54 protein-coding genes (1 of these 54 running past the window's edge) are annotated in these 57,671 nt (G+C 41.3%); 18 read left to right on the top strand and 36 right to left on the bottom strand.

The annotated features are described in order from the left end of the window. Window positions 1–9, bottom strand: partial view of an ABC transporter substrate-binding protein gene (locus H6G79_RS00270; protein ID WP_190587857.1) — the beginning only. Its footprint begins 1,644 nt before the window's first position; only the first 9 of its 1,653 coding nucleotides appear in the window; the start codon lies at window positions 7–9; its stop codon lies off the left edge, out of view. Between the two features lie 700 nt (window positions 10–709). On the opposite strand from H6G79_RS00270, the gene H6G79_RS00265 reads away from it, so the two are divergent. From H6G79_RS00265 to H6G79_RS00240, 6 genes are all read left to right on the top strand, one after another. Further along, a complete protein-coding gene (locus H6G79_RS00265; RefSeq protein ID WP_190587856.1) occupies window positions 710–1,036 on the top strand; it encodes a hypothetical protein in 327 nt (108 codons plus the stop codon). A gap of 198 nt (window positions 1,037–1,234) precedes the next feature. Further along, a complete protein-coding gene (locus H6G79_RS00260) occupies window positions 1,235–1,411 on the top strand; it encodes a hypothetical protein (protein WP_190587855.1) in 177 nt (58 codons plus the stop codon). A gap of 254 nt (window positions 1,412–1,665) precedes the next feature. After that, the gene (psbB, locus tag H6G79_RS00255; protein WP_190587854.1) at window positions 1,666–3,195 is read left to right on the top strand and encodes a photosystem II chlorophyll-binding protein CP47; all 1,530 of its coding nucleotides are present in this window, start codon (window positions 1,666–1,668) and stop codon (window positions 3,193–3,195) included. A gap of 94 nt (window positions 3,196–3,289) precedes the next feature. Continuing rightward, window positions 3,290–3,394: a photosystem II reaction center protein T gene (locus H6G79_RS00250; RefSeq protein ID WP_015115729.1), complete on the top strand. Its 105-nt coding sequence runs from the start codon at window positions 3,290–3,292 to the stop codon at window positions 3,392–3,394. 361 nt (window positions 3,395–3,755) lie between these two features. Next, complete coding sequence (locus H6G79_RS00245) at window positions 3,756–4,775, top strand: 30S ribosomal protein S1 (protein WP_190587853.1); 1,020 nt, start codon at window positions 3,756–3,758, stop codon at window positions 4,773–4,775. Window positions 4,776–4,860: 85 nt separating this feature from the next. Beyond that, complete coding sequence (locus tag H6G79_RS00240) at window positions 4,861–5,592, top strand: HAD family hydrolase (RefSeq protein WP_190587852.1); 732 nt, start codon at window positions 4,861–4,863, stop codon at window positions 5,590–5,592. Between the two features lie 399 nt (window positions 5,593–5,991). Here the strand turns inward: H6G79_RS00240 and H6G79_RS00235 are convergent, their stop codons facing one another. After that, the gene (locus tag H6G79_RS00235) at window positions 5,992–6,384 is read right to left on the bottom strand and encodes a pentapeptide repeat-containing protein (RefSeq protein ID WP_190587851.1); all 393 of its coding nucleotides are present in this window, start codon (window positions 6,382–6,384) and stop codon (window positions 5,992–5,994) included. Between the two features lie 308 nt (window positions 6,385–6,692). Here H6G79_RS00235 and H6G79_RS00230 point away from each other — a divergent pair, with 308 nt between their 5' ends. Next, entirely contained in the window at window positions 6,693–7,154 is a 462-nt protein-coding gene (locus H6G79_RS00230; RefSeq protein ID WP_190587850.1) for a hydrogenase maturation protease, read from the top strand. Window positions 7,155–7,328: 174 nt separating this feature from the next. Then, entirely contained in the window at window positions 7,329–10,169 is a 2,841-nt protein-coding gene (locus tag H6G79_RS00225) for a bifunctional acetate--CoA ligase family protein/GNAT family N-acetyltransferase (RefSeq protein ID WP_190588302.1), read from the top strand. A gap of 13 nt (window positions 10,170–10,182) precedes the next feature. Here H6G79_RS00225 and H6G79_RS00220 read toward each other — a convergent pair whose 3' ends face one another. The 3 genes from H6G79_RS00220 to H6G79_RS00210 form a co-directional block, all read right to left on the bottom strand. Beyond that, window positions 10,183–10,929: an isoprenyl transferase gene (locus H6G79_RS00220; RefSeq protein WP_190587849.1), complete on the bottom strand. Its 747-nt coding sequence runs from the start codon at window positions 10,927–10,929 to the stop codon at window positions 10,183–10,185. Between the two features lie 28 nt (window positions 10,930–10,957). Continuing rightward, window positions 10,958–11,890 (bottom strand): ferritin-like domain-containing protein, encoded by a 933-nt coding sequence (locus H6G79_RS00215; protein WP_190587848.1) that lies wholly within the window; start codon window positions 11,888–11,890, stop codon window positions 10,958–10,960. Between the two features lie 243 nt (window positions 11,891–12,133). Next, complete coding sequence (locus H6G79_RS00210; RefSeq protein WP_190587847.1) at window positions 12,134–12,790, bottom strand: NAD(P)H-binding protein; 657 nt, start codon at window positions 12,788–12,790, stop codon at window positions 12,134–12,136. Window positions 12,791–12,962: 172 nt separating this feature from the next. Here H6G79_RS00210 and H6G79_RS00205 point away from each other — a divergent pair, with 172 nt between their 5' ends. Further along, the gene (locus H6G79_RS00205; RefSeq protein ID WP_190587846.1) at window positions 12,963–13,643 is read left to right on the top strand and encodes a DUF1997 domain-containing protein; all 681 of its coding nucleotides are present in this window, start codon (window positions 12,963–12,965) and stop codon (window positions 13,641–13,643) included. 76 nt (window positions 13,644–13,719) lie between these two features. Here the strand turns inward: H6G79_RS00205 and H6G79_RS00200 are convergent, their stop codons facing one another. After that, window positions 13,720–14,190: a DUF4079 domain-containing protein gene (locus H6G79_RS00200; RefSeq protein ID WP_190587845.1), complete on the bottom strand. Its 471-nt coding sequence runs from the start codon at window positions 14,188–14,190 to the stop codon at window positions 13,720–13,722. A gap of 333 nt (window positions 14,191–14,523) precedes the next feature. Here H6G79_RS00200 and H6G79_RS00195 point away from each other — a divergent pair, with 333 nt between their 5' ends. Continuing rightward, the gene (locus H6G79_RS00195; protein ID WP_190587844.1) at window positions 14,524–15,801 is read left to right on the top strand and encodes an ankyrin repeat domain-containing protein; all 1,278 of its coding nucleotides are present in this window, start codon (window positions 14,524–14,526) and stop codon (window positions 15,799–15,801) included. Between the two features lie 80 nt (window positions 15,802–15,881). Here the strand turns inward: H6G79_RS00195 and H6G79_RS00190 are convergent, their stop codons facing one another. From H6G79_RS00190 to H6G79_RS00180, 3 genes are all read right to left on the bottom strand, one after another. Further along, window positions 15,882–17,984, bottom strand: coding sequence for a serine/threonine-protein kinase (locus H6G79_RS00190; protein WP_190587843.1), 2,103 nt, complete (start codon window positions 17,982–17,984; stop codon window positions 15,882–15,884). Between the two features lie 166 nt (window positions 17,985–18,150). Then, window positions 18,151–18,813, bottom strand: coding sequence for a CAP domain-containing protein (locus H6G79_RS00185; RefSeq protein ID WP_190587842.1), 663 nt, complete (start codon window positions 18,811–18,813; stop codon window positions 18,151–18,153). A gap of 220 nt (window positions 18,814–19,033) precedes the next feature. Beyond that, the gene (locus H6G79_RS00180; protein ID WP_242048155.1) at window positions 19,034–20,035 is read right to left on the bottom strand and encodes an ADP-ribosylglycohydrolase family protein; all 1,002 of its coding nucleotides are present in this window, start codon (window positions 20,033–20,035) and stop codon (window positions 19,034–19,036) included. Window positions 20,036–20,641: 606 nt separating this feature from the next. On the opposite strand from H6G79_RS00180, the gene dnaK reads away from it, so the two are divergent. The 4 genes from dnaK to H6G79_RS00160 all read left to right on the top strand — a co-directional run bounded on the left by dnaK (window position 20,642) and on the right by H6G79_RS00160 (window position 25,936). After that, window positions 20,642–22,543, top strand: a complete 1,902-nt coding sequence (dnaK, locus tag H6G79_RS00175; RefSeq protein ID WP_190587841.1) for a molecular chaperone DnaK — start codon at window positions 20,642–20,644, stop codon at window positions 22,541–22,543. Between the two features lie 183 nt (window positions 22,544–22,726). Continuing rightward, window positions 22,727–23,377 (top strand): acetoacetate decarboxylase family protein, encoded by a 651-nt coding sequence (locus tag H6G79_RS00170; RefSeq protein ID WP_190587840.1) that lies wholly within the window; start codon window positions 22,727–22,729, stop codon window positions 23,375–23,377. A 306-nt stretch (window positions 23,378–23,683) separates the two neighbouring features. After that, window positions 23,684–24,841, top strand: a complete 1,158-nt coding sequence (locus tag H6G79_RS00165; RefSeq protein ID WP_190587839.1) for an FIST signal transduction protein — start codon at window positions 23,684–23,686, stop codon at window positions 24,839–24,841. Window positions 24,842–24,847: 6 nt separating this feature from the next. Then, complete coding sequence (locus tag H6G79_RS00160; protein ID WP_190587838.1) at window positions 24,848–25,936, top strand: sensor histidine kinase; 1,089 nt, start codon at window positions 24,848–24,850, stop codon at window positions 25,934–25,936. A 158-nt stretch (window positions 25,937–26,094) separates the two neighbouring features. Here H6G79_RS00160 and H6G79_RS00155 read toward each other — a convergent pair whose 3' ends face one another. From H6G79_RS00155 to H6G79_RS00120, 8 genes are all read right to left on the bottom strand, one after another. After that, window positions 26,095–26,409: a type II toxin-antitoxin system RelE/ParE family toxin gene (locus tag H6G79_RS00155; protein WP_190587837.1), complete on the bottom strand. Its 315-nt coding sequence runs from the start codon at window positions 26,407–26,409 to the stop codon at window positions 26,095–26,097. Continuing rightward, window positions 26,406–26,765: a type II toxin-antitoxin system prevent-host-death family antitoxin gene (locus H6G79_RS00150; RefSeq protein WP_190587836.1), complete on the bottom strand. Its 360-nt coding sequence runs from the start codon at window positions 26,763–26,765 to the stop codon at window positions 26,406–26,408. Before H6G79_RS00150 ends, H6G79_RS00155 begins: the two co-directional genes overlap by 4 nt. A 123-nt stretch (window positions 26,766–26,888) precedes the next feature. Then, window positions 26,889–27,260, bottom strand: a complete 372-nt coding sequence (locus H6G79_RS00145; RefSeq protein WP_190587835.1) for a hypothetical protein — start codon at window positions 27,258–27,260, stop codon at window positions 26,889–26,891. Further along, window positions 27,253–28,254, bottom strand: coding sequence for an LLM class flavin-dependent oxidoreductase (locus tag H6G79_RS00140; RefSeq protein ID WP_190587834.1), 1,002 nt, complete (start codon window positions 28,252–28,254; stop codon window positions 27,253–27,255). The genes H6G79_RS00145 and H6G79_RS00140 overlap by 8 nt, the downstream gene beginning before the upstream one ends. 12 nt (window positions 28,255–28,266) lie before the next feature. After that, the gene (locus H6G79_RS00135) at window positions 28,267–28,629 is read right to left on the bottom strand and encodes a hypothetical protein (protein ID WP_190587833.1); all 363 of its coding nucleotides are present in this window, start codon (window positions 28,627–28,629) and stop codon (window positions 28,267–28,269) included. 351 nt (window positions 28,630–28,980) lie between these two features. Next, window positions 28,981–29,292 carry a hypothetical protein gene (locus tag H6G79_RS00130; protein ID WP_190587832.1) on the bottom strand — a complete coding sequence of 104 codons (312 nt, stop codon included), beginning with the start codon at window positions 29,290–29,292 and terminating at the stop codon, window positions 28,981–28,983. A 21-nt stretch (window positions 29,293–29,313) separates the two neighbouring features. Continuing rightward, window positions 29,314–29,580 (bottom strand): hypothetical protein, encoded by a 267-nt coding sequence (locus H6G79_RS00125; RefSeq protein ID WP_190587831.1) that lies wholly within the window; start codon window positions 29,578–29,580, stop codon window positions 29,314–29,316. A gap of 30 nt (window positions 29,581–29,610) precedes the next feature. Then, complete coding sequence (locus H6G79_RS00120; protein WP_190587830.1) at window positions 29,611–30,015, bottom strand: hypothetical protein; 405 nt, start codon at window positions 30,013–30,015, stop codon at window positions 29,611–29,613. Between the two features lie 1,140 nt (window positions 30,016–31,155). Here H6G79_RS00120 and cysK point away from each other — a divergent pair. Next, window positions 31,156–32,100 (top strand): cysteine synthase A, encoded by a 945-nt coding sequence (gene cysK / locus H6G79_RS00115; RefSeq protein WP_190587829.1) that lies wholly within the window; start codon window positions 31,156–31,158, stop codon window positions 32,098–32,100. 85 nt (window positions 32,101–32,185) lie between these two features. On the opposite strand, the gene H6G79_RS00110 is transcribed toward cysK, so the two are convergent. The 8 genes from H6G79_RS00110 to fdxB all read right to left on the bottom strand — a co-directional run bounded on the left by H6G79_RS00110 (window position 32,186) and on the right by fdxB (window position 39,134). Next, complete coding sequence (locus H6G79_RS00110) at window positions 32,186–32,659, bottom strand: ArsC/Spx/MgsR family protein (RefSeq protein WP_190587828.1); 474 nt, start codon at window positions 32,657–32,659, stop codon at window positions 32,186–32,188. A gap of 223 nt (window positions 32,660–32,882) precedes the next feature. After that, window positions 32,883–33,494, bottom strand: a complete 612-nt coding sequence (locus H6G79_RS00105; RefSeq protein WP_190587827.1) for a cupin — start codon at window positions 33,492–33,494, stop codon at window positions 32,883–32,885. 5 nt (window positions 33,495–33,499) lie between these two features. After that, window positions 33,500–33,667 carry a hypothetical protein gene (locus H6G79_RS00100; RefSeq protein WP_190587826.1) on the bottom strand — a complete coding sequence of 56 codons (168 nt, stop codon included), beginning with the start codon at window positions 33,665–33,667 and terminating at the stop codon, window positions 33,500–33,502. 243 nt (window positions 33,668–33,910) lie between these two features. Then, complete coding sequence (locus H6G79_RS00095; protein ID WP_190587825.1) at window positions 33,911–34,393, bottom strand: hypothetical protein; 483 nt, start codon at window positions 34,391–34,393, stop codon at window positions 33,911–33,913. A gap of 166 nt (window positions 34,394–34,559) precedes the next feature. Then, on the bottom strand, window positions 34,560–35,156 hold the full coding sequence (locus tag H6G79_RS00090) for a heme-copper oxidase subunit III (protein ID WP_190587824.1): 597 nt from the start codon (window positions 35,154–35,156) through the stop codon (window positions 34,560–34,562). 240 nt (window positions 35,157–35,396) lie between these two features. Beyond that, the gene (gene ctaD, locus H6G79_RS00085; RefSeq protein ID WP_190588300.1) at window positions 35,397–37,076 is read right to left on the bottom strand and encodes a cytochrome c oxidase subunit I; all 1,680 of its coding nucleotides are present in this window, start codon (window positions 37,074–37,076) and stop codon (window positions 35,397–35,399) included. A gap of 143 nt (window positions 37,077–37,219) precedes the next feature. Next, on the bottom strand, window positions 37,220–38,194 hold the full coding sequence (locus tag H6G79_RS00080) for a cytochrome c oxidase subunit II (protein WP_190587823.1): 975 nt from the start codon (window positions 38,192–38,194) through the stop codon (window positions 37,220–37,222). Window positions 38,195–38,840: 646 nt separating this feature from the next. Beyond that, window positions 38,841–39,134 carry a ferredoxin III, nif-specific gene (fdxB, locus tag H6G79_RS00075; RefSeq protein ID WP_190587822.1) on the bottom strand — a complete coding sequence of 98 codons (294 nt, stop codon included), beginning with the start codon at window positions 39,132–39,134 and terminating at the stop codon, window positions 38,841–38,843. Window positions 39,135–39,464: 330 nt separating this feature from the next. Between fdxB and H6G79_RS00070 the strand changes: the two genes are divergently transcribed. From H6G79_RS00070 to H6G79_RS00060, 3 genes are all read left to right on the top strand, one after another. Continuing rightward, complete coding sequence (locus H6G79_RS00070; RefSeq protein ID WP_190587821.1) at window positions 39,465–39,704, top strand: hypothetical protein; 240 nt, start codon at window positions 39,465–39,467, stop codon at window positions 39,702–39,704. A 551-nt stretch (window positions 39,705–40,255) separates the two neighbouring features. Continuing rightward, window positions 40,256–41,845, top strand: a complete 1,590-nt coding sequence (locus H6G79_RS00065; RefSeq protein ID WP_190587820.1) for a helix-turn-helix domain-containing protein — start codon at window positions 40,256–40,258, stop codon at window positions 41,843–41,845. Between the two features lie 663 nt (window positions 41,846–42,508). Then, window positions 42,509–43,501: an NAD-dependent epimerase/dehydratase family protein gene (locus H6G79_RS00060; protein WP_190587819.1), complete on the top strand. Its 993-nt coding sequence runs from the start codon at window positions 42,509–42,511 to the stop codon at window positions 43,499–43,501. A 181-nt stretch (window positions 43,502–43,682) separates the two neighbouring features. Here H6G79_RS00060 and hypB read toward each other — a convergent pair whose 3' ends face one another. From hypB to H6G79_RS00005, 11 genes are all read right to left on the bottom strand, one after another. Further along, window positions 43,683–44,525, bottom strand: coding sequence for a hydrogenase nickel incorporation protein HypB (gene hypB / locus H6G79_RS00055; protein WP_190587818.1), 843 nt, complete (start codon window positions 44,523–44,525; stop codon window positions 43,683–43,685). Continuing rightward, a complete protein-coding gene (locus H6G79_RS00050) occupies window positions 44,516–44,857 on the bottom strand; it encodes a hydrogenase maturation nickel metallochaperone HypA (RefSeq protein WP_190587817.1) in 342 nt (113 codons plus the stop codon). The genes hypB and H6G79_RS00050 overlap by 10 nt, the downstream gene beginning before the upstream one ends. A gap of 49 nt (window positions 44,858–44,906) precedes the next feature. Beyond that, window positions 44,907–46,010 (bottom strand): hydrogenase expression/formation protein HypE, encoded by a 1,104-nt coding sequence (gene hypE / locus H6G79_RS00045; protein WP_190587816.1) that lies wholly within the window; start codon window positions 46,008–46,010, stop codon window positions 44,907–44,909. A 139-nt stretch (window positions 46,011–46,149) separates the two neighbouring features. Further along, entirely contained in the window at window positions 46,150–46,365 is a 216-nt protein-coding gene (locus H6G79_RS00040; protein ID WP_015111665.1) for a 4-oxalocrotonate tautomerase family protein, read from the bottom strand. Between the two features lie 65 nt (window positions 46,366–46,430). Then, window positions 46,431–47,582 carry a hydrogenase formation protein HypD gene (gene hypD, locus H6G79_RS00035; protein ID WP_190587815.1) on the bottom strand — a complete coding sequence of 384 codons (1,152 nt, stop codon included), beginning with the start codon at window positions 47,580–47,582 and terminating at the stop codon, window positions 46,431–46,433. Between the two features lie 44 nt (window positions 47,583–47,626). Continuing rightward, window positions 47,627–47,872, bottom strand: coding sequence for a HypC/HybG/HupF family hydrogenase formation chaperone (locus H6G79_RS00030; RefSeq protein WP_190587814.1), 246 nt, complete (start codon window positions 47,870–47,872; stop codon window positions 47,627–47,629). Between the two features lie 56 nt (window positions 47,873–47,928). Continuing rightward, a complete protein-coding gene (gene hypF / locus H6G79_RS00025) occupies window positions 47,929–50,415 on the bottom strand; it encodes a carbamoyltransferase HypF (RefSeq protein WP_190587813.1) in 2,487 nt (828 codons plus the stop codon). Window positions 50,416–50,453: 38 nt separating this feature from the next. Beyond that, on the bottom strand, window positions 50,454–51,647 hold the full coding sequence (locus H6G79_RS00020; RefSeq protein WP_190587812.1) for a hypothetical protein: 1,194 nt from the start codon (window positions 51,645–51,647) through the stop codon (window positions 50,454–50,456). Window positions 51,648–51,725: 78 nt separating this feature from the next. Continuing rightward, on the bottom strand, window positions 51,726–53,051 hold the full coding sequence (locus H6G79_RS00015) for a sorbosone dehydrogenase family protein (RefSeq protein WP_190587811.1): 1,326 nt from the start codon (window positions 53,049–53,051) through the stop codon (window positions 51,726–51,728). A 406-nt stretch (window positions 53,052–53,457) separates the two neighbouring features. Then, the gene (locus tag H6G79_RS00010; RefSeq protein WP_190587810.1) at window positions 53,458–55,773 is read right to left on the bottom strand and encodes an NACHT domain-containing NTPase; all 2,316 of its coding nucleotides are present in this window, start codon (window positions 55,771–55,773) and stop codon (window positions 53,458–53,460) included. A 252-nt stretch (window positions 55,774–56,025) separates the two neighbouring features. Then, window positions 56,026–57,276: a competence/damage-inducible protein A gene (locus H6G79_RS00005; RefSeq protein ID WP_190587809.1), complete on the bottom strand. Its 1,251-nt coding sequence runs from the start codon at window positions 57,274–57,276 to the stop codon at window positions 56,026–56,028. Window positions 57,277–57,671: the final 395 nt, after the last annotated feature.

Here is a 57,671-nt window from a genome sequence, read left to right as displayed (position 1 = left end):
CAAAGTCATACCTTTGAAATTTTTTCAATTAGCGGTCAGTAATCATACTATATGTCTGGCAATAATACCCAATTTTTTATAATTCAGGCAGGCTCAAGTTAGCCAATAATACTGAATTTACCCATAAAAACTAAATCTCAAGGTTTTAGCACGATTGTAGGGGTATGAGGGTGTAAGGGTGTAAGGGTTTTGAATACTTACACCCCATACCCTTTCACCCTCACACCCAATCCCCACAGAAAATTTTGATGCGTAAATCCTACATCAATGTAATTTGATATTACAGATGTTAAAAGCATAATTATTGAACTTATATCAAAAAATGTTACAAAAACTCATTTTGTTGCTTCGGTATTTTAAGGTGATATTTTGAACCATTTGAATTTAAAATTCCAGCAACTTTATAAGACAGTCTGTATATGTGAAAATCCGCAAAATTTCAGATTAAATACTGAAATTTATCAACACCATAAAATTGTCTTAAAAGAATAAGATTTTTTCAAATAAAATTTGTTAAGCTGCTCAATTAGCTCTCATCCTTCGCATTTCAAGTTAGCCTTTTAACTGATGAGAGTGCCTCATACAAAGCATAATCAGGAATCTTGGCATCATAGCTGGATGAGCCAAGCTGCTTTATTTAAAACATCTACTGAGTCAATTTTGTGGGTGTAGATATCAAAATTTATAGTCAAAATAGCGAGATAAAACCGTGAAATATTTTTTTCTTTCGGAAGGATGGAATATTGGTAGAGTGTGGTCATCTGATGGGTTGTGGCAAATCACCGCATGGCGACGGCAACCAGATATTCAGAGGATGAATATTTGTATAGTAGAAAACAATGAATTACTCTGGCTTTATCGTACAGAAGAAGCAGTTTTAACAATAGAAGTTAAACCCTCAACCTCAGAAATTGCCACTCAAACAATCGGTCAAGTAGTACTTAAGCGTCTAATGAGTGCTGAACAGGTAATTGAACGTCTCAATACAGCCGAAGCCAAGTGTCAGCTACAAAACATCCATTTGGTGACACAGTAATTTAACTGAAAGTATTGCCCAAAAACATTCTCTTTTGAGAGTGGGGTTTAGGGGTGTAAGTGGCATAAATGAGCTAAAATCATGCACCCTTACACCCTGAAGCCCTTACACCCATTCTCAAGAGAGAATTTTTGTGCTTAAGTCCTAGAGAATTACGTAAATGAAATTGTGACGGAGATTTGTGAGAAGATAACACAGATGGAATACCGATCGCATCGATTTACCCGCTTGCAAACAATTCCATCAATAGTTACACTTTTTAAAACATTCTCATTTTTGCATGGCGATCGCGTAGACGACTACAAAGCTGCTGCCAACAAGGTTAGCTCGCTCGATTACCCGAATACCAACCCGGTATTTGCCGAGTTCTATTAGAACCAGGGAGAATTTTATGAAAAAATTCTTGGAGAAGACAAGCGATCGCAACCCCAAAAGGTAAAGCAACCGCAGCGTCTAAGTGTTGCCAAAGCCACACAGTCTGTCTTGTAAAGACTGAGCCGTGGTTAAACTCAGAACCCTGGCAATAAAAAAACTCAGAGAATTCTTTAAAAAAGCGGTCTTCGCCAATTTAAAGAACTCAGTAAATAAATTGCTTTGTAAACATAACTCTTCGAGGAGGAGCGTAGTCGATGGGACTACCTTGGTACCGAGTACATACAGTTGTTCTGAACGATCCAGGGCGGCTGATTTCTGTACACTTGATGCACACAGCCCTGGTGGCAGGCTGGGCTGGTTCAATGGCGTTATATGAACTCGCTATTTATGACCCCAGCGACCCTGTTCTCAACCCCATGTGGCGACAAGGGATGTTCGTGCTGCCCTTCATGGCACGTCTAGGTGTTACCCAATCTTGGGGCGGCTGGAGCGTCACTGGTGGCCCTGCTACCGACCCTGGTTTTTGGTCTTTTGAAGGTGTGGCTGCTGCTCACATCGTACTTTCTGGTTTATTATTCTTAGCCGCAGTTTGGCACTGGGTTTACTGGGATTTGGAACTCTTTAGAGATCCTCGGACTGGTGAACCAGCACTAGACTTGCCAAAAATGTTTGGTATTCACCTGTTCTTATCTGGTTTACTTTGCTTTGGCTTTGGTGCATTCCACCTCACCGGACTTTACGGCCCTGGGATGTGGATCTCTGACGCTTATGGAGTCACAGGTAGCATCCAGCCAGTAGCACCAGAATGGGGGCCAGATGGCTTTAACCCCTTTAACCCTGGTGGTATTGTGGCTCACCACATCGCCGCAGGTGTAGTTGGTATTATTGCTGGTTTATTCCACCTCACAGTTAGACCACCCGAAAGGTTATACAAAGCCCTACGGATGGGTAACATTGAAACCGTACTTTCCAGCAGTATTGCGGCGGTATTCTTCTCGGCTTTCGTTGTGGCTGGTACCATGTGGTACGGTAGCGCAACCACCCCCATCGAACTGTTTGGCCCTACCCGTTACCAATGGGATCAAGGCTACTTCCGTCAAGAAATTAACCGTCGTGTACAAGCCAGCGTTGCTGGTGGTTCAAGCTTGTCTGAAGCTTGGTCACAAATTCCTGAAAAACTGGCATTCTACGATTACGTTGGTAATAGCCCCGCCAAAGGTGGTTTGTTCCGTACAGGCCCTATGGTTAAGGGTGATGGTATTGCTCAGTCTTGGCAAGGTCACGCAGTATTCACAGATGCTGAAGGTAGAGAACTGACTGTCCGTCGTCTACCTAACTTCTTTGAAACCTTCCCCGTAATTTTGACCGACAGCGATGGTGTTGTCCGCGCTGACATTCCTTTCCGTCGGGCAGAATCTAAATATAGCTTTGAACAAACTGGTGTCACCGTTAGCTTCTATGGTGGCGACTTAGACGGTAAGACCTTCACAGATCCTGCTGATGTGAAGAAATATGCTCGTAAAGCTCAAGGCGGCGAAATCTTTGAATTTGACCGCGAAACCTTGAACTCTGACGGGGTATTCCGTACCAGTCCTAGAGGTTGGTTTACCTTTGGACACGCAGTATTCGCTTTACTGTTCTTCTTCGGTCACTTATGGCACGGCGCTCGGACAATCTACCGAGACGTATTTGCTGGTGTAGAAGCCGACCTAGAAGAGCAAGTCGAATGGGGTCTGTTCCAGAAAGTGGGTGATAAATCAACCCGCCGTAAGGAAGCCCTCTAATTATTTAGTGCTGAGTAATGAGTAATGAGTTCTGAGTAAAATCCTGAACTTAGCACTCGGAACTCAGCACTCAGAACTTTAAGGAGCTTTTGAAATGGAAAGCGTTGCATACATTTTAATTTTTACTTTGTGCATAGGCGTTCTGTTTTTTGCGATCGCCTTCCGCGAACCTCCCCGCATTGAGAAAAAAGACGAGTAGTAGGTTACTATTACCAAGCTTTCAACACAAAATATCCGCCGTTAGCTATAACGGCGGATATTTTAATGAATATTTAGAAGGGTATCAGGGTTTTGATCACATACACCCCTTCACCCCCAAACCCTTGATTTCCAAACCCTTGATTTTTAGTTTTGCTGCCTAAATCCTACTTATGGCTGATAGCCAAATGCCATTGTCTATATGATATAATCTTCTATCTGGAAGTTGATATGTGTTAACACTAGCTTTCTACGCTAGGATTAATAAGGGACGTAAGCGTATACTGGTCTTCAGTGGCTTACACAGGCATTATCATTATGTCACAAAACTTTACGGAGACTAGAACCAGGAACAAATCAGCATGGTCAATCAGAACATAACCGCTACAGAAATTGGATTTACTCACGAAGATTTCGCTGCTCTACTTGACAAATACGACTATCACTTTAGCCCTGGAGATATTGTACCAGGAACGGTTTTCAGTATAGAGCCGCGCGGCGCTCTGATTGACATCGGTGCTAAAACAGCAGCATATATCCCCATACAAGAAATGTCTATCAACCGGGTAGATGCCCCGGAAGAAGTTTTACAATCAAACGAAACACGGGAATTTTTCATCCTCACCGATGAAAACGAAGATGGTCAGTTGACCCTTTCGATTCGCCGTATTGAATATATGCGGGCTTGGGAGCGTGTACGTCAGTTGCAAGCTGAAGATGCAACTGTTCGTTCTGGTGTATTTGCAACAAACCGTGGTGGTGCATTAGTACGGATTGAGGGATTACGCGGATTTATCCCTGGTTCCCACATTAGTACCCGCAAACCCAAAGAAGAATTAGTGGGTGAAGAACTCCCTTTGAAGTTCTTAGAAGTAGACGAAGAACGTAACCGCCTAGTTTTATCTCATCGTCGGGCGCTGGTTGAACGTAAGATGAACCGCCTCGAAGTTGGCGAAGTAGTAATTGGTACAGTTCGCGGTATCAAGCCTTACGGTGCTTTCATCGACATCGGTGGTGTCAGTGGCTTGTTACACATCTCGGAAATTTCTCACGAACATATCGATACACCTCACAGTGTGTTCAATGTCAATGATGAAGTGAAAGTGATGATCATTGATTTGGATGCTGAAAGAGGACGGATTTCTCTGTCTACCAAACAGTTGGAGCCAGAACCCGGTGATATGATTAAAAACCGTGATTTGGTTTACGATAAAGCTGAAGAAATGGCAGCTAAATATCGTGAGCAACTGTTAGCTAAACAACAAGGTATCACTGCACCTCCGACTGAGGAAGCTGTAGCTGAAGAAGAGATTCCAGCAGCTATTGAAGAAGAAATTCCCGTAGCTATTGAAGAAGAAATTCCCGTAGCTATTGAAGAGTAAGATTAATAGATAATTGCATTCAATTTTGAAAAAAGAGGGATATCCCCTCTTTTTTTATGACATTTTTTAACCGGGGTGAAAAATTTTGGCAACTATTCAATGTAAAAATATTACTTTTGATAATATTCAGGCGATTTTTTTTGACAAAAACGGTACTTTAGAAGACTCAGAAGTTTATTTGCGATCGCTGGGACAAAAAGCAGCCAGAATTATCGATGCTCAATTTCCGGGAATTGGCGAACCTTTATTAATGGCTTACGGTATTGATAGTAATTCCCTCGATCTGGCTGGTTTAATGGCGGTAGGTAGTCGTCGTGAAACTGAAATCGCTACAGCCGCCTATATTGCTGAAACTGGTAGAGGATGGTTTGAATCTCTCAAAATTGCCCGTCAAAGTTTCCAAGAAGCCGAAAAATATCTCGAAGCATCCCCCGCACCCCTGTTACCAGGGAGTTTGGAGTTATTACAGTCTCTATCTGCGGCTGGACTGAAACTGGGGATCATCTCAGCAGCTACTACAGCAAAAATACAAGCCTTTGCCACTCGGTACAATTTGGGTGATTATCTTCAAGCGCAAATTGGTGTGGATGATGGCCCTGGTAAACCAGATCCAACTTTGTTTTTACAAGCTTGTGAAGTTGTAGGAGTAGAACCAAGCGCCGCACTCATGGTTGGTGATGCGGTTGGCGATATGCTTATGGCAAAAAACGCCAAAGCCGCAGGGTGTATTGGGATCACATGGATTGGTCAATCAGATCATGTCCAAGGTGCGGATGTGGTGATTAATCAACTGAGTGAAATTAAAGTTTTAGAGTAAAGTGCTGAGTGCTGAGTGCTGAGTGCTGAGTGCTGAGTGCTGAGTGCTGAGTGCTGAGTGCTGAGTGCTGTAAACTGCGCTCAACCCTCTTTTAGTAAGCTGATCGAGCATTGAGCGTTCGCGTAGAGTCTCCCTTGGGGAGAAGTCGAAATGCGTCTTCTATGTGTATCCATTTACTTATAACTCAATACGGTTCAGTTGAGGTGATGAGAGTTGATTTCTCAATTTCTGCTCTACCTATCAGACAATGAGCAAGATTTGGGGGATTCTCCCCCACGCCCCCGATTGGGGGACGGTTGCGTCCCCCAAACCCCCTCCAAAATCATTTTTTCGTTTTTTGTTGAGTTATCATTCGCTGGTTTTGTTGTAATTGAGTTTTCTTATCTGAACCGTATTGACTTAAAACTCTGATTTGATTTGAACTCCTGCCTGAACCGGGTCGAAATTTGGGGGAAAATGGGTATTGCGATCGCAGTCTGCCTTGTCTAGCTTTGTACCTTGAAGATTGGCTTGGCGGAGATTGGCTGACATTAATAAAGCACCCCGCAAGTCTGCATCTGTGAGGTCAGCTTGGGAAAGATCGGAATAACTCAGGTCACTTCCCCGAAGATTTGCGCCTCGTAGATTAGCTGTACTTAAGTCCGCGTAACTCAAGTCAGACCCTTTGAGATTAACACCTTGTAAGTCAGCATCAGCAAGTTCCGCCCTCTCAAAATCCCGTTGTCCCTCAGCATACTTTTCTAAAAGAGTAGCCACCGCATTAATTGGCTGTTGATAATTGACTTCAGACATAAAACAGCCTCAAAGATTGTTGATTCAAATTCATCATAAAACTGCTGATGCCAAAAATCACCAGAGGAATTGCATCAATTTATCAAATTATAGTAATAGTAATTTACAAGAATATTCTCTATCCTCACAAGTTCCTCAAATTTTTTTTATAAGTTCAAAAATAAACAATCATCGCCTTTCCTCATCTGTTGAGGTGCAAATTTATCTGTGTCCATCCGCATTCCTCTGCGGTTAGTTTTTTATTTTCATCACATTGTAAATTGACAAATTTATCATTAATTTTGAGTGCATTAAAGCAAACGAAAAAAATGAATGCAACCGTCATGGTGATTGGTTATGGTAATGACTTGCGGAGTGATGATGGCATTGGTCAAAGAATTGCTGATGAAATTGCCTCTTGGCATTTATCGGCGGTGAAATCCTTAGCAGTCCACCAACTGACACCCGAATTAGCTGATGCTTTAGCAAATGCAGAATTAGCAATTTTTGTGGATGCTTATGTACCTTCAGAATCTTTTGATGTGCAGGTACAATCGCTTTCACCTGCTGTTGATCATCCGATCGCCGGACATACCGCCGATCCCCAATCACTGTTAGCCTTGACTAGAACTCTTTACGGCCATTGTCCGCCTGCTTTGTGGGTGACAGTTCCCGCAGTTAACTTTGAATTTGGCGATCGCTTTTCAGAAGTCACCGAAACCGGCAAAGCGATCGCCCTCGGCAAAATTATGCAAATCTTAGACAAGTTTAAAAATTTCTGGATGAAATGAACCAGATGTGGAACTCAAGCATAGACTGAAAGCAAAATGTCTAATACTGATGCCAAGCTGCTTTCAGAAATACTATTCCCACTCACCACTCCCTACTCCCCACTCCCAACTTAACTATCTTTGACCTCAACTCAGCACTTACAACTCAGCACTCAGCACTCTCAAGGAGGATTAATGCAGAAATCTCTCAAGCCCACAAGCGATCGCGCCTTTGATATCTTGCAGGCAGAGAAGCTTAATCCTCTTGATGCTATCTTTGCACCCAAAACTGTAGCGGTGATTGGTGCTAGTGAAACACCAGGGAGTGTGGGACGCACTCTCTTGTGGAATTTAATTACAAATCCCTTTGGTGGGACTGTGTTTCCCGTCAATCCCAAACGCCATAGTGTATTGGGAATCAAAGCCTATCCGAAAATTGCCGATATCCCCGAAACTATAGATTTAGCGGTCATTGCTACACCAGCACCAACAGTTCCGGGGATTATTGCTGAATGTGTTGCTGCTGGGGTAAAAAGTGCGATCGTCATTTCTGCTGGTTTTAAAGAAGCTGGTGCGGCTGGTATCGCTTTAGAACAGCAAATTCTCGCCCAAGCTCGTCGCGGTAACATTCGCATCATCGGCCCGAACTGCTTAGGCGTAATGAGTCCCCTGAGTGGGTTAAATGCTACCTTTGCCAGTGCAATGGCGCGTCCCGGCAATGTTGGCTTTATTAGTCAAAGTGGGGCGCTGTGTACGGCGATTCTAGATTGGAGTTTTCAAGAAAACGTCGGTTTTAGTGCCTTCGTGTCCATCGGTTCGATGTTGGATGTGGGCTGGGGTGACTTGATTTACTATCTCGGTGATGACCCCCGCACCAAAAGTATTGTGATTTACATGGAATCTATTGGGGATGCGCGGTCTTTTATTTCTGCGGCGCGAGAAGTTGCCCTCACCAAACCGATTATTGTGATTAAAGCGGGACGCACAGAAGCAGCCGCCAAAGCCGCAGCATCTCATACAGGAGCTTTAGCTGGGAGTGATGCGGTGTTAGATGCAGCTTTCCGGCGCTGTGGGGTGTTGCGGGTGAATAGTATTTCTGACTTATTCGATGTGGCGGAAGTGTTGGCAAAACAACCGCGTCCCAAGGGGCCAAGGTTGACCATTTTAACGAATGCAGGCGGGCCAGGAGTTTTGGCGACCGATGCTTTGATTGAAGCCGGTGGGGAATTAGCGACAATTTCACCAGATGCGATCGCAGCTTTTGATAAAATACTCCCCACTCATTGGAGTCATAACAACCCGATTGATATTTTGGGGGATGCTGACCCCCAACGTTATACCCAAGCTTTAGAAATAGCAGCCACAGATCCTAATAGTGACGGCTTGTTGGTTATTCTCACACCCCAAGCCATGACCGACCCTACCCAAACTGCTGAACAATTGAAACCCTACGCCCAAATTCCTGGTAAACCAATTCTCGCCAGTTGGATGGGTGGTGCAGAAGTCACCGCCGGCGAAACAATTTTAAACCGTCAATCTATTCCGACTTATCGCTATCCAGATACAGCAACCCGCATATTTAGTTATATGTGGCAATCTAGCTATAACCTGCGGGGTATCTATGAAACTCCCGTTTTACCCACAGTTGATCCCCAATCAGGGATACCAGACCGCAACTTAGTTGCAAATATTATCGCCTCTGCGCGTCAAGATGGGCGAACCATTCTCACCGAGTTTGAATCAAAGCAAATATTAGCAGCTTACGGCATTCCTGTTGTTGAAACCTGCGTAGCGACAAGTGAAGATGAGGCGGTGAAATGTGCTGAAAGTATTGGTTATCCCGTAGTTGTCAAACTGTATTCTCATGTAATTACCCATAAAACCGATGTCGGCGGTGTCCAGTTAAATCTGCGGGATGCAGAAGCAGTTAGACAAGCCTATCGCACCATCAAATCCTCCGTTGAAGAAAAAATAGCCAAAGACCCCCACTACTCAGCACTCAGCACTCAGCACTCAGCACTTTTTTTAGGCGTAACAGTACAGCCAATGGTGAAAACCGATGGTTACGAATTGATTATTGGTAGTAGCCTTGATCCCCAATTCGGGCCAGTGTTGTTGTTTGGTGCAGGGGGACAGCTAGTAGAAGTATTTCAGGATCGAGCGATCGCCCTACCTCCCCTAAACACAACTTTAGCCCGCCGGATGATGGAACACACCAAAATTTACAAAGCCCTCAAAGGCGTGCGGGGAAGGCAAAGTGTAGATATGGCAGCCCTAGAACAATTGATGGTTGCATTTAGCCAACTGGTAGTAGAACAACCTTGGATTAAAGAAATTGACATCAACCCCTTGCTGGCTTCGCCAATGGCAAGAAATGGAAATAATTCTCCCCTACTCCCTACTCCCCACTCCCCACTCCCTTTATTAATCGCTTTAGATGGCCGTGTTCTCCTCCAACCACCAGATATTACAGAAGAACAACTACCCAAATTAGCCATTCGTCCCTATCCCACCCAATACATCGACAACTGGACAACGAAAAATGGGATGTCAGTTACCATCCGTCCCATTCGTCCAGAAGATGAGCCGTTAATGGTACAGTTTCACCAAACCCTTTCCGAAGAAAGCGTTTATTTTCGGTACTTTCATCTGATTAAATTGAGTAAACGCATCACTCACGAACGCCTCACCCGGATTTGCTTTATTGATTATGACCGGGAAATGGCACTGGTAGCAGAACATCAAGACCCCGAAACCGGAATGCGGCAAATTTTAGCAGTTGGGCGATTGAGTAAACTGCACGGTACAGATGCGGCGGAATTTGCGATGATTGTGAGCGATCGCTATCAGTGTCAAGGTTTAGGTACAGAACTTGTTAGGCGCTTACTGCAAGTTGGTCGTCAAGAACACATCGGTCGAGTTACAGCCAATATCCTATCTGATAATTACGGAATGCAGCGAGTTTGTGAAAAATTAGGCTTTCATCTGCAACCCACCAGCGACCCCACTGTGATGCAAGCGGAAATTGCTTTGTGAACATACTTTGATGTTAAGCTGAACAGACAGTTTTAATTTGACCGAAACGGCGATCGCGTTTTTGGTAACTTAACAAAGCTTGATGAAATGCTTCGCGGTCAAAATCAGGCCAGAGAACATCAGTAAAGTACATTTCTGTATAGGCCATTTGCCACAACAAAAAATTACTCAACCGCATTTCTGCACTAGTCCGAATTAGTAAATCTGGTGCTGGTGTAGCTGCGGTGTAAAGATATTGTTCTACAAGGTTTTCATTAATTGCGTCTAGGCTGATTTCACCTTGTTGCACCAATTGGGCTATGTGGTGACAGGCTTGAGTAATTTCGTGACGACTACCATAATTCACTGCCACATTAAAGTGAATAACTTGGTTATTCAATGTTTCTGTCATTGAACGTTGCATTTCGGCTTGCAGAGATAAAGGTAAAACTGATAAATCACCAATAAAAGAAATTCTCACCCCTTCTTGCTGCATCTGGGCTAACTCGCTGCGGAGAAAGCGTTCAAATAAAAGCATCAGAAAATCTACTTCTTCAATGGGACGTTGCCAATTTTCTGTAGAGAATGCGTAGGCTGTGAGAACTTTGATTCCCCAATCTTTACAACAGCGTAATAGTTGTTTGAGAGTTATTGCACCTTGGCGATGTCCAGCGATGCGCGGTAGTCCGCGACTAGTCGCCCATCTACCATTCCCATCCATAATTACAGCGATGTGTTGGGGAATTTTTTCGGGGTTGAGGTCTAAAGGTAGGGAGTTCATGATGGTTTTGCTAAATAAAAGGAGAGTTTCAAGATGCCAATATGTTTTGTAAATACTCTGGAGTCAGGCTGTTGTGCCACTTCCAGAGACGGTGCATCGTATAGGAGAAGGTGAAGAGTAGGGTGGCTTTATTGGTGGGTGTCCAGGCGTTCCAGTTGAGTGTATTCATCATCCGGCGTAGAGTACGCATCAAGTTATTGCGTTCGTAGCTTTGCGAACGGGTTTTGATGAGGGTTGTGCTGATGCGGATGAATCCTGTATCGGGAAAAGTCCAGACTCCGAAGCCCCAAAATTTAGTCATGTGGTTGATTTCATCCTTGGCGAGTTCTTCCAGCACATCTTGGAGTGCGCCTGTTGTGTGCGCCATCAACCACAAGTAAAGACAAGTTGCACCATATTCTGTAGCGACGCGGTGTAAGCCGTGGCGATATAAATCTTCGTGCGGATCATCTGTAGGGATATAGCCTCTAACGGTGCGGTGCTTGGGGATGATTTTTTCACCTGTTAATTGGGTGTAAACCTTGATTAATGCGGGTGTATGTTGGCGTTCTTCTTTTTCCCACAAGCCAATTTCTTGCAGTTCACCAGTTTCATTGACTGTTCCACCCACAAACCGCCCCATTTGGGGATGTAATTTATCTAAATATTGGCGACTGGTTTGGGTATAACCGCGAATTGGTGCTTCTGTATCCATTGCACCTATCAAAATGGATAAAAATACTTCTGGTTTGATCCCAATAATTTGACTATGGTTAATAGCTTGCCAGTCAATTGGCTTCCAAGGACGCGGTTGGGGATGAGTAAATTGTCTGGGTAAATCTTCTAGGCGTTCCTGTAGCTGTTCGTCCGCTACATAGTTATCTATCAGTGAACAAAGACGCTGCTGTATTTGCCAATAGTTAGGCACAGTATAGCTTTTGCCTGCCAAATCTGCTGCTAATGGGCTGGTAGTATGAACCATATTTGTATGTTTTCAACTCTACGCCCAATAGCCTAAGCGATCGCACTTTATTTTGTCAGTCGGCTAAAGTCGGGTTAAAAGTCGGACGGCTGAGTAATGAGTGATGAGTAATAAGTAGTGAGTAATGAGTGATGAGTAAATAGGGATTACACAAAATTATGAAAAAATCTACCGCAAAGTTCTCGGTGCGTTACGGCTTACGCCTAACACACCCTACTGGACTCATAACTCATTACTTCTATTTCAGCATTGCTGAAACAACTCTCCAAGTGTTTTCACACTCCCATCTGGTTTAGCAATAATCTCTACAATCTTATTGCGGGCGGCTGGTTCAAAGAGTGCTGCAACCGAAACTTGGGCAACTTTTTGGCGCGGAATACTACCATCGAATAATGTATCTGCGCTCTGCATCACGATGGCATCAGTATTATCTTCGTTTTTTAAACCGCCAGGTCGCACAATTGTATAGGTAAGACCACTTTTTTGAATGTATTCCTCAGCTTGCTTTTTCCAAACTAAAATCAACCAGAACAAATTTAAAGGATGGAATAGCAGAGATGTACACAAGGAAGAAACTAAAACAAAATGTTCAATTCCCTTGGCTTTAGCAGCATCTACTAAATTTTTTGTACCTTCAAAATCTACTTTATATGGCCCAGTTGGATCAAAACTTGGTTTTGCGCCAGTCGCACACAGCAATACAGTACTATCTCCTAAAGCAGCCGCGAGACTATCTGCTTGCGATACATCACCAGCAACCAACTCCACATCAGGAGGCAAAATTGCTTTAGCTGTCTGGATATCCCTTACAAACGCCCGCACAGGAATGTTACGCGCTACTAACTCTTGGACAATGCGACGACCTGTTTCACCTGTAGCCCCAGCAACAAAAGCTTTCATAAAAACAATACCTTAAAAAACTAGTATGTGATTTATCCGTATTTTAGTAATTTCATAAAGTTTATGACAGAATGTTAAAGTTTCAGCCAAAATAGAATTTTGCCTACGAAATCACCCAAGTCACCTGGGAATCATAAACCTAGCCAAACGCCATCTCAGAGGGGAATGCTTGATGCTTTCAACAAACGGCGAATATCAGTCCTTAGATATAAAAGAAACTGTTTTACCTGTAGAAGCCAACTTAGTAGAAACTGATCATGTAGTTTCAGATACAAATTTTGACCATCAAACCCGATTTTGTGGTTGCTACAGCGATTACATGGAGATGTATGCTCCAGTAGATCAAGTTGCGGAATATCTCAATGCTCATTCGTCGTGGTTTGTACGTTGTGCTGAACCAATGAAGGTACAACCACTAGGAGAAAACGGCTATGCTTTGATTATTGGTCGTTTTGGCTCTTTTGGTTATGAAGTGGAGCCGAAAGTTGGTTTAGAACTTTTACCACCAGAAGAAGGAATATATCGCATTCGGACGATCCCCATTCCTGACTATCAAGCACCTGGTTACGATGTAGATTATCGAGCATCAATGCAATTAAAAGAGTATCCCAATGATGATACGGCGATTTCCAGTACGGTGACGCGGGTTGAATGGGATTTAGATTTAAAGGTTTATCTTCACTTTCCCAGATTTATCCAACGATTGCCCCAGTCTCTCATCCAATCTACAGGCGATCGCTTACTAAATCAAATTGTTCGGCAAGTCTCTCGCCGCTTAACCCGCAAAGTTCAAGAAGACTTTCATCAGTCTTTGGGCATACCTTTTCCTGCTAATTCTAAAAAGAAGCGTTGAATCAACTAAAGTCTGAAGTATGAATTATGAAGTCTGAAAAAATAATTTTAGACTTCATAATTCATTTGACTGTTAACTAAGCATTACTCAAAATTCTTTGTACAATCTGCACGCCAGTAATAGCCTGCCAAGTAAATAGACCTAAAATCGCAAAATTTAACAATATATGCGTGATTCTTGCCCAATTTGCGCCTTTTTGCATAAAAGGAGAGAGGGAAGCAGAAAACGCTACTAAACTAGTCATTCCTAGCCCCGCCAGTAAGTGCGGCCCGACAAATAACTTGCCGTTGTTAATATAGGTAACAGCCATCCCACCAACTGCACCAGCTACCATCAAAGCTAAGATGATAGACCCCATTTGGTAGTGTTTGATGTTAAATTTGCCTTTAATCAGTTCTTTCTTTTCTTCACCTTGAGCGTTTCTGGTACGCTGTACTTGCAATCCCAAATAAGCAGCATAAAGTGAAAGCGCCAAAAGTACCCACATGATTAGCGGGTGGAAAAAGTTAAGCCAGTATTTCACCACGGGAGACAGTTCCAGACTCATTGTGTTCTCGCTCAATTCTTAAATCTTAATAAAAATTAGCACAAGTCTAAGGGTAATTCGTAATTCGGAGTTCGTAATTTGTAATTAATTAGGCGTGATGGACTGGGTACATTATCCCGCGAAGAAATAAATTTCTTCGCCAATAGCTAAAGTCAGATTTATCTGACTAGGACAGTATTTCAGTCCGTTTCAACGGACTTGTGCTATGAGACTGAGAATTTATTCTCAGGCGGGATATGGGGTAGATGTAGATTCTCAATACCAGCCTATTGCAAAAGTACTTAAAGAATTTCAAACTATAGATGATAAAACCGCCTGGGCAGGATTTGATTCATGACGGAAAACAACGATGTCTTGCTGCTGAAGGCTGCGAAAAGTGGAGATATCAAGCGGCTGAGTGAGATTTTAGCGGCTGGTGTCAATATAGATGCGTGCGATCGCGATGGGACGACGGCATTAATGTATGCTGCTAATTTAGGCTACACCGAAATTGTGCGATCGCTTTTAGATGCCGGGGCAAATATCAACTTACCCAGAAAACGCTATGGTTTAACAGCGTTGATGTTGGCTGCAAGTAATAAACAAACAGATATTGTGCAGCTTTTAATATCTAGAGGTGCTGATGTTAATGCTATCAACGAAGATGGCAGCACCGCCTTAATGGCAGCTGCACTCAAAGGTTATATAGAAATAGTCCAAATATTACTCGCTGCTGGCGCGAAGGTAAATATTGCTGATAAAGATGATGACACTGCTTTGAAATTGGCAGTCAAACAAGGACACCTCGCGGTTGTGCAACTCGCATCACAAAATGATGCAGATGTAAATATTCAAGATGAAGATGGCGAAACACTGTTGATGATTGCGGCGGATGTGGGAAATTTAGGAATTGTCCAAGCATTGTTAGCGGCTGGCGCAGATGTTAACTTACAAAACAGCGATGGTGGTACAGCATTATTAGCGGCGGCGGCGGCTGGTAATAGTGCGATCGCTTCTGCTTTACTAGAAAAAGATGCCCAAGTGAATCTGCAAGACAAAGACGGTGAAACAGCATTACATATTGCCGTTGTGGAAGGACATTTTGAGGTAGTGCAAGTTTTACTCAGTCGCGGTGCAAATGTCCAACTGAGAAATAACTTAGGCGACACACCCATATTAGTCTCTGTATTGCAAGGACACAGCCAAATTCTCGAAGCCTTGCTGCGTTCTGGTGCAAACTCCTATGGAGAATTAGAAATTCCTTTAATGGCCGCCATATCCTTGGGACACACCAAAACAGTCAAAGTATTATTAGACTATGGCGCTAATCCCAATACTTTAGGGAATGATAGCCAGACAGCATTACTCAAAGCTGCTAAACGCAATGACATAGAAATCATTCAACTGTTAGTAGCCAAAGGCGCAAATGTCAATTTTCAAGACATAGCCGGAGCCACAGCATTAATGTGGGCTGCCTCTGGAGGCTACACTAAAACTGTGCAGATATTACTCCAAGCTGGTGCAAACCCCAATTTAAAAAATCGTGGTGGTTATACAGCTTTGATGCTGGCAGAATTTAACGGCTATCAAGATATTGTCAAACTTTTGCAAACAGCCGACGCACAGGAATAATTTTGTGTCTGGTGAACACTATTTTGATCAAGGTTGGGTGGAGGAACGCAAACCGACATCACTTGATAAACGCTATATTTTTAATTTGCATTAGGTATCGTAGGAACGATAATGGGTTTTGATTTATCTTTGTGTAGTTGATTCTCGGCTTGATTACGTGCAGCGATCGCTTCTTGATAATCTGGTTTATATTTAATAGCTTGATTATAAGATGCGATCGCTTCTGGATAGCGGTTTAAATTGAGTAAGGCATTGCCTCGGCTGTACCAACTTTCGTAATGTTTGGGATTGTAGCGTAATGCTCGATTATAAGCTGCGATCGCTTCTGGATATTGCTGCAAATTGTATTGAGAATTGCCCAAACTATACCACAATTGATCATCGTTGCGTTTAATACTGGCGGCTTTATTATAAGCTGCGATCGCTTCTTGATAGCGTTGTAATTGATGTTTCGACCACCCAAGATTATACCATGCTTGGTAATTATCTGAGTCATTTTTAATGACTTGATTAAATGATTCGACGGCTTCTGCATAGCGGCGTAAGGTAATCAGAACATTACCTCTAGATAACCAAGCTGGATAATAACTAGGCTGATATTGTACTGCTTTATCATAAGCTGTAAAAGCGTCTTCGTAGCGGTTTAAATTTACCAAAGCATTGCCACGATTATACCATGCTTGGTAATAATCAGATTTAATTTCTAAGGCTTTGTCGTACGCTGCGATCGCTTCCTCGTAATTTTTTAAATTTTGCCATGCCAAGCCTTTACTATACCAAGCTTCGACATAATCAGATTTTAAATCTATGGCTTTATCGTAAGCTTTAATTGCGTTATCGTATTGCTTTAATTCGCTAAATACTTCACCCTTCGCATTCCAAATTTCTGGGTAATCATCATGGAGTTGTAAAGCTTTATCAAAAGCTGCGATCGCTTCAGGAAATCGTTGTAATTTTTGTAAGGTAAAACCTCTACCACTCCAAGCATCTAGATAATCTGGCTGAATTTGAATTGCTTTTTCATAAGCCGCCAAAGCAGCATCATATTGTTTTAATTTAAATAATGTCTTACCCTGTCCATTCCAGCCTTGAGCATAATCCGGTCTAATTTCTACTGCTTGTTTATAGGCAGATAAAGCATCTTGATAGCGTTGCAATTCAAATAGTGTATTTCCTTGTTTGGATAATTCTACAGCATTGTTAGCATTAATTCTATTAACCACAAATAAAGCAGCTATCCCAGTGATAGTTAAAAGAAAAATCGCCCACAATAACTTGATCAATAAATTTTTACTATGCTTTTTCAGGTTGAGATTTTTTTGTAAAATTCCTGGAGATATATTGATGGTTTGCTTTTCCGGCTGAATAAGATTTTTTAAAGCTGCTAATGCTATTGTTGCTGAAGCATAACGTTGCCGAAAATCATAACAAACCATTTTATTTAAAAATCGCGCCAAATCTGGCGAAACCTGCACTTTGTTTTCCCAGATAATTTCATTCGTTTCAGCATCTTTTTCTAACTCTTCAGCAGGTATTCCCGTCAAAGCTTGAATAGCAATTACACCCACAGCATAGATATCACTGCTAAATTTTGGTGTACCTTGGGCTTGTTCGCTAGGGAGATAACCAGGAGTACCAATAGCAACGGTAGCCTTTGTTTGTCCTTCGGGCGTTACTACTTGGGTCGTAATTTGTTTGACAGCCCCAAAATCAATTAAAATCAATTTGCTATCAGCGTCCCGGCGGAGTAAATTCCGGGGATTGATATCACGATGAATGACATTTTGTTGATGAACAAATTCTAAGATTTCGAGTATTTCTTGTAAGAGTAAGATAACTTGGTCTTGACTCAGAGTTTTTCCGGCAACTAACTCTTTACTTAAATCATGACCGGGGATAAATTCTTGAACAAGATAGAATTCGGCATTTTCTTCAAAATAAGCTAACAGTTGAGGAATGCGATCGTATATGCCTAGTTTATACAGAACTTGCGCTTCTGTATCAAATAACCGCCTAGCTATCTCTAAGGTGGCTGCATTGCTAACTTGGGGTTTGAGTTGTTTGACAACACATTGTGGTGAACCAGGAAGTTGAGTATCACAAGCTACAAAAGTTTCACCAAATCCTCCACCTCCCAAATAGCTAATAATTTGGTATCTTCCCACAAGTGTGTTTCCCAACATTTTTGTTTGCCTAGCTAAATGCAACGCAGTCTGATTCCAATATTGCCACAGGGAAAAGTGTGAAGTGTGAAGTATGAAGCATGAAATTTTGTCTTGTGGCTAAGTACAGGAGAAAAAATCAGATATTCTCAAAAAAACTATCGATTTGGATAAGTTGTGGGAGATTTTAATCGCTAAACATTTGGACTGCATAAATTTGGCCATTTTTGCCAACAGCTATACCATAGCCAAATTTTTTATATTCACGTCGCAGGAGATTTTGGCGGTGACTATTGCTGTACATCCAACCGCGTTGAAAATCTTCGACTTTACCGTAAGTGAAACCTAAGCCTTGCACACTATCTTTGATAATATTTTCGCCCACTGCCACACGTCGATTACCGCCAACTTGAATGTAGCGATCGCGGGGATTTTTCCCATCTAAAGAAATATGATTAAAATACTGCCGCTCTAGCATATCTTGGGCGTGGAATTGTGCGGCGAGTGACAGTAAAGAATCTGCCGTTAAAGGTTTTAACTTATTTAAAGTGCGATCGCGATTGACTAATTCTAAAGCAAACTTTCTTAACTCTGGCTCAGAACGCAACTGTTCGGCATTCCAAATGCTAACTTGCGGTCGGCCGATTTTCCAATCAGCACCACCATTACCGTTATACAGACCTTGTTTGAGTAGTCCAAAGGGAGAAAGTTCTGTCCAAAAATAATTAATATCGATTGGATCTCCCCGCAAAGCCTGACGAATAAAATAGGTAGTTGGTCTAAATGCCAAAATCAGCATCAATAGAACAACGTATTTCCACCAAACGTTGACTTTGCGTTTTGTATCCATTGCCTTGATTTAAAATGAGCGACGCACAAACTACTTAAACAGTTTTACATATACCTATTAACCAATTAAGTAACAATTTAGCACTGATGATTGCTTGATAGCGATCGCAGTATCAAGGAGGTACGAGAAAATCGCCATATTCAGGGATTGAACCCTTCTCCTGTCGGAGACGCTGCGCGAACGACTGCGCTCAGGGTTCACCAGGACACAGATTTCCAAGTTAATCCCAGAATTCACCCAAAGCCGCCAATTGGTCACGGTATTCAATCCGAATGACCCAATCTTCAGGCCATGCAGCCATTCCTAAATATGCTCCAGCAAAAGCGCCTGCTAAACAAGCAATTGAGTCAGAGTCGCCTGCGGTGAGTGCAGCACGTCGTACTGCGGCTAACGGTGCTTCTGGAAAAAACAAAAAGCATAATAAACCTGTAGCAAAAGCTTCCTCAGCTACCCAGCCTTCGCCTATAGCCAAACAGGGGTCAATATCGCGCTTGGGGTTGACTAATGCTGCATCCAGACGGTCAAGCACTGCTAAACACTCATCCCAACCACGACTAATAAATTCTGTTGGTGTATTTATCCCTGGACGCTGCCATAAATTCCCCAGCCAATCAGCATGATAAACTGAACGCTGACTTAAGGCATAGTTGCGAAGATAAGCAGAACATTCTTGCGGTTCACCGCCCTTGACAAGATAAGTAATTGCTGCTGCGGTTAAATCAGAAGCTGCCAAGGCAGTTGGATGACCATGCGTTAATGCGGCTTGAAATTGAGCCACCGCCGCGCGGACTGTATCATCTGTGGGTAATAAACCTACAGGCACAACACGCATATTCGCACCACAGCCTTTAGAATTTGGCCTAGTTGCTTGCTGCCAAGGTAAACCTGCTTCCAAATATTCACAAGCCTGTAAGCAAGTCATTCCCGGAGCGCGATTATTGTCGGGACTGTGTAACCACTCCACAAAAGTACGTCTAAGAACAGGTTCCAAATTAGCTAAACTCAAGTTTGCAGCATCAACCTCAACTAAAGCTTGTGCCACTGCCAATGTCATTTGTGTGTCATCGGTGACGCGTACAGGATTACCCACAATTTCTTGCGGCCCATTTGGCGGAAAGCGACGACGAATTTCTTCCACACTTAAAAATTCTGTAGCAGCACCCAAAGCATCACCACAGGCAAGCCCAAATAAACATCCAGAGGCACGACGCATAACTAACATTTTTTAATTACATTTTTAATACATAAACCCTACAAAATCTACCCTTACCTAAGTTAAAAATTCAGCACCAAATTTGTCTGTTTCAACTGGGTGTAAGGGTTTAAAGGGGTGAGCGTATAAGTTTTTTGAACACTTACACTCTTTTTCCAACCTTTGATTTTATTTTCTTAGGTAACTCCTATAAGTATCCGCATTTTGACTGAATTTATTAGCCCAGGAATCCTTTTATAGCTCACTAATTCTCTGTATCTCTGGAGTTAATGTTGTTTAAAGACGGCAAACACCACATGGTGATTACGGTTCACCCTAATTACTCAATGTATTAATTCTCATAAATTAGACGAAGTGAAAGCAAATTAATCCATGAACCAACTAGACAAAACTTTAAAATTAACCGTCCCAAAGCAGGTTCGGGAAACCACCCTTCATGGACTGGCTATACAAGCTCAGTATATATATCAGCAGAAATTGGGGCTATAACCCCAACACAATCGAGCTAAAGGTCATCAATGCTGAAGTAACTGCTTTCATAAAATCAGTTGGTTCAAGATTTAGTCCTTATATTCCCATTCATTCATTTGTAGTTATACGGAGCCAGCACCTAACATGGCAAAAGTAGTTGGAATTGACTTAGGAACAACTAACTCCTGCGTGGCAGTGATGGAAGGTGGTAAACCCACGGTTATTGCTAACGCAGAAGGTTTTCGCACAACACCATCAGTAGTAGCATTTGCGAAAAATGGCGACACCTTGGTAGGACAAATTGCCAAGCGCCAAGCGGTGATGAACCCCGAAAACACTTTTTACTCAGTTAAGCGGTTCATTGGTCGCCGCTTTGACGAAGTTACTAACGAAGCTACAGAAGTTTCTTATAAAGTGTTGAGCAGTGGCGGTAACGTCAAGCTAGACTCTCCCGGCGCTGGTAAACAATTCGCTCCCGAAGAAATTTCCGCGAAAGTTCTGCGTAAACTCGTTGAAGACGCAAGCAAATATCTGGGTGAAACTGTTACCCAAGCTGTAATCACTGTTCCTGCTTACTTCAACGACTCTCAACGCCAAGCTACCAAAGACGCTGGTAAAATCGCTGGTATTGAAGTACTGCGGATTATTAACGAACCTACCGCCGCTTCTTTGGCTTACGGCTTTGATAAGAAGAGCAACGAAACTATCCTGGTATTTGACTTGGGTGGTGGTACATTCGACGTATCCGTCCTAGAAGTCGGCGACGGTGTATTTGAAGTATTAGCAACCTCTGGTGATACTCACCTTGGTGGTGACGACTTCGATAAGAAAATTGTGGATTTCTTAGCAGAACAGTTCCGCAAAGACGAAGGTATTGACCTCCGCAAAGACAGACAAGCACTGCAACGTTTAACTGAAGCTGCTGAAAAAGCCAAAATTGAACTTTCCAGCGTGACTCAAGCGGAAATTAACTTACCGTTCATCACCGCTACCCAGGACGGGCCAAAGCACCTGGATACGACGCTGACTCGCGCTAAGTTTGAAGAACTTTGTGCTGACTTGATTGACCGTTGCCGTATTCCTGTAGAGAATGCGCTCCGCGATGCTAAGTTAAGCAAAAATGACATCGATGAAGTTGTCCTCGTTGGTGGTTCTACCCGTATCCCCGCAGTCCAAGAATTGGTAAAACGAGCTTTGGGTAAAGACCCTAACCAAAGCGTTAACCCTGATGAAGTGGTAGCTGTTGGTGCTGCGATTCAAGGAGGTGTATTGGGTGGTGAAGTTACAGGTATCTTGTTGTTAGACGTAACACCATTGTCCTTGGGTGTAGAAACCTTGGGTGGTGTAATGACCAAGATTATTCCCCGCAACACCACAATTCCTACCAAGAAATCAGAAGTATTCTCTACTGCTGTTGATGGTCAAACCAACGTAGAAATTCACGTCCTCCAAGGTGAACGGGAATTTGCTAACGACAACAAGAGTTTGGGAACTTTCCGCCTTGATGGTATTCCTCCCGCACCCCGTGGTGTACCTCAAATCGAAGTTGTATTCGATATTGACGCTAACGGTATCCTCAACGTTACCGCTAAGGACAAAGGTACTGGTAAAGAACAGTCCATCAGCATTACTGGTGCTTCTACCTTAGATAAGTCTGACGTTGACCGGATGGTGCGCGAAGCAGAACAAAACGCTTCTGCTGACAAAGACCGTCGTGAGAAAATTGACCGCAAGAACCAAGCTGACTCTTTAGCATACCAAGCTGAAAAGCAACTGCAAGAATTAGGTGATAAAGTTCCTGCTGCTGATAAAGCCAAGGTTGAAGGTTTGGTGAGAGACCTGCGGGAAGCTGTTGCGAAAGAAGATGATGAGCAAATCACCAAGCTGATGCCAGAATTGCAACAAGCACTGTTCGCAGTTGGTAGCAATATCTATCAACAAGCTGGTGGTGCTGCGCCTGGTGCTGAACCTCAAGATGGTGGTACTTCTAGTTCTTCCGGTGGTGGTGATGATGTAATTGATGCAGATTTCACTGAAAGCAAATAATTCTCCCAATATAGTAGGGAATTATGAGAAATTCCCTACTCGGTATTCCCATCCACGCATTCGCCTGGGTGGGGATTTTTTTATGTGACTCTACCAGGTGATAGGTTTCAAAACCTTGTTTCTATTTTTATACATCAGCAATTTCCAATCCAAAATCCAAAATCTCAAATCCAAAATTGTTATATGTCATATCCTGCAACGCCTTGGATACTTTTAGGGAAAGCGATCGCTTCTCTACATTTGGTAAATATTAATCAAGTACGCTCGCTGATTCCGGCTGAATTTCAAATTTTCTCTGTCTGGCCGGGTAAAACTCTTGGTTGTGTCTATTTATCCCAATATGGGCAAGGTTCAGTGCTGGAGTACAGTGAGTTAATTGTTGCTCCGGCTGTAGTGAGTTATCAAAATCAAATTGGTGCTTGGATTTCGCACATTTATGTAGATAATGCTGATTCTGTGGCTGGCGGTCGAGAAATTTGGGGACTACCAAAAGAGTTGGCAGATTTTATTTGGGAAGACGATCAGCGAGTGATGGTACGTCAGAGCGATCGCAATTTGTGTACTCTGAATTATACTCAGCAAAGTTTCGCTTGGCGACAACGGTTGACTGGTTCCTCCTTTAGTGTTCAGGGTGTTGATTTACTCAAATTTTTGGCGGAATGTGAAGCACTGTTGGGTTTAGTTAGCTCACAATTAGAAATCCCTGGGGAAAGTCATTTTGCGAGTATAAGTTTAGGTCAGCCTTTTTTAACTGCGCGTGCTGAACAGATGAAATTAAAAGTTGCTCATCCAGAAGTTGTCGGACAAAAAATAAGCGAAGTGATTTATCGGTAATCCCAAATCGATATGAAGCAGCTCATAATTCAATCAGGTTCAGTTAACGCTAGATTTATAAGAAATAAACGCAATAGGTTAATTAAATTCTTAACTTATCGACGTTTATCGGCGTGTATCGACGGTTAAATATTCTTACCTGAAGCGTGTTGGCAGGTCATTAGCCTGTGAAGGTGATCACTTAGCTTGTCGAAGTGCAAGCTTTGTTTGTATAACCACAGACTTCCAGTCTCAGGGGTTTATTAAATAAATCCATTTGGTTTGGGAATAATAAGTCCACGGTAGAAAATCCCAGACCAGATATATATGTTGAATGTAGTAGTTGGCCATAGTAATGACCCTGATTCTTTAGCTGCCATTACTGAAGTTATAGAACAATGTCAAGCTAATTTAAACGGAAAAATTCCGCAAGCTGGGATTGTATTTGTGGCAATTGATTTTGACTATGCACTCATATTGCAAACAATTGTCCAAACTTTTCCGGGAATTGAATTAATTGGTGGTACTAGTGATGCTGAAATTTCTTCATTATTACAATTCCAGCAAGATTCTTTAGCATTAATGCTCTTTTGTAGTGATGAAATTGAAATTCATGCTGGCCTAGGGAAGAACTTATCGCAAGACCCTATTTTAGCTGCTCAACAAGCTGTAGACCAGGCAAAATCCAAAATTAAAAACTTGGCTGTTTCTCAGTTTTGTTTGGCTTTTCCTGAAAGTTTAACAGTTGATGGCGTAGCGATTATTGAAGGATTAAAACTAGCTTTGGGCAAAAATATTCCAATTTTTGGCGGACTGACTGCTGATCAATGGCAATTTCAAAAAACCCATCAATTTTTCCAAACCGAAGTTCTCACTGATGCTGTACCTTTATTGATTTTCTCTGGTCAATTATTGTTTTCTCAAGGAGTTGCTAGTGGTTGGCATCCTATAGGTAAAAAGGGCAAAGTTACCAAGGTTGATAAAAATATTCTGTATGAAATTAATGGCAAACCCGCATTAGAGTTTTATCATCATTATTTAGGTGGTCTACCTCCTTCTGGGGAATATCCTTTAGCGGTATTTGAGTCAGAAAGCGAGGACTTTTATATGCGTGCGCCTAGTATTTATCATCCCGAAAATGGCAGTATTATTTTTCTGGGAGAAGTACCAGCAGATGCTTTTGTCCAAATAGCACAAGCTAGTCGTAATGATATTTTAGGTGCAGCTAAAACCTCAATCACCAATGCTTTAAATAATTATCCAGGGAAGCAGCCAGATGCAGCTTTGTTTTTTTCTTGTGCGGCTCGGCGACTATTACTAGGTACACGCGTAATTGAAGAATATCAACTAGCTCAAGAATTTTTGACAGCAGCCATTCCAGGTTGTGGTTTTTATACTCATGGTGAAATTTCGCCGTTAAATGATGGCGGTGAAACCAGACTACATCATGAAACTTTTGTCACTCTTTTAATAGGAAGGCATTAAATCATCATGCCATTAGAACATGAGCAAAGAATTAAGGAACTAGAAAAAGCTAACCGTATTCTCCAGAAAAAACTAGAGCGTTCTGAGTCTTTAAGAATTGCTTTAGAAGAAACTAATGAAAAGAAAGAGGCTTTATTTCTGAATGTAATTGATGAATTGCGGGAATCACAAAAAACTTTAGAACAGCAAAGCCGAGATTTGCAAGCAACTTTAAAAAAATTACGTGCTACGCAAAGCAAATTAGTAGAATCTGAAAAGATGTCGGCTTTAGGAATTTTAGTAGCTGGGATTGCCCATGAAATTAATAATCCTGTGAATTTTATTTACGGTAACATTAATTATGTAGCTCAATATGCTGATGATATTTTAGAACTGCTACAATTCTATCAAGAATCTTATCCAGAGCCAAATTTAAAAATAGCCAATAAAATCAAAAACATGGATTTAGACTTTATCAAGAAAGACTTTTTACAAGTTCTAAATTCTATGGAAATTGGCAGTCAGAGGATTATTGAAATTGTACGTTCTTTACGTAATTTTTCCCGCTTAGATGAAGCAGAAGTGAAAAGGGTTAATATCCATGAAGGTATTGATAGTACTTTAATGCTGCTGCAAAATCGCCTCAAATCCCGACCCAATTACCCAGAAATTACCGTTATTAAAGAATATGGCGATTTACCAAGGGTAGCTTGTTATGCAGGTAAGCTGAACCAAGCCTTGATTAATATTCTTAGTAATGCTATCGATGCTTTAGAACAGAAAATAGATTATCTCCTGCACAGTTATTGTCCCACAAATGGGATAAGTACACGACCAATATTAACTTTTAATCCTACAATTAAAATTACTACAGAATTAGTCGATAACTGGATTGCAATCCGCGTTAGTGACAATGGGATAGGAATTGATGAGAAAATCGCTGAACAAATATTTAACCCATTTTTTACTACTAAACCAGTGGGTAAAGGGACGGGTTTAGGACTTTCGATTAGCTATCAAATTATTGTTGAAACTCATCAAGGTCAAATAGATTGTAAGTCAATTCCAGGTCTGGGTACAGAATTGATTATTATGATTCCTCAACAACGATTGTAGTTTTTATCTCAACATACTATAGCATGATTATTTGAGATATGAATACGATATTCCAGAGAGACAAGGTAGACACGGAAGACAAGGGAGATAGATGTTGATAAATTATTTATGATTACTATAATCATAGCAAAAATTCTTTTCTGGGATAATCAATAACTTCAGATGTCTTCTGTATCTTCTATGTTTTGAAAAATGCTTTCTATATCCTGCGCTCCATGAAGAATACGAACAATTTCTATATCTTGTTCCATAGAACGATAAAAAATCAGGTAGTTTTCTACCGGAAAGCATCGCAAAGAAGCAGCTAAATCAAAGCGCGGCTTTCCTAGTTGCGGAAATTTAGCTAACTTCGGAAATTTCTCTCTGAGCTTATCAAAAAGTTTATCAGCCGCCTGTGGATTTTTTTCGGCAATGTAATTCCAAATATTTTCAATATCTTGTATTGCCTGTTGAGAAATCTTAAAGCGGCTCATAGTTTGCTGTTATCAGCTAACTTTTTTCTTCCTCGTGCAGCAATTTCTCCAAACAACGTAGAAATGGAGTCTTCATCATATTCTGTATATTCGCCATTCTCTAATTGCTCGATTCCAATAGCAATTTCGCGCTTTAAAGCTTCTAGCTTGAACTTTTTCAGTTCTGTTTCCATTTGTTCGAGTTGATCAATCATCTCCTGAAATGCTTGTGCTTCCTGCACTACAACCTCAGCTTTACCGTTTACTGTTAGCACCAGTGGTAATTTTGTGGCTTTTATACGTTCTACGTAGTCTTTAGCATTGCGCTTAAAGTCTGTAAGAGTGTGGATATTCTCAAGATTAATTTTATTGACCATAACATCAAATAAAGTGTTTTATAGATATTATATGAAATGCTCAAGCAAGGTCAAAGTTGATAAAAAATGTAAAAACCCAGTTTTTGCCAAGAAACTGGGTTTAGAGATGAGTAAATGATGATTCTACAACCAATCTCGATAAGCAGAGATTTCATTGACACTAATTTCTAACGGCCCACCTTTACCAAAGGGCGGATAGACTCTGATTTTGGCATTAGTTGTAAATCGTTCTAATCTATTACCTAATTGGGGAATATTGCTGACTATATGCCAGTAAGATACAATGTCAGGGCAGTCAATTACTAACATAATTTTTGCATTTTTATCAGTAAGATACCACTGACAGTTATTGAGTAAAGCTTGAGTAATGCGATCGCAACTATAATAAAAACATCTGCCAATCGATTGCTCTAGCTCTGAGTGCAGCATTCCATCCTCTTTTGTGACCTGAGTTGGTGGTAAGTCATCGGGTGGAAGCTGGTTTAATTTAGACATAATTGCGTACCTCTTGGTTGTAGCACTGCAAACTGTCGATGTTTTTTTGCATATCAAACGATGCGGGTTTGAGTGCTAATGTACCTAGATTCAATTCGTCCTGAAACTTTTTGATTTTGTCTCGACAAGTAATCGCATCACCAATGATTGAATTTTCAATCAAATAGTCTTCGTCAAAACAAATATTTGTCCGTTCAAATGGTTTATGTCCGGTGGAACTATTCTGCATTACTACTGCCGTATTAGCTTGCATTTTTTGGCTAAATTGGCGGATAAAAGGCATGGCTTCATTCACCGCAGCTTCGTTGGTTTTCCCCACAAAAAAGAACCGTGCTAAGACAAAATTATCTGCACCACTGGAATTAATATTGCGGTATTCGTTGACGGTTTTTTTCAATCTCTCTAGCGCAAAGGGTGGCCCTCCCATTAAGCTAAAGGAATTTTGTGCGGCAAATTCGATGCTGGAAGTATCACCACTGGCTATATATACCGGGATTTGCTGTTGCAAAGGTTTAGGATATACTGTGAGGCGATCGCATTGATAATACTGCCCATAAAATGAAACTTCTTTTTCATATAACAGCTTATGAATCAATGCCATAGCCTCTAACATTCTGGCGCGAGATTCTCCCATTGAAATCGCAAAATGTTTATTTTGCTGAGGAAAAGGCCCGCCTTTGGCAATTCCAAATAATAATCTGCCATTACACAAATTATCCAAAGTCGCAATATCTTCCGCTACCCGAATCGGGTTGTGAAATGGCAGTAAAACCGCCGCAGTACCTAAGCGAATTGTGGAAGTGACACCTGCTAAATGCGCCATCAACAACAGCATCGAAGAACTGATATTGACTTCACTGAAATGGTGTTCACTTACCCAGGCTTCGTCAAAGTTTAAGCTTTCTGCTTGTCTGACTAAAGCAACTTGCTCAAAAATCGCGCGGCGGTAATTTTGGTGATGATTTTCGTAATTGCAGAAAAGTCCAATTTTCATTGTTTGCTATTCTTAGGTTGCTACCATTTGCAACTCCAACCATAGGCGTGGATCGGTATCTTTGAGCGTCGATTTGGGGTCTCGAATCAAGCGTTTGGCATTCATACAAACTACTTGGACTAATCCCATATTATCGGCTATGTCTCTGAGAATTTTTTGCTGTTCTCTAATGTGGGGCAACATTTCTTCAGAGCAATAAATACCTATGTATTGCAAACGTCTAGGCGGTCTTCCCCAAAAACAGGTGATGACTTTCACATGACACCCGTCTAATAGTTCTCCAACCTTTGGATAATACTCGCTGACAATTCGTTTGAATTCTTGAGCGATGATATCTTCAGTAATCATTTTAGCTGATGTTTCTGTAGCTTTCATCACGCTATTTAATATAACACATATTTGTCAACTAAGCATGACATAAAGTGTAGTTTATATTGCATTTAGTGTTAAATAATATATAGAAAATATGGTAAATTAGTTTTATTTTTGAAAGTAAAATATGGTTAATTGATTTAAATCTAAAATCCCCGACTTCTTTAAGAAATCGGAGATATAGAAAATCAGAACTTTTGATATAGAAATACGGTTTGATTGCTGAATCTAGTTGTATACGCAGGGAGTAGGGAATGGGGAGTAGGGAGTAGGAAAGAAGCCTGATTTGGGTGTACTGATTTTTTTACCAAATCAAATATGAGTCCTAATAGATGTTTGAAGTAATCAAGTTGATTATCGAGATTTTCTCTCTGCTACTAATACTTCAGCAATTATTTCTGGTAAATCACAAAAGTCAGAAAATCCTTCTTTGCCACTGATGGGAGAAACAAAAGTATAGCTAGGGTCACATTCTCCTGTATCGTAAACTTGAATAAACCACCGATCAGGAAAACCTTCAACACCCAACTCGACAATATACCAACTCTCACCAACTAAACGAGATTTGATAATAGTAAACCACTCTCGATATTCGTCACGAATATTCCAGTCTGCTAAGAGAAACTCTAACGCTATATGTCCAGCATCAGTAGCCGTCAGTAGCATGATTACTCCTTGTTAGGCACTTCACTCAGATTTTGCAGCTTCGGAATTATTAAAATCAGGATATAACCCTAATTGTTTGGCAAGCTCACGAGCTACATGAAATAAAAATTTAGCGCCATCTTGATTACCATCATGAGCAAACATTGTGGCTACTTTTGCCATTGCTTCGATGAGGTGAGCATCAACAAGTTCTAAGTTTGCTTCTAAAACTGCTGGCTCTTGGCCATTAGGACATTGTAGTAATTGATCGATTAAATCAAAATATTGAGCTTGCCGTTCTTCAGTCATAATATTTTGTAATTGTGTAAGGTGAATTGATTATTGTTCAATACTTTGTCGCCAAAGTCTTTCTAACATTTCTACTTGTTCTTGAAATACGGCGGCGCGATGCGCTAGATACCTGTCGTATACAAGAATTCCTAACCCAATACATACAGGGGTTAGCAAGATAAACCATTGGAGAATAATGGCAAGTTTATAGATATAATCTGTTGTGATCGGTTGGTTCACGATGTAGCGATCGCAATTATTAATACCAGCCGTTACCGGGGGATACCAGGCTTGATTGACTTCGTTAATCTTATTAACTTCACAAGTTAAATTCTGTGCCTTAACTAACTCTCCATGCTTTTCCCAAACTACTCTCAGGACTACCATTGCTGGAGAAATTACGATTAATGTTACTAGGCAAACAGTAAGAACATTGAGAATTTTGACTTTCATCCTTGGGGTAGAGGCTAGGGGTTAGAGGTTATAGGCTAGAGGTGATAGGTGACAGGTTAGAGGTGACAGGTTAGAGGTTAGATAAGAGAGTTTTAGATAGTTGGTTGGTAAAATAAGAGGTTTTTAGATACCCGACTTCTCAAAGAAGTCAGGTATCTATTTTGTAGATTTAATAACTAGTGAATAATTACCTAATTTTTTTAATTTCTATTTTTATATAGTTGCTGAAGCTCTTGAAAATACTGAATTACTACTCAGCACTCAGCACTCAGCACTCAGAACTTTTTAACGCAGTCTTATCCGAAAATGTCTGGTTAAGAAGTCCCCCCTAGTTCACTAGCAAGCTAGGGAATTTCGGGGGGTAGAGGGGAATCTCTGCGTAAATCCTATATGTTTTATATCAGTTGCCTTTGGGGGTGGCTGTTTAGTTGGTGTGGATTAAGTTTATTAAATTGATTAAATTTGTACTCAAAACCTCAACCCCTTGCTGTATAAGCTTTATAAAAATTGTTAGGGGTATAGGGTCTAGTATTTTCGGGCAGAGGGGCTAGTGTTGATTGGTAGGGGTGCTGGAATTTCTGCACTCAGCTTTAAAGTAAGACTGGCTATAGATAAAAATGATTTTTTTAGATGATTTTTGATGAAGATTTTTTGTACTCAAGATGAAGATTTTAGGCTTCAAATAGCAGTTTTTGGACATAATTTCAATTAATTAATTATCAGATATCAAGGTTTAATGAATTAAAACCATCGCTGTATATAACTGACATTTTAGAGCCTTATATCTGGAAAATTAGATATTTAAGCAAACTGTTCAATACGTTGTTGATTTGATTGATAATGTATTGAAAAATATGAAATGAGTTTTTATATGTTTTCTAGACGCAAATCAACTAATTAAGTTCCTCCAAACAAGCTGATCTTTAGTGTTGAGCAATACTTAAATGCTGCTATTTTCAGTTAATGGTCATCAAAAATCCGAATTTAGATGTAAATTAACCAAAATTATTTATGTGTGTTACATATTTATGCTTTATTGAAAGTAAATAGTTTTGGCGATCGCTTAACCCAGGAATTACCGAAAAATGATAGTTATAAGTAAATAGGCTGTTTTAAAATTAAAAGTCTAGGAGTTAATTTATGCGAATTGCTAAAGATGTTACAGAACTAATCGGTAGAACTCCCTTAGTTCAACTAAATAAAATTCCCCAAGCTGAAGGTGCAGTGGCACGGATAGTTGCCAAACTCGAAGGAATGAACCCAGCCGCTTCTGTGAAAGACAGGATTGGCGTAAGTATGATTAATAACGCCGAAGAGGAAGGGTTAATTACACCAGGAAAAACCATTTTAGTTGAGCCTACCTCTGGGAATACAGGAATTGCCTTGGCAATGGTCGCCGCCGCCCGTGGTTACAGCTTAGTTTTAACTATGCCAGAAACCATGAGCCAAGAACGGCGCTCAATGCTGCGTGCTTATGGTGCAAAACTAGAGTTGACACCAGGCCCAGAAGGAATGCGGGGCGCAATTCGCAAAGCCGAGGAAATTGTAGCGAACACACCCAACGCATATATGCTGCAACAGTTCCGCAACCCCGCTAACCCCAAAATTCACCGCGAAACCACCGCCGAAGAAATTTGGGAAGATACAGACGGGGAAGTAGACATTGTGATTGCTGGGGTTGGGACTGGCGGAACAATTACCGGAATTGCCGAAGTATTGAAACAACGTAAACCGAGTTTCCAAGCGATCGCAGTTGAACCCAGCAACAGCCCTGTCCTCTCCGGTGGCGAAGCAGGCCCTCATAAAATACAAGGTATTGGCGCAGGCTTTGTCCCCGATGTCCTGCGCTTGGAATTGGTGGATGAAGTAATCCGAGTTAGCGATGACCAAGCCATGATGTACGGACGCAGGTTAGCTAAAGAAGAAGGCTTATTATCTGGGATTTCTTCAGGTGCGGCTTTATGTGCTGCATTACAAGTAGCAAAACGACCAGAAAATGCTGGTCGTTTGATTGTGATGATTCAACCTTCTTTTGGTGAACGTTACCTCAGCACAGCAATGTTTCAAGATTTGAGCCTTAGTTAAGAAGGCAAAAGTTAAAAGGAAAAAGTAAAAAGTAGAGGCAGAAGATAATTTCTTTTGCCTTTTACCTTTTTACTTTTTACTTAATTTAATGTTTACAATTACCATGACCGTGGCCGTGTTCATGGTGGTGATTACCACCGTGGGCGCAGCCTTGCAAATCCTTACTCATCAAGTCTTCACTCATAGCTTGGAAGGATTCATCAACAGGTTTTAAGCCAATCCAAGCGTCAAGTTTTTCGACCTCAAAACCAACTTCGCGGCGATCGCCTACTTGAATTAAAGGACGACGAATTAATAACGGGTCACGCAACATCTGTACCAAGGCGGTTTCCGCGTCGATATTGTCGGGAACAATCTCGCCTGATTTGACCTTGGGCGCAGCCCGATTAAACCATTCAGATACAGGGCGATTACCAAAAAATGACCGTAAACGCTCAATCGTCCAAGGTTCGGTTAATAAGTTGTATGAAATTACTTCATGACCAGCCGCAGTTAACAACACTTTTTGTCTAGTACCATTTTTACAGCCTGGTTTTTCATAAAAAATTACTCTTGCCATTGTGCTTGCTCCTAATCCACTTTATGGTTTAGGACTTACGCAGAGAACCCTCTCAATTAGGGTGTAGGGGTGTAAGGGGGTAGGGGTATAAGGGAAAGATGTTTATGTTTGTGAGATTTTCTTGTGGTTAAAAATGCTGATTCACATAATCTTCCCCTACACCCTGCTTACTGAGCGCAGTCGAAGTACACCCTTTCTACCCTTACACCCCTACACCCCTCTACTAAAACTTCCGTGCTGTATGGGTGACTAAATCAAACTCAAATCTTTGTTTTGGATCAGTTTCCCCATAAATATTGAAAGTCACAGTTGGTTGATCACCGACTGCTTGCACGCTGTGAATTGCATCAGGAGTGAAACTCACAATATCTCCTGGAGATAAAGTTATTTCTCCTGTTTGTTCAATTTTAGCTGAAGTTGTTGAGTTATCTGTGCGTCGCCAAACAGTGTTTTTTTCTTGACCTTTTAACACTGCGACAACTCCCCAAGTGCCATGATTATGAATGTTTGAAGTTGTCCCTGGTGCAAAGGTTACTGTTTGGACAGTTAACGGAAAACCCAATTCATCGTATAAGAGAAGTACAGAAGTTCCTGTTTTGGGACAAGGCTCTAAATGTTGACTTCTCACCCAGTAGGAATTGGCAATTAAGCGCCTCACCAACATCCTAATTTGTGGTAGACGGCTAGATTCATCCTCAACACCATTGAGAACATCTTCCACCTCAGTCAAAAAACGATAGAGGCGATAATTTTCTCGCAATAAATCCCATGCTCTGACAGATTTACAAATTTGATACTGACCGTCTCCAGTAAGTAGCCAATCCCTACCTTGCATAACTTTTAGAATCTAAATTGAGAAGTGGAAGGCATGACAATTACTGGTGCTGCATACCAAGGAGAGTTAGTTTCAGGAAGACTTATAGGTGATAAAGGAACAGTATTAGGCAGTGGATTTTCGGGTAGGGTAAATGTGGAAAGAGGTCGAGCAAAATAGAAATTGTTCATCATGATTTGTAAATTTTGATCGTTGAGTGTTGGTTATTTGTCATTTATTCTTTGTCATTTGTTTTGATAGTTAACGCCGTGTGCGACTTTCTCTCAAACCTAACCCCCAAACCCTTCCCTAGCAGGGAAGGGGAGCAAGATTCAAAGCCTCTCTCCGTTTCGGGGAGAGGTTTGGAGAGGGGTTTCAAGAATAAGTCGCACATCGCGTTAGTTACTAATAACTAATGACAAGTGACAAGTGACTATTCAATCTTCTTCCTCGGCTGGACGTGTCAAAATATCCAGAAGGATACCAGCACCATAATCATGTTTGGGGTCAATTTCTTGCACCCTGATGCTGATTTCTTTGGCTTGTTCGATGTTTCCTAATTTAGCTAAAACCAAACCAGTAGCAGCATAAGCATTTAAGTACAATCTGATTTGGTTTTCTTCCCTCCGATTTATGAGTATGAGTTTTAGCTGTTCCCAATTTTCAGGAAAATTTTCTGCTTTTTTAATTTTATCTAATAATTTGATTGTTGTTTGCAAGGCGAGAGAATAATTATTTTTGTAGTAAAAATATCTATAAGCTGAAACTAAAATGTCTGTATTTTCTCCGGCTTCGGTGATGGCTTGTTGCATATATTTCTCGGATTCAGAATTATTATGCCAAGTATCAGCAGCTAGAATTAGTAATTTTTTGACATTTTCTGGTACTTGAAACCAAGAAAATCTGTTGGTATCGACCATAAAAATTCTGAAGTGTGAAGTATGAAGTATGAAATTTGTAGGGTGTGTTATCGCGTCAGCGTAACGCACCAATCAATTCGGTGCGTTACGGCAGAAAGAATAGTTTTCTTTACATTGAATCACTTTGTGCCGTAACACACCCTACTCATTACTAGCCCCTAGCCTCTTAAAACTGTGTGAGAATGTACAACAAAGAAAAGAGAACAATCCAAATGATGTCTACGAAGTGCCAGTAAATTTCTGCCATTTCGATGCCGGTGTGTTTGGTGGCGGAGTAATGACCGGGACGTTGCGATCGCTTCAATACTCCTAAAATCAATAACAGTCCCACAAATACGTGCAATCCGTGGAAGCCTGTCATTATGTAAAAGCAATTAGCAAAGATATTGGCTGTCATGCCATATCCCAAGGTTAGGTACTCATACACTTGACCTAACAAAAACATTGCGCCCATAACGGCGGTCACTTTGTACCACCATTGCATTCCGGCGACGTTATTCTTTTTAATCGCCATATCACCAAAGTGAATGACGAAGCTGCTAGACACCAGAATGATGGTGTTAATTGTCGGTACGAGTAATTCTACTTCTGTACCTTCTGGCGGCCAGACTTCTGTAGTGCCGCGAAAAAACAAGTATGTGGCAAAGAATCCGCCAAACATTAAAGATTCCGAGATGAGGAAGGTTAATAATCCCGGAACTCGCAAATCTGGATGATGTTCGGCCTCATGTCCGTGATGTTCGCTGGGTGTGGCGACTGTCATATTTTTACCATCTGAATTTTTCAGGGGGGAGTTTTTAATTACCCCACCCTAACCCTCCCCTTTCCAAGGGGAGGGAACTAGATTTTCCGATCTCCCCTTATAAAAGGGAGGAAACTAGATTTTCCGATTTCCCCTTATAAAAGGGAGGGAACTAGATTTTCCGATCTCCCCCCTTGGAAAGGGGGGATTAAGGGGGGTAATTAGACTGGTGTGAACGCAAAGTATCGCGGAGGTAGTTATTTACGCACTCACTTCAGGTGTTGCGGTGGGTTGTGCTTCGGGGCTATGGCCGTAGTCGTAGGGGCCGTGAGTGGCTACGGGTAAAACTTCCCAGTTTTCAATCAATGGAGGTGAACTGGTTGTCCATTCTAGGGTTAAAGCCCGCCAAGGATTATCACCTGCAACTTCGCCTCTACTCCAACTCCACAGTATGTTGATGGTAAAGGGGATGACTGATAAGCCTAAGATGAATGCGCCGATGGTACAAATTTCATTCAAGCTAGTGAATTGGGGGTCATACATGGCGACTCGTCGGGGCATACCTTGTAAACCTAATTCGTGCATCGGTAAGAAGGTAAGGTTTGTCCCGATGAAGGTGAGGGCAAAATGAACCCGTCCCAAAAATTCGTTTAGCTTGTGTCCGGTCATTTTGGGGAACCAGTGATATATACCTGCGTAAATCCCAAATACGGAACCACCAAATAAGACGTAGTGGAAGTGTCCGACTACATAGTAAGTATCGTGGACGTGAACATCAAAGGGGGCTGTTCCCATTGTTACGCCGCTTAAACCACCCATGACGAACATCGACAATAAGCCGATCGCAAATAGCATAGCACTGGTAAAGCGGATTTTTCCACCCCAGAGGGTCGCAACCCAAGCAAATATTTTTACGCCAGTGGGAACAGCAACGATGAGGGTAGAAATTGTGAAGAACATCCGCATCCAACCGGGTGTACCACTGGTAAACATGTGGTGTACCCAGACGAACAACCCGACGACGCAGATGGCGACGCTGGAATAAGCGATCGCTTTATATCCGAAAATTGGTTTACGGGCGTGAACGGGAATCACCTCGGACATGATGCCGAAAATTGGCAGAATCATCAGATATACTGCCGGGTGAGAATAGAACCAGAAAAGGTGTTGATAGATAACAACGTTACCGCCTGCATCTGGTTTAAAGAAGGATGTGCCGAAGTTGATGTCAAATAATAGCAACACTAAACCCGCAGCTAACACAGGTGTAGAGAGAAGTGCTAGTACGGAAGTGGCTAAGATTGCCCAGCAGAATAAGGGTAGTTGATCCCATTTCAAGCTGGGGACTTTCATCATTAAGATGGTGATGACAAAGTTCAACGAACCCAAAATTGAGGAAGTACCTACTAAGACAATTGCCAAAATCCATAAAGATTGGGCAACTGGCGCGGTAACTAAACTCAGTGGTGGGTAAGCTGTCCAACCTGATTGGGAACCACCAAACAGGAAACTCAGCAACAGTAATAATCCGGCTGGTGGGTTTAACCAAAAGGCGATCGCATTCAGTTTGGGGAATGCCATATCTCTAGCACCAACCATCAACGGTACTAGATAGTTGCCAAATCCCCCAATCGCACTGGGAACAATCCACAGGAAAATCATGATTGTCCCGTGGTTGGTCATGAAGGCGTTATATAAGTTGGGATCGAGGATATCCGCATCTGGGGTGGCGAGTTCGGCGCGAATGGCGATCGCCATCAATCCACCAATCAGGTAAAACAAAAACGCTGTGACTAGATACTGAATCCCGATCACCTTATGGTCAATGTTGAAGGTGAAGTAGTCGTACCATTTCCATTTTTTAGGATGTGCGGTATGGGTAACGGCTACTTGTGGATTTTTATCGGGCGGTGTATTCCGAGGTAATTCTGTTTGTGTCATAAGTTTGTCCTTTGTCATTGGTCATTTGTCATGAGTCATTTGTCATTGGTCATTCGTTCTTTACCGTTGACTCTTGAACAAAGAAGCCTAAAGTAATGAAGGATAAAAAAATTTCATACTTCATACTTCACACTTCATACTTTCTATTGACCTTTGACTATTGACTCTAGAGTTGCTGCACTCACGCCCAGGTGTTGGAGGTGAGGCGCAAGGAACTCGGAGGGTGATAAGTCGGCGGGATTAACGGCGATCGCTTTTTGCAAGTCTGGTTTTTGAGCGATTTGAGTTTCTTTCAACCAGCTATCGTATGCTTCTGGTGTGTGGACGATGACTTGCGATCGCATGGAACCGTGATAGCCACCACACAGTTCCGCACACACGACGGGATAAGTACCTGTTTTAGTGGCGGTGAAGCGCAATTGAGTGGGGATACCGGGAAGCGCATCTTGTTTCACCCGGAATTGCGGAACCCAAAAGGCGTGAATCACATCCTGGGCTGACAAATTCAACTGCACATCAGCACCTACAGGAATATGTAACTCACCCGTGGTAACGCCACCATTGGGATACTCGAAAATCCAAGCAAACTGCATTCCGGTAACGTTCACTACCAAATCCGCAGGTTTGCTTTCTCCCCGACTCGCACCAAGGCCAATGCTTGGGGCTGAAGTTGGTTCTGGGATATCATTGAGGGTAGCAGCTAGGGCAGTTCCAGAACTATGGGCAACATGAGCCGGAGAATGGGCGTGACTTCCTGGTTCCAAACCACCCATCTGATTAAAGACATCTACGCTATAGATGCCTAAGCCAATCACAATCACTGATGGGATAGCTGTCCAGAAAATTTCTAAAGGAACATTGCCCTCTATTGGTAAACCATCGGTTTCGTCACCACGACGGCGACGAAACTTTACTAAAAAAATCAGAATGGTGCTTTCTACAACCAGAAATAAAGCGATCGCAATGGTAAACATGATGTTGAAAAATCCATCTACCAAAGGCGCTTGTTGTGATGCTTGTTCTGGTAGTAGTGCGTGGTTGTGACCAACCCAAACACTAAACGCTGTAACTGCCATGCCAGCAACTAGCGTCCATAGTGAAACAGGAATTTGTTGCATAAAAGCTCCTGTAAGTATGAAGTTTGAAGTGTGTAGACGCGCAGCGAATTGCCGCAGGCTAGTATGAAATCTGAAGTAGGAAATTTATCTTTGTAAATTCATTTTTTGATACTTCAGTAACACACCTAACTTCACGATTGAAATCAGTACAAAAGCTTATAATCAAATTCTGTCGATATTTGATTTTTGACTTTTGAGTTCTACTTATTAATGTTGTATCTGACATAATGTAAAACTTGGGGGAATTTTCCAAATCTCTTCAGATCCTTCCCCCAAAAACTTAACAATATTTCTAATGAATTCGACAAGAGTGCCTTCTAGTTATACCAACAGTAATAGTTGTTGTCAGAGGGTACTATTAGTTCTCATATTGAACACTCAAAATAGCAGCAAGTATGATTTAGTTAATAAGTAACAATTTACAATTTACGCATTTGTTTACTACGAACTTTTTCACCAGTCCTAGTAATTAAATAGCACTTGAGACATGGTTTAGGAAATTTACAGATGCTCCACTTAACAAACCCAGGATTATAACCCTGTCATCTGTCACCTGTTACCTGTCACCTGCTATATAAATTCCCCTCAATTTACCTTGCTGAGTACCCCCTTACCAAAACAACAACTTTGCAGCTTCCGCCAATATTTAGTTGTTCAATTCAGCGTGGGTGTAGCAGTTCTTAGGACAAATCCGAGAGCAAGCTTCACAACCAATGCAGTTCTCTGGATGAGCAACTACCATGACTTTGCGCTCGATTTCATCATCTTCTTCATCTTCGACAAATTCACCTTCTTCATTGAGTGCTTTTAAATCCAGCACACTATACCCACACACTTTAATACATCTGCCACAGCCGATACATTTATCTTTGTCAATCTCCTGGGCAAATTTAGGTGTCCAGGGTTTACCTCCAAATGTCAATCCTGTTAGTGTTGCCATGAATAAACCTTTGGCGATTTCGCCTATCTAATCGTTTGTACTTAATTTCATACTAACTTAATCTAATTGTTTTGTTTTGTTGTGAAACGATTAATTTTTCTTTCATTAAAGTTTGATGACTTTTAATCTATTTTCAGGTTTATTTTGATTATTTAAATGAGACTTTATAGCAATAATTCATATCTTTTTTGATAATAATTTTAGTATTCAATGATTCGTGTACGCCAAAATCCCCGACTTCTTGAAGAAGTCGGGGATTTGAATTGCCGATATTTAGTTAAATCAATTACCTTAAAGTTAATTACTGCCTGAATTAATAATGCAATTCTTTTGCAGCTTTTAGCCGACATAAAAAAGACAGTAAATCACTATACAAAACTTATGTTCTTTCATTACATAAATATATTTGCAATTTGTATTAGCAACGTATTGTTATTTAGCAATAAAAATGCCCAAATCGATGGAGTAGCAGGTGGTTTGAGCATTTTAATTAAAAATGTGATTTTTGTAGCAGCAGTTAGCTTGATATTAAATATTAAAATTATTAATAAATGGGATTCTGCTAAATGATTGTGTGTATAAAAATTCAGCAAAAATCCTTGGGTTAAGGTTTTGCAGCCAAGCATTAAAGGTTAGTAATTAAAAAAATGTGAAAGCTTAAGAAAATTTCCTAAGCTCATGATGAACAAAATCATCTAAATATTTATGAAATTTATAGTTAATGAACAATAAAGATTCGGCTGGGCTGAAAAGCCTAATTGAGCCTCTACTTGGATACTAAGTCTGAATATGGATGTGGGCAATTATCGCAGCAAGAAAATTTACTTCTTGCTAGGTAATTAATGTGGTTGCGAGTGATAAAAATAGGACTTACGCAGTGAGACGAAAAATCAAGGATTGTGGGAAGGGTGTAAGGGTGTAGGGGAGCTACTGGCATGGGTGGGTTTCCCGACTTGAGCCAAGTGGCGTGTGTACTTATTCAAAACCCCTTAACCCTATACCCTTTCACCCCCACACCCAGTCTCCACTGACAATGTTGGTGCGTAAGTCCTGAAATAAACAGGACACATCCAGGGGAGACTTGAGCCAAACATCTCAACGATTAGGTGGGAAGAAGTTTTATGCCGTATACAATTCCTAACAACAGTTGCGTTGGATGTGATAACTGCCGTCCCCAATGTCCTACGGGTGCGATTCAGTTAGAAGACGATGAATATTGGATTGATCCTTGTCTGTGTAACAATTGTGAGGGCTATTATCCAGAACCGCAATGTGTAATAGCTTGTCCGACAAATTCGCCTATACCGTGGCAAGCGAAAAAGGGGAGATGTAAAGTTGAACCGCGAGATGCTACTAGCCCGGATTTATTTTCTAATGGGAAGAATAACCCTTTTGCTTCAGCGATCGCAATTTGGGAGGCGTGTAATGTATTGGCTCAACGCACATCCTTAAATTGGGAACAAGACGCAGAAGGATATTTATCTTACAGCCGACAAGTCAGCCAAGGCAAAGGCACAATTGCTTTTCACATTCAACATCCCTTCCAAGTTAGTGATCGTATCACTAATTTAGAAGCGATCGAAACAATGGATATTCGGGCGGCTTGTATCCATTTAATATTTGCCGCCTACGCCACAACCTTAGAACAACCTTGGGAGCAAGAATTTTCCCTAGATGAACGGCAAATAGAAAAATATTTAGGGCTAGAAAAGCGCAAAGACCTAAGTAAAACTGCCAAACTCACCTTAATGAAAAATCTTGTCCAACAAGCTTGCTCGCTGTTAATATCTATTGACTGGCCGCAACAAGGGCGCGTCAAAGGATTTTCAGTTACTCAATCTCGCTTGTGGCACTTAGTCCATATCCAACACCACTTCCAAGAAGATGACATAGGCTGTAAATACCTAGTTGGGCTAACCTTCAAAATTCGCGCCGGAATTTGGGCGCAGCATTTCCTCAACAAACAAGCCTGTAAAGAGCGCAGCGCCTTTTACCAATACGGTAGTTTGCCCAAAACCTTGCTCACCACCGTTATGAGTATTTGGCAACAACACGAAGGCGCAGTCCGACTCATGTTGTGGTTATTATTCAAAACCAAGATGGGTAGAGAACAACGCATCACTGTTCCTACCTTGTTACGCATTGCTTATGGTGAGGAAAAAGTTACTCTAGCTTCCCGACAGCGAGAAGAACGCAAACGATTATTGCGGACATTTGAAAGTGATTTAGAAGTGCTGAATCATTTGGGAGTTAAACCCATGTTTGACCCAGTAACTTACCCCTTAGAAATTCAACCATTGTGGGCGAAGTTAATGGGCATACCTGAAGATCCAGACGAAGCCTTAGAATTTTGGATTAATGACGGTGGTGGCGAAACCCGCCTAACAGATTCCGGCCCCCGTGGTAAGTGGAACCTGTTGATGAACGCGCGGATTTTGTCATTTGAACTCCCGCCAGAATGGGAACAGCAAATTTCTGACTCGGAAAAGAAGCAACGACGCACTATCAAAAACCGGAGACGAGTCAGACTTACAGGCGATTTAGTTGGCGAACAGATTTTAGAAGCCCGCAAAAATTTAAATCTCTCCCAACGGGAATTAGCCAAACTCACCGGCAAAAGCCAAAGCTGGATTCGAGATGTGGAAAATGGTCGCCTCAAAGCGAAAATCGAAGACCAAGCACTGTTACGCAAGGTGTTGAATCTCGCTTAACGCAGATATATATAAATAAACACAGGTGACAATGTGCATCTGTGTTTTTATGTTTGGTGTGGCTGCGAAAGATGAATTGTCTCACGCAAAGGCGCATACTTCGACTCCCTTCGACTGCGCTCAGAGCAAGTCGCTCAGTAAGCGGAGACGCGGAGAGTAAGAGTTTGAGCGCAACCCAACAAATTTAGTAGCGTAACTGAAAAATTGTGTTGAGCGATCGCTTAAAATTTAGACGTTCGTGATTTTCATCGTAGCAACAGAATGTCTCAGGCAAATTTTCAACGTGCCAATACTCTCAAAGGCGATTATTCACCAGTTTGACAAGATTTAAACTTTGTCTGCGATTCTTATGAGTATGGTAATGGTGATGCGGGGTGATAATCCAGAAAATAATGTAGCATGAGTGATGCCCTTCTACTTCGCTCAGGGCGCGGGGTTTAGCTCAGGGCGGGGGTTAGCTCATGGCGTGGGGTTGGTTGAGCGAAGTCGAAACCAACCACTTCGGTGCGATCGCATTTTCTATTTCAGCAAACACATCCATAAATTTTGCATACGCATTAAAAGCTTAGGCTTCGGTAATTTATACCAGTAAATCGTCAACACAGCAAAATACTGCGATGATAAAAACTTCAGCTTTGAAGTCAGGATGTAGGTACCCAAAATATGTCAGACAACCCAGAAATTTCATCGGCAAAAAGTTCTTACGTAAAGAATGTCTTGATTTTAGGTGCAACTGGCTACATTGGCGGGGCATTGTGCCGTAAATTTTCCCAAACAGAAGATTTCGCGGTATTCGCACTTGTGAGGCCAAGTAGTGATGTTAACGTTATCAAACCTTTCTGTAAAGAAATAATTCGCTCTCAAGAAGACAGCTTTTCTAGCAATGATGTTGCCCAAGCAATTCGCCAGCATAATATTACAACAGTGATTAATGTTGCTTGGCACATGCCTCCAGAGGCAACGAAAGAAGCTCAATTTGCTCAAGACCGCCTCTCATTAGAAGCCGCTTTACACGGTGCTAAGGCAGTTTCACCAGATATTCATGTAATTGCCACCAGTGGAAATTTCTCTTTGATTACTGCTGATGGTGGAAGAATCACCGAAACACCTCCGCCAAAAGATTATATAAGACCCGAATATTTAGTGTGTATTGAATTGCTAGTGGGCGTAAATGTTATGAAAGATGCGCTAGTAGAAAAATATATCAGCGATGGAGGTAACGCTTCCATTTTGTATCCGGCATCAGTTTATGGTTCAGCGCCAACTCGTGGCAGTTTCTGGGATTTTGCAATTCAGCAGTTCATTACAGGTAAACCACACCAAGGACATCAGCCATTTCCACCAGATTTTATGACGGCGTGGGTTCATGTGGATGATTTAGCAGACTGCTACATTGCTGCTGCACGAAAAGGTATGAGAGGAGGACATTATCTAGCAGCACCGGAAAATTTAAGCATTAGCCAAATGTCCAATTTATTTGCCCAAGCTGCTGGGGTAGAATTTGTTGCGCCAGTCTTTGACAACAAAGACAAAGTTATATTTGATGATTCTTATACAAGAGAAGTGCTTCAACTCCAATGGAAATATCAAGTAGCTGCTGAGGTGAAAAATTGGGTAGAGAGAATCAAAGAGTTAGGAACTTATTTTTTAGAGTAAATGTAGGGTAATTAATTTAGCGATCGCAATTATAGACTTTAGGTCGGTATTTATGATTTTTGCGATCGCATATCTCATTTCACTCAGATAACTCTTACTCTCCGCGCCTCTGGTTACTGAGCGACTTGCCCTGAGCGCAGTCGAAGGGAGTCGAAGTATGCGCCTCTGCGTGAAATAAAATTTATACTGGCATAGACAAACTCCCCACCTTTTCCGTCAACCACTTGTACCAATTATCTAAACCCTCACCAGTCATCGCCGACACCTGAAAAACCTGTATATGTGGGTTCACTTGTTTAGCATATTCAATGCAACGTTCCACATCAAACTGCACGTAAGGCAATAAATCAACTTTGGTAAGAATCATCATCTCACTGGCGCGGAATATGTGGGGATATTTTATCGGTTTATCTTCTCCCTCCGTGACAGATAGAATTACAACTTTTGCTTGTTCTCCCAAATCAAATAAAGCCGGACAAACCAAATTCCCCACATTCTCAATCATCACCACAGAATTTAGTGGCGGGTTGAGTTGTTGTAAACCTCTTTCTATCATCGACGCATCTAAATGACAGCCTGTACCTGTGTTGATTTGCACAACTTTACAGCCTGTTTCTTTAATTTTTTGAGCATCATTAGTTGTTTCTTGGTCGCCTTCAATTACACTAATCGGTAATTGCTGTTTTAAATCATTAATAGTGCGAGTTAATAATGTTGTTTTGCCTGCACCGGGAGAACTCATCAAATTTAAGGCGAGAATATTTCGACCCTTAAACCATCCCCGGTTTTGGGCTGCTAATAAATTATTTTTTGCTAAAATATCTTGTTCTAAAGATATAGTTGTGCCATGAATTTTAGCATGAATTTGTGGTGCTTCATCATGATGATGGGTATGGGTAATCACAGTGCCATCGGGTAAAGTGTGAGTGTGGGTATGATGGTCGTGATGGTGATTAACTTCACCTGTTTGGAGATTTGTAATTTTGCCTTCAGCATCATCAGAACAACCGCAAGTTACACACATATTTCCTCTATTTCTATTTCTTTAATTTTGAGTTCTTCACCAGTTATTAAATCAAGTTGCACGCTACCACATTGGCAAACACCAAAAGGCTTATCAAGAGCAATTTCTGTCCCGCATTGACGACATTTAGCTAATCCTGGTATTTCGATAATTTCTAATAGGGAATTTTCTAAAAGTGTGCCTTTTGAGCAAATATCAAAACAAAATTTAATCGCATCAGGCATAATGGCTGAAAGTTTGCCAATTTCTAAGACTACTTTCTGTACTTTCATACCTTTGGCGTGTTCGGTGACGATGGCTACTATATTTTGGGTTATTCCTAGTTCGTGCATAGTTTTTGTTTCACGCAGAGGCGCAGAGGCGCGGAGAGGAGTTTAATATCTAACAAATTCTTGGTAGTTGGTCGCCTACTAGCATATCTACAATTCGTTCAGCACCAAAGGTTGTTTTAAGGAAGACAACGCCAGGAGGTGAGGCGATAACTTCACCGACTATACAAGCATCTTTGCCTGCTGGATGCGTTTTCATGGCTGCTAAAACTTTGTCGGCGTAATCATGTTTTACTACTACGACTAATTTACCTTCGTTGGCTAAGTATAAGGGGTCTAAACCTAAAATTTCGCAAACTCCTTTGACTTCTTCTCTAATAGGAATTGATTTTTCATCCAGGCGAATGCCAACATTAGAGGTGAGGGCAAATTCATTTAATACTGTGGCTAAACCGCCGCGTGTTGCATCCCGCATGGCATGAATTTCGGGGCAAACGTTGAGGATGGTTGCAACTAAACTATGTAAGGGTTGGCAATCACTTTTAATATCTGTTTCTAAGGCTAATTCACCACGGGCAATTAAAATTGCTGTGCCATGATTTCCTAATTCGCCGTTAATAATAATGGCATCTCCTGGTTGAATATTGTGTGCTGAAATATTCACGCCTGTGGGAATGACACCAATACCAGCAGTGTTAATAAATAATTTATCAGCCGCGCCACGATGCACAACTTTTGTGTCACCTGTGACAATTTGTACGCCTGCATTTTTGGCGGCGGCTTGCATACTGGCTACTACACGCCGTAGAGTTTCTAGGGGTAAACCTTCTTCTAAAATGACGCTACAGGTCAGATATAAAGATTTTGCACCACTAACTGCTAAATCATTAACTGTGCCGTTAATTGCTAATTCTCCAATATCGCTACCAGGGAAAAATAATGGGTCTACAACATAAGAATCTGTAGTAAATGCGAGTCTATCTCCTTGTTGTAAAAGATTGGCTAAATTAAGGCTGGCTTGGTCTTCTAATTGGGAAAGAATGGGATTATCAAAACTCTGTATAAAGACATCATCAATTAAATCACGCATGGCTTTACCGCCACTACCATGTGATAAATTTATGTGACTATCTCGAATTTTTGCTTGGCGACGGCGGACTTGTTCAATTTTTTGAAACAGGGGATTTTGTAATTGATTTGATGATGATAAATCCATATAGAATTGATTAAAATAATTTATGATAGAAATTTATAGTAGGTGATAGGTGACAGGTTACAGGTAATAGAGATAAAAAGTTGTTTATTAAATAACTATTAATATCTACTAATTCCTGCCTCCTGCCTTCTAAATGGTGTTATCTGCCGGTTTCGTCATGTCTACCGCGATGTCTATCGCAGTGTAAGATACCGTTAACAGCCCAATTTTCACGTTCAAATTCATCAATGTGAATGGTTATCCATTCTGGTTTAGTATCTAAGGATGTGACTAGGGCGTTAGTAATAGCTTCGACTAGATGCCGTTTTTTTTCGATGGAATGACCACGGGCAATTTTGACTGTAACAAAAGGCATAAATTCCTACTCCAATCCTAAAATTTTTGTGTTGTAGAGTGCGGATTGCTCACTCTTATATTAGGTTATGAAGTTAGGGTTGCTGTTTGTTTTTCAGTTACTTTTTTTTGCGTGAAATTAGAGAAGCGTCCGTATTTGTAATAAGCTGCACAAGCACCTTCCGAGGAAACCATGCAAGTACCTATCGGTGTTTCTGGGGTGCAGGCTGTACCAAATACTTTACATTCCCACGGTTTTAAAACTCCTTTGAGAATTTCGCCACATTTACAAGCTTTATGGTCAGCAACTTTTTGATTAGGGATGGTAAATTTTACTTCAGCATCAAATTGGCTATATTCAGGACGAATTTTTAAGCCGGAATTTGGTAGTTCTCCTAAACCACGCCATTCAAAAGTTTCGCGTACAGCAAAAACTTGATTCATCGCTTTTAGTGCTATTTGATTTCCAGCTTTTTCGACAAGTCGGTTATATTGGTTTTCGACTTCGTAACGATTTTCTACTAGCTGTTTTAATAACATCCAAACTGATTGGAGAATGTCTAGGGGTTCAAAACCAGAAACAACTATTGGTTTATGATATTGTTGGGCGATAAATTGATAGGGGTCAGTACCAATTACCATACTGACATGACCAGGGCCAACAAATCCATCTAGTTGTAAATCTGGGTTATCTAGTAGTGCTTTGAGGGCGGGAATAACTAATACATGATTGCAAAACATACTAAAGTTATGTATGTTTTCTGCATCAGCTTGGAGGATGGTAAAAGCTGTGCTGGGGACTGTGGTTTCAAAGCCGAGGGCGAAGAAGACTACTTCTTTGTTGGGGTTATCTTTGGCGAGTTGTAAGCTATCTAAGGGCGAGTACACCATACGAATATCTGCGCCTTTGGCTTTGGCTTGCAGTAGGCTGTCTTTGGAACCGGGAACGCGCATGGTGTCGCCAAATGTTGCCAAGATGACGTTAGGATGTTGGGAAATAGCGATCGCATCATCTAATCTTCCCCTTGGCATGACACAGACTGGACAACCAGGCCCATGTATTAATTCAATATTGTCGGGCAGAATTTCTTCAATACCGTATTTAAAAATAGAGTGAGTATGTCCGCCACAGATTTCCATAATTTTGATATGTTTTTCTATTTGGCGGCTGATTTTTACTATCTCTTTTTGTAGGGCATGGGCTTTTTCGGGTTCCCGAAATTCGTCAACGTATTTCATAAAATATAGGGCTAATTTACTGTATAAACTCTGCGTTAAAATCTCTAACTCATAGCGGCGATTTCTGCTAATAATTTTAATGTCTCCGCAGCTTCTTCCTCATTAATTCGATTCATCGCAAAACCAACGTGAACTAATACCCAATCTCCTAAACAAGCTTCGGGCGTATGTTGTTCATCGACGATGCAAGCGATGTTAACTTGACGTTTGACACCAGCAACATTCACAATGGCTAATTTTTTCTGAGTGTCGGTAATTTCGACAATTTGTCCAGGAATTCCTAAGCACATTTGTATTTTCCTTTTATAGCGAACCGCAGAGGCGCGGAGGGCGCAGAGAAGAAGCGTTAATAATTTGTAATTAATTTTGCGGCTGTAATTATGGCTTGTCCTAACGATAAACCGCCATCGTTAGTAGGAACTAAGCTATGAGTTAGTACGTTAATATTAGAGGCTTGTAACTGTTGAGTGACTAACTGTAATAAGATAGTATTTTGAAATACTCCTCCTGTGAGAACTACTTGCTGAATTTGATATTCTTGACACAGAAGCTTAACCATTTTTACTGTAATATGAGCTAAACTCTGGTGAAATTTAGTAGCGATGACTGATTGGGGAATTTGTTGCTGCAAATCACTGAGTAAAGCAGACCACATAGGTGCTGAGTCCATACAATAGATATTATCGGAAAAGTTAAAATTAAAGGGATAAATTAGCTTTTCTTTATGATTGTTTAAGATGTTAACATCAACTAAAGATTCTAAGGCGATCGCAGCTTGTCCTTCATAGCTACATGCTTCAGTACAAATACCAATAGCGGCAGCTACCGCATCAAATAATCGCCCGACTGATGAGGCTGGAGGTGAGTTAATGTTTTTTTCTATAACCTGATCGATTAATTGTAATGGCTTTTTTTTCAGAAATTTTAATATTTCCAAATCAGCATATTGTTGTTGACATTGCTCCCAAAGATTTACTGAGATTAAGTGGGCATAGGTATTACGCCAGGGTTGGTAAATTGCTTGTTCACCACCTATCATTGCCACTGGTTTAAATGTTGCTAGTCGCTGAAATTGACGGTAGTCAGCCAGCAGAAATTCTCCGCCCCAAAGTGTGCCATTTTCGCCATAACCCAACCCATCAAAAGCAATACCCAAAACTGGTGATGTATTTAAATGAATGTTATTTTCTACCATACAAGCAGCGATGTGGGCGTGATGATGTTGAATTTGATGCAGAGGAATTTGATTAGCCGTGGCGAGTTCTTTACCGAGTTTACTAGAGAGATATTCGGGGTGTTTATCGATGGCGATCGCTTCTGGTTTATGCTCAAATAAATTCAAGTATAAATTCAGTGTTTCCTGATAAGCATTAAACGCCGCCGCATTTTCTAAATCACCTAAATGTTGCGATAAAATTGCCTCTCCATCACGCAATAAGCAAAAGGTATTCTTTAACTCACTACCCATTGCTAAAATTGGCGGTACTTGCTCAAATCCTGGTGGTAAATTAATCGGTGCTGGTGCGTATCCTCTAGCACGACGAACGATTTGGATTTTCTCTCCAACAACCCGCACGACTGAATCATCAATACGATTCACAATATCCCGATTATGTAAGAGAAAATAATCAGCAATCTTACCTAACTTTTCTAACGCCGCATCATTATCAATACACTGTGGTTCATCAGAAATATTGCCACTCGTTAACACAATGGGTCGATTCATCCGCCGCAAAATTAAATGATGCAAAGGCGTATAAGGTAACATGAATCCCAGAGTATTTTGCCCTGGTGCAACAGATTCTGCTATGAAGTGCTGAGTGCTTTTATGAGAGTGCTGAGTGCTGAGTGCTGAGTGCTGAGTATTTTTATTATTTATAAGACTTACACTAACATCCTCGGAAACTTTTCTTTCCTCTTCTTCTCCGCGTCCTCTGCGTCCTTGGCGGTTCGTTTCTTCTTTCCTCCGCAACAAAACAACAGGTGCAGCCGAACTAACTAATAACGCCTTCTCTTTCTCACCAACAATACAATATTCCTCAATTACCGCCAAATCTCGCGCCATCAAAGCAAAAGGCTTATCATAACGTTGCTTACGCTGACGTAATTTCTGCACAGCAACTTCATTTGTTGCATCACAAGCCAAATGAAACCCACCTAACCCCTTAATTGCAACAATTTCACCCTTTTGCAACAACGTACAAACAGCATCCACATCATCCATCATCGAAAACATCGAAGCAGTGACAGGTTTACCATCAGCACGTTCTAGCCAAGCAGAAGGGCCGCAACTATGGCAAGCTGTAGGTTGGGCGTGAAATCTGCGGTTTTCAACATCGTGGTATTCTGCTGCACATTCAGCGCACATCACAAACGCAGACATACTGGTATTACATCTGTCATAGGGAATAGCGCGAATAATACTCAGACGGGGGCCGCAATGAGTACAGTTAGTAAAAGGGTAACGGTAAAATCGACTAAAGGGGTCAAAGATTTCCTTTTGACATTGGTGACAAGTCGCCGCATCTGGTGTGATTTCGGTTTTGATTTTGTTGCTGATACTGGGCGAAATCACAAAATCATCATAGTTATACTCTTGTGTACATCGAGTTCTGATTAACTCTTGAATTTTTGCCAGTGGTGGACATTCTTGCTGTAACCTCACCACAAACTCAGCTATTGCTTCCTCACTTCCAGAGACACGAATTAATACACCTTCTCCATCATTACAAACATCGCCCCGCAACCCGCAAGCTTTAGCCAGACGGTAGACAGTCGGACGAAACCCCACCCCCTGAACAGTACCTCTAACTCTAATTTCTTCACTCACCATATTCTTCTCTTTGCGTCCTTGGCGGCTTGGCGGTTCGTTTAATTCTCCCCATCAAACCCCCACAATAAAACCCGATTATTTCCAGAATCAGCAATTACCGCCGTATTCCCGCAAATTTTCACCCCATAAGGCCAATTCAAACTATCACGCGACGGGAGTCCATAATTGCGGTTTTCGCTTTTACTTGTAAAGCTACTTTGTCCAATAATTGCCGAAGCGATCGCACCTTGCAATGATAATATAGATTCCGGCTGCTTCCATCCTAGCAACCGCGAATTTGCCGTATCCGCCACTAGCAACCATTCCCCAGTCGTCGCCACCCCATAAGGCATACTTAAACTACTCGCACTCGGCCAATACACCCCTTGATTCATCTCTACAAAATCAAAGCTATTTTGTCCTAACACTACCGCACAAGGCGCATTATTTTCTGTGGGGATACCTTGCCAAATCATCACACGATGATTACCCGCATCAGCGACAACTAAATTATCATGCCAAACTGCAATATCATGACACCAACGCATACTCGCCGCCGTTGCAGAAGCACCGCCATTCTCATTCCGAGAAATCATATCTGCTTGTCCCAGAACTATATCCGCAGGCTGACCATTTTCTGTGGGTAATTGCTGCCAAATTAACAACCTGCGATTACCAGTATCCGCCACAAATAGCTTACCTTGATGATAGAAAACACCATAAGGCCAGTGCATTGTATTGGCAGTTGCTTTTTGAGTGCCGCGATTAGGTTCATTATCAATAAAATTAGTCTGTCCTAATACCAAATCGGCTGGCACATTGCTATCTTCTGGGACATTTTGCCAAATCAAAACTCGATGATTCCAAGCATCAGCCACGGCTAAACCTTGCCCACAAACACAAATTCCGGTGGGGACGCTAACCGTGTTTCTTCCTGGCTTACCTTTAGCATTCTGCCCTTCATGATAAAAGTCTGGTTGTCCAATTACCCAGTCTGCCGGTTGATTATCTTCACTAGGTAAATTCCGCCATCCTAATAATCGATGATGTCCTGTATCTGACACCCACAATGACTTATTTTCTGATATTAAACAAGCCCCACGAGGGCCAAACATTGTGATTGGGCTAGGTGCTATTGGTATAGCTAATTGTTGCGGTTCAAGACTAGTACCTAAAATTACCTTTGCACCGTTTGGTGATAAAGGTAAATTAGATAAACTTGCTACAGCATTACTATTGTTAGGAATAGACATGAACCGCCACGAAACACTAATTGTTATTTAAAATTATCGGCGGATATCAGCTTGTATCGGCGGCTGCTATTTTTTAGTCTATTTTTGATTACCTACATATTGAATGCGATAAATCCGGTTATTAGCTTCTTCTGTGACTAACAAACTCCCATCTGGCAAAACTAATAAACCAACAGGCCTTCCCCAAGTAGTTGGGGTACTGGGATTTAACAAAAATCCCGTGAGAAAATCTTCGTAATTGCCTTGTGGTCGTCCTTGGGTATTAAAAGGTACAAATACAACTTTATAACCAGTCCCGCGATCGCGGTTCCAAGAACCCCTAAACGCCACAAAAGCGCCATTTTTATATTTTTCAGGAAAACTCTTACCATCGTAAAACTGCACACCCAAAGCCGCCGAATGAGCTTGAAATAACACATCAGGTGTACGAGTCCGGGCTGCTAAATCTGGGCGTTTACTTTTACCATTCGCAGTTTGACGGGGGTCAAGTTTATTTGGTGTTAAGTAAGTATAAGGCCAGCCATAAAATTCTCCCTGCTGAATGCGGGTGAAATAATCAGGAACCAAATCATCCCCAATACCATCCCGTTCATTTACCGTTGTGTAGAGTTCCTTCGTCACCGGATGAAAATCCAAACCTACAGGATTTCGCAAACCAAAGGCGAAAGTTTGCTTTTGGGAACCATCCAAATTCATCACCTGTACAGAAGCCCTCGGTAACTCTTCCTCATCCACATTAGAACGAGAACCAACCGAAACATACAACTTCTTACCATCTGGTGCAGCGATAACATTTCTTGTCCAATGTTGGTTATAACCACCGCCAGGAAGATCAGCAATTTTTGTCCCAGTCCCCGATAGTTGTTTTTGTCCTTTGCTGTAGGGAAACCGTAAAACCTCATCAGTGTTCCCCAAAAAGAAATAATTCCCCGCAAACGCCATCCCAAAAGGAATATTTAAGCCATTGTCTGCACTCGCAAATGTTTGACTCACATCAGCCACACCATCGCCATTACTATCTCTCAGCAAGCGAATGCGGTTTTCTCTCGTTTCTGTCACCAACACATCACCACTAGGAGTTAACGCCAACCATCGGGGTGCGTCCAAACCTTCCGCAAAGACATTCACCTGAAATCCTGGCGGTACGCGTAATACCGGATTTTGGGGAATAGATACTACCTCTGGGCGCTTCGAGGCGCTTTTGGTAGCGAAAGGTGGCGGTAACTTCTGCAAATTGATGCGAATTGGTTGTGGCGCAAGCGGTTCAGTGCGGATAATATTTTTTGATTGTGTATTTGCTGCTAATAAAGGCGCAGGCGTAGATTCAGAAACAGCACGAGTTTGGTTACAACCTGCTGTCATCAATAACAAAGCCAACCACCAACAACAACGAAGAAATTTCATAACCGTGAGAAGTTAGACGCAACTTTTGTAATTTAGAACTAAGACGGAATTTTTGTCGCCTATCTCAAGTTTGATTTATATACCAATACATTTCAGATAATACAATTTTTGATTTTAGATTTTGGATTGAGAAAGGATTGACTGGTAAGCTTTTGGGTAATCCATTTGTCGCAATCATTCTTCAATTTAGTATAAGAAAAATAAATTTTAACCAAACCAACAAATAATGATTCAACAAAAAACGAAAAAATGATTTTGGAGGGGGTTTGGGGGACGCAACCGTCCCCCAATCGGGGGCTTGGGGGAGAATCCCCCAAATCTTGTTCATTATCTGATAGGTAGAGCAGAAATTGAGAAATCAACTCTCATAAACTTAACTGAAGCATATTGTCTTATAGCCGCGATTTCAATCGTCAGACTTCCCCGGCAAAAACAAACTTGTCTCTAAATAATTCCGTAATTGTGGAGAAACATCAGTGGCAGTTTTCAAACAATCTAAAAGTAATTGATTAGCATCCCAATACTGTTGTATCTCCTCCAAATCTTGAGAATTAAATTGCCAATTATGCCCAACTTTGCGGTTAGTAATCATCCAATTACGTAAGCTTTCTGTCCAGTTTTTGCCATTGTCTTGCCACCAAATTTTCAAAACTTCTCCACCTTGACTGGGGGAAGGTAGCTGATTTTTAAGGTTTTGCAATGCTGTCAGCAATTCTGGTTGATTTGCCAACAAATGCTTGAGATCAAGGGATAAACTCAAAGCCGAAAATCTTGGTAAAAAAATATCTGGATTTATGCCTAAACTTACAGTCAATCCATGCGTTAAAGCCAAATCTAATGCTAAATCTGTGGCGAGATTACCTGCAAGCTGATTATCCAAAAGTATAGCGAGTTCTTGATTACAGGCTAAAGCTGATTCTGGAGGCAAGGCCAGAGTAAAGTAAAAAGCCCGCACACTTGCTACATGATAAGATGTTTTGACGGCGGCTGATTTTTGCATCAGCCAAATTAAAAAATGATGTATTTTAGAATTTTTTCGAGATAAATTATCAATCTTTTCCTTCATAGATTTTAATAATTCATCGGCAGGGTTTAACATTCCCGCACTTAGTAAAAAAACTTCCCGCCAATATTTTTTATTCAGGTGCTTCATCAATGCTGCTAGGGTTTGGGAATTGAGGTTAGTCACTATTTCTTTAGCAGTGAAATATTGTTGCAAGCTAAAATGCGAAAAGGCATAAATTCCTAGTGCCTTTTGCATCAATAATCCATGCTGGGCTTCAATTGCCTGTAATACAGATGCACTTTCTATTTCTAAAGCTGCGGCATCGTGAGTTGGATTAAAATTTTGCAGTAAATAATCTGTAATTAGTTGACACAGATGGGATTGTGGCTGAAAATAACTGCTTTGGGGAAAGGTAATTGCTGCTAAATGACTGAGTAGTTTAATTTTGTGCAACAATGAAAAATTAGGATAAATTTCATCTCTTTTAACGCCTTTAGCTTCATCCCAGCGCGTGAGTAGTAAATCCAAAATTTGTTTATAAATTTCAGCGCGGTTGTTGGGAAAATCTTCGTTAAACTGAAAGACCAAACAAATAAAGTTAAGTAAAAGCGGGGTGCTTGCTAAATCTAGAATTGGTAAATTTTCTTTTAATTCCAGCTTTTGCATAAAGCGACTGGCTAATTCTTTGGCTAAGGCTGGTGTTTGTTTGGCAATAGCAAGAAACCACTTTTCGGCAAAATTAGCTATTTGCGGTTGACTAAAATTGCCAATTTCGACTTCGGTAAAGCCATAAAATTTATAATTTTGTATGCCCAGTCTACAAGTAATAATTATTTTATTTTTACAAAATTTTTCGGTAATTTGCCGAATTTTGTTGATGATTTTATTGACATCTTTCTCAAGAACTTCGTCTAAGCCATCTAATAAAATTAAAGCCCGTCCATGTGTGAAAACTGTATTTAATTCTTGTTCACTAATGCCCAAATTGAGAAAAGATTCACACAGATAGTTAAATAAACTAATTTGACTAGATCCGCGAATATCTTCCGCAAAGTCTTTTAACCGCAAAAAAATGGGTAAATAATCAGGGTAAAGCAATCCCAGATTACAACTATTGGCGATCGCTTGCAAAAATGTGGTTTTGCCAATACCGGGTTTACCTAGCACCATCAGCTTGTCATATTTTTTGACGGCTGCTATTCCCGAAGTTCTAGTTTGCGGCCAGTCAACTACACCCAAGCAGTTATTTTCTTTGATCCATACCTGGGGAAATTTCTTAATTTCTAGCCATCTGCGACTGTTAATTTCTTCTAAAATTTCGACATCAACATAAATATCATGGAATTGTATTGTTTGGGCAACATCCAAGATTTGCACAGTACCACACTGCATTTGAATATTTTTGTGATACACAGACCGCAGTTTGTGTACAACTGTCTCAATATCTAATGATAGATTTGCAGGGCTGTCTAGCAAACCTGATTCGTCTGTGGTAAAAGATTGGGCAATTTCTGCGATATCTAGTTCCAGAGCAAAACAAATATCGTTAAATACATGACGGTCTATCCGTTGGCCAGTAAAAAACTTCCAAATGGCTTGGCGAGTCTCTAAGCCTACCTCAGCTGCTAAATATTCTTGTGTCCAGCCTTTGCGTTTAAAGGCTTGTTTTGCTTTTCTGATCCCTTCAGCCGATGCTTGGAGCGATCGCTTTGCCATAATCTACCACCACAATCTGTATCAGATTACTTATTCGTATACAACTTATACAAGTTATACGCTAAGTTAAACAAAAACCCCAACATCATTTCATACATCGGCTAGACATAATAGTAATCGAGTCAGCCAAATCTACATACCCAACTAGCTGAAGGCATTGTCCAGACAGCAAATTGCTTTTGAGCAATGCCCAAGCTTTTATTTAGTGCTGAAGAGCCACTGTATTGTAGAATTTCCCTACTCTCTAAATTTCTACCGCTTTAATAATTGCCGACGCAGTAAATCTAGTGCTGTACATGCACTTAAATGGCGAATAAAATTGCGATCGCGCATTGTTCCAAAACGCTGCTCAAAACTTTTCACTTCGTTATTTGGCCCAGCTAAACCGATATAAACTAAACCCACAGGCTTAATATCCGTTCCGCCACCAGGGCCAGCAATACCAGTAATACTCAATCCCCAGCTAGTTTCTAAGCGGCTTTTCACTCCCGTAGCCATTTGTGCCGCTACCACAGGACTCACAGCCCCAAATTTCTCTAAATCTTCTGGGTTCACCCCCAATAACCGCACCTTTGCTGAGTTGTCGTAAGAAATTACCCCACCCCAAAAATAATCAGAACTACCAGCAATTTCTGTGAACATCTGCCCCAGTCCACCACCAGTACAAGATTCGGCTACTGATACAGTTTCGCCTGCTGAACGCAACAACTCACCCACCACAGAAGCTAAAGTATCATCATCAGCACCATAACAATCTAAGCCGGCAATTTCTTGCAGTTGTTTTTCAATAGGTACAATCAATTCCTCGGCGGCGGTGGCTGATGCTGCTTTGGCAGAAATTCGCAATCTCACCTCTCCCTTTCCGGCGTAAGGTGCAACTGTCGGGTTGGGTAAGTTGAAATAAGAAGACACTTTTTCCGCTAAAGCTGATTCACCAATACCCCAAAATCTTAAACTCCGGCTATAAATAATTTCCTTACCCCAGCCTTGATTTTTCAAAAACGGTACTGCTGTTTCTTCCCACATTCTGTACATTTCACTAGGAACACCAGGAAAAGTAAAAATTGTAACTTCAGGACGAGGTTGCCAAATAATCCCTGGTGCGGTTCCTGTTGGGTTGGGTAAAACTTCAGCACCTTGGGGAATTAAAGCTTGCTTACGGTTAGTAGGAGTCATCACCCGACCCCGTTGAGCAAATTTCTGAGTAATATCTTCGATAATTTCTGGATCTTCTACTAAAGGTGCGCCAAAAAAATCTGCAATAGTTTCACAAGTTAAATCATCTGGTGTCGGGCCAAGACCACCAGTAAAAATTAAAATATTCGCTCTAGCAATAGCAATTTCAATAACTTGCTTTAATCTTTCGGGATTATCCCCGACCACTGTTTGATAATAATGAGGAATGCCGAGTTTCGCTAATTGTTGGGCGAGGAATTGAGAATTACTGTTGAGGATATCGCCTAATAGCAGTTCAGTACCAACACAAATAATTTCTGCACTCATAATAATTAAAGCAAAAGGTAAAAGAAACAGGCTTAATCTAAATAGAAGTCAGGAGTCAGAGGGGCGGATAAACTTTAAAATACCCAGCTAAGTCTTTCGCGCCTTAATGGTGGGTTTTTTCCGCCACTGATTTATTCTGGATTCTGACTTCTGAATTCTTTTTTAACAGATTTCGCGTAATTCCCCTTCCTCCGCGAAGCAGGGAGGGGATGTAAGCGCGTCAAAAACAAAACGCCCATCATACCAATTTTTACAGCAGGTGAAACAGGTATGGTGGGCAGTTGAGTCTTCATCTTGAAAACTGAATTTTGCTAATGGTACTATACCATGAGTCTCAATTACTGTAAGGGGGTGGTAATTAGTGGCATTGCGTAGAGCGACTTTTAGGTTATATC

The sequence above is a fragment of the Anabaena sp. FACHB-83 genome (genome assembly GCF_014697485.1).
Lineage (GTDB): Bacteria > Cyanobacteriota > Cyanobacteriia > Cyanobacteriales > Nostocaceae > Nostoc_B.
Note: the sequence above shows the minus strand (reverse complement) of the source record. Positions and strands in the feature narration are given on the sequence as shown.

Coding starts and splice junctions, on each gene's coding strand:
- H6G79_RS00260 (WP_190587855.1), top strand. CDS start 1,235: ATGGAATACCGATCGCATCGATTTACCCGCTTGCAAACAATTCCATCA.
- psbB (WP_190587854.1), top strand. CDS start 1,666: ATGGGACTACCTTGGTACCGAGTACATACAGTTGTTCTGAACGATCCA.
- H6G79_RS00250 (WP_015115729.1), top strand. CDS start 3,290: ATGGAAAGCGTTGCATACATTTTAATTTTTACTTTGTGCATAGGCGTT.
- H6G79_RS00245 (WP_190587853.1), top strand. CDS start 3,756: ATGGTCAATCAGAACATAACCGCTACAGAAATTGGATTTACTCACGAA.
- H6G79_RS00235 (WP_190587851.1), bottom strand. CDS start 6,384: ATGTCTGAAGTCAATTATCAACAGCCAATTAATGCGGTGGCTACTCTT.
- H6G79_RS00230 (WP_190587850.1), top strand. CDS start 6,693: ATGAATGCAACCGTCATGGTGATTGGTTATGGTAATGACTTGCGGAGT.
- H6G79_RS00225 (WP_190588302.1), top strand. CDS start 7,329: ATGCAGAAATCTCTCAAGCCCACAAGCGATCGCGCCTTTGATATCTTG.
- H6G79_RS00220 (WP_190587849.1), bottom strand. CDS start 10,929: ATGAACTCCCTACCTTTAGACCTCAACCCCGAAAAAATTCCCCAACAC.
- H6G79_RS00215 (WP_190587848.1), bottom strand. CDS start 11,890: ATGGTTCATACTACCAGCCCATTAGCAGCAGATTTGGCAGGCAAAAGC.
- H6G79_RS00210 (WP_190587847.1), bottom strand. CDS start 12,790: ATGAAAGCTTTTGTTGCTGGGGCTACAGGTGAAACAGGTCGTCGCATT.
- H6G79_RS00205 (WP_190587846.1), top strand. CDS start 12,963: ATGCTTTCAACAAACGGCGAATATCAGTCCTTAGATATAAAAGAAACT.
- H6G79_RS00200 (WP_190587845.1), bottom strand. CDS start 14,190: ATGAGTCTGGAACTGTCTCCCGTGGTGAAATACTGGCTTAACTTTTTC.
- H6G79_RS00195 (WP_190587844.1), top strand. CDS start 14,524: ATGACGGAAAACAACGATGTCTTGCTGCTGAAGGCTGCGAAAAGTGGA.
- H6G79_RS00190 (WP_190587843.1), bottom strand. CDS start 17,984: ATGTTGGGAAACACACTTGTGGGAAGATACCAAATTATTAGCTATTTG.
- H6G79_RS00185 (WP_190587842.1), bottom strand. CDS start 18,813: ATGGATACAAAACGCAAAGTCAACGTTTGGTGGAAATACGTTGTTCTA.
- H6G79_RS00180 (WP_242048155.1), bottom strand. CDS start 20,035: ATGTTAGTTATGCGTCGTGCCTCTGGATGTTTATTTGGGCTTGCCTGT.
- dnaK (WP_190587841.1), top strand. CDS start 20,642: ATGGCAAAAGTAGTTGGAATTGACTTAGGAACAACTAACTCCTGCGTG.
- H6G79_RS00170 (WP_190587840.1), top strand. CDS start 22,727: ATGTCATATCCTGCAACGCCTTGGATACTTTTAGGGAAAGCGATCGCT.
- H6G79_RS00165 (WP_190587839.1), top strand. CDS start 23,684: ATGTTGAATGTAGTAGTTGGCCATAGTAATGACCCTGATTCTTTAGCT.
- H6G79_RS00160 (WP_190587838.1), top strand. CDS start 24,848: ATGCCATTAGAACATGAGCAAAGAATTAAGGAACTAGAAAAAGCTAAC.
- H6G79_RS00155 (WP_190587837.1), bottom strand. CDS start 26,409: ATGAGCCGCTTTAAGATTTCTCAACAGGCAATACAAGATATTGAAAAT.
- H6G79_RS00150 (WP_190587836.1), bottom strand. CDS start 26,765: ATGGTCAATAAAATTAATCTTGAGAATATCCACACTCTTACAGACTTT.
- H6G79_RS00145 (WP_190587835.1), bottom strand. CDS start 27,260: ATGTCTAAATTAAACCAGCTTCCACCCGATGACTTACCACCAACTCAG.
- H6G79_RS00140 (WP_190587834.1), bottom strand. CDS start 28,254: ATGAAAATTGGACTTTTCTGCAATTACGAAAATCATCACCAAAATTAC.
- H6G79_RS00135 (WP_190587833.1), bottom strand. CDS start 28,629: ATGAAAGCTACAGAAACATCAGCTAAAATGATTACTGAAGATATCATC.
- H6G79_RS00130 (WP_190587832.1), bottom strand. CDS start 29,292: ATGCTACTGACGGCTACTGATGCTGGACATATAGCGTTAGAGTTTCTC.
- H6G79_RS00125 (WP_190587831.1), bottom strand. CDS start 29,580: ATGACTGAAGAACGGCAAGCTCAATATTTTGATTTAATCGATCAATTA.
- H6G79_RS00120 (WP_190587830.1), bottom strand. CDS start 30,015: ATGAAAGTCAAAATTCTCAATGTTCTTACTGTTTGCCTAGTAACATTA.
- cysK (WP_190587829.1), top strand. CDS start 31,156: ATGCGAATTGCTAAAGATGTTACAGAACTAATCGGTAGAACTCCCTTA.
- H6G79_RS00110 (WP_190587828.1), bottom strand. CDS start 32,659: ATGGCAAGAGTAATTTTTTATGAAAAACCAGGCTGTAAAAATGGTACT.
- H6G79_RS00105 (WP_190587827.1), bottom strand. CDS start 33,494: ATGCAAGGTAGGGATTGGCTACTTACTGGAGACGGTCAGTATCAAATT.
- H6G79_RS00100 (WP_190587826.1), bottom strand. CDS start 33,667: ATGATGAACAATTTCTATTTTGCTCGACCTCTTTCCACATTTACCCTA.
- H6G79_RS00095 (WP_190587825.1), bottom strand. CDS start 34,393: ATGGTCGATACCAACAGATTTTCTTGGTTTCAAGTACCAGAAAATGTC.
- H6G79_RS00090 (WP_190587824.1), bottom strand. CDS start 35,156: ATGACAGTCGCCACACCCAGCGAACATCACGGACATGAGGCCGAACAT.
- ctaD (WP_190588300.1), bottom strand. CDS start 37,076: ATGACACAAACAGAATTACCTCGGAATACACCGCCCGATAAAAATCCA.
- H6G79_RS00080 (WP_190587823.1), bottom strand. CDS start 38,194: ATGCAACAAATTCCTGTTTCACTATGGACGCTAGTTGCTGGCATGGCA.
- fdxB (WP_190587822.1), bottom strand. CDS start 39,134: ATGGCAACACTAACAGGATTGACATTTGGAGGTAAACCCTGGACACCT.
- H6G79_RS00065 (WP_190587820.1), top strand. CDS start 40,256: ATGCCGTATACAATTCCTAACAACAGTTGCGTTGGATGTGATAACTGC.
- H6G79_RS00060 (WP_190587819.1), top strand. CDS start 42,509: ATGTCAGACAACCCAGAAATTTCATCGGCAAAAAGTTCTTACGTAAAG.
- hypB (WP_190587818.1), bottom strand. CDS start 44,525: ATGTGTGTAACTTGCGGTTGTTCTGATGATGCTGAAGGCAAAATTACA.
- H6G79_RS00050 (WP_190587817.1), bottom strand. CDS start 44,857: ATGCACGAACTAGGAATAACCCAAAATATAGTAGCCATCGTCACCGAA.
- hypE (WP_190587816.1), bottom strand. CDS start 46,010: ATGGATTTATCATCATCAAATCAATTACAAAATCCCCTGTTTCAAAAA.
- H6G79_RS00040 (WP_015111665.1), bottom strand. CDS start 46,365: ATGCCTTTTGTTACAGTCAAAATTGCCCGTGGTCATTCCATCGAAAAA.
- hypD (WP_190587815.1), bottom strand. CDS start 47,582: ATGAAATACGTTGACGAATTTCGGGAACCCGAAAAAGCCCATGCCCTA.
- H6G79_RS00030 (WP_190587814.1), bottom strand. CDS start 47,872: ATGTGCTTAGGAATTCCTGGACAAATTGTCGAAATTACCGACACTCAG.
- hypF (WP_190587813.1), bottom strand. CDS start 50,415: ATGGTGAGTGAAGAAATTAGAGTTAGAGGTACTGTTCAGGGGGTGGGG.
- H6G79_RS00020 (WP_190587812.1), bottom strand. CDS start 51,647: ATGTCTATTCCTAACAATAGTAATGCTGTAGCAAGTTTATCTAATTTA.
- H6G79_RS00015 (WP_190587811.1), bottom strand. CDS start 53,051: ATGAAATTTCTTCGTTGTTGTTGGTGGTTGGCTTTGTTATTGATGACA.
- H6G79_RS00010 (WP_190587810.1), bottom strand. CDS start 55,773: ATGGCAAAGCGATCGCTCCAAGCATCGGCTGAAGGGATCAGAAAAGCA.
- H6G79_RS00005 (WP_190587809.1), bottom strand. CDS start 57,276: ATGAGTGCAGAAATTATTTGTGTTGGTACTGAACTGCTATTAGGCGAT.